The following is a 57671-nucleotide window of genomic DNA, read 5'->3' on the forward strand; positions in this document are numbered from 1 at the left end:
AGCGCTAATATTCCGGGTTTTCGTAAGGGAATGGTGCCTGCCGGCCTTATTAAAAAAATGTATGGTCAGGGTGCTTTTGCCGATGAAGTACTGCGTACAATAGAAAAAAGCCTGACTGATTATTTACAAAAGGAACAACTGGACATTTTTGCCCAGCCACTGCCTTTGGAAACCGATAGCAGCAAAATTGATATGAACAATGCAACAGATTATTCTTTTGCATTTGAAGTAGGATTAAGACCTGCCTTTGAAGTGGATTTGGCTGGTATAAAAGTTACCCGTTTTGTTATTGATGTTACCGATGCAATGATTGAAGAAGAGGTAAACCGCTTACAAATACGCAATGGTAATATGACTGAGCCTGAAGCAGTAAGCACTGATGAAGACGTATTAAATGTGGAATTTACAGAAACAGATGCAGCAGGTGTTGTAGTAGAAGGTGGAATTACCAAAGCCAATTCTTTATTGGTAAAATATTTTAACGAAGCTACCCGCCCGGGTTTAATGGGTAAAAAGAAAGACGACACCATTCAAATACAACTGGCTACAGCCTTTGACGAAAAAGAACGAGAATGGATTATAAGCGATCTTGGTTTAGATAAAAACGAAGCTGGTGTTGCAGATAAATACTTTACACTAACCATTACTAAAGTTGGGCTGGTAGAAAAAGCTGAACTAAATGCTGAATTCTACGAAAAAGTTTATACCGGCCGCAATATTGCTACCGAAGAAGATTTTAGAAATGAAGTAAAAGCGGAAATTGAAGCTTATTACAAAAGCCAGAGCAGTAACCAGCTGCAAGACCAGATTTATCATCACCTTACCGATCATATTAGCATGGAATTTCCTCAGGGCTTCCTGAAAAGATGGTTGCAGAATGGCGATGAGAAAAGAAAAACTGCCGAAGAGGCAGAAGCAGAATATCCTGCTTTCGAAAGCCAGTTAAAATGGTCCTTAATTAGCAGCAAGCTTATTAATGAAAATAATATTACTGCAGAACCATCAGAAATAATGGATTTTGCTCGCCAGCAAATTATGGGTTATATGGGTGGCCAGGGTATGGGTGCAGAAGCTGCCCCATGGATGGACGAATATGTAAACCGCATGATGAAAGACAAGAAATTTGTAGAAGAAACCTATATCCGTGTACAAACGGGTAAACTGTTTGCCTTTATGGAAACACAGGTAACTCCTACCGAGGAAAGCATTAGTGCAGAAGCATTTGCTGAAAAAGTGCACAACCACCACCACTAAAAAAGCTTTTATAATAAACAAAACCGGATGTAACTATACATCCGGTTTTTTATTTCAATACAAACAGCGAACTTCGGGCAACAAATACTTACTATGGAAGAACTCATTAAACGCCTTACTGCACAAGGCCTAACCGAAGAGCAGGCCTATAAAGCTATTGATGTTATAAAGGAATTTGCTAAGGAGAAGTTCCCCATTTTTGGCGGGGCCATCAATAAATTATTTGATAAATACGGCCCAAAAGACGAAGATGACTTTTTGCATTAATTGTCTTTTTTACCATAATTATTACAGCTAACTGCCCTTTTGTCGCATTAAACTGTTTGCATGGTATTTGGTTATAGTACACAATAAATTATCAAAACGCTTATCTTCAATCAAGAAAATATAAGATTATGAACTTTGGAAAGGAATTTGAAAAATACGCTGTAAAACACCGGGGTATCAGCAGCAATACACTCGATGGTTATCTTAAGCATAATGTTACCAACCTAACGCCATACATTATAGAAGAACGCCCTTTAAACGTTGCCAGCATGGACGTTTTTAGCCGTTTAATGATGGATAGAATTATATTTTTGGGAGAACCTATAGATGATTATGTGGCCAATATTGTAACCGCCCAGTTATTGTTCTTAGACAGTACAGACAGGGTTAGAGATATTCAAATGTACATCAATAGCCCGGGTGGCAGTGTTTATGCAGGCTTAGGCATTTACGATACTATGCAATTTGTAAGTCCCGATGTTTCTACCATTTGCACCGGTATTGCAGCCAGTATGGGCGCCATATTAATGTGTGCCGGCGTAAAAGGCAAACGCAGTGCCTTAAAACATAGCCGCATAATGTTGCACCAGCCAAGCGGCGGTATTGGTGGCCAGGCTACTGATATTGAAATCACTGCAAGAGAAATCAAAAAAATAAAACACGAACTGTACGATATCATTTCTTACCATACCGGCCAGGAGGTAGAGAAAGTTGCTGCCGATTGCGACCGCGATTTTTGGATGACTTCAACCGAAAGTAAAGAATATGGTTTGGTAGATGAAGTGTTGCTTATAAATCCCAGAAAAGAAAAAAAGCAATAAATCGCTAAAGTTTAAGGCAATAGTGGTGTAACCAGCAATTGCAAGTATGGCATCGCCGCTTGTGTCACTCACTTGTACGTTCGGTTTTCATAGCGGCAAAAACAAAAACAATAGTAAAGTCAAACTTATATAACATGCAGGCAAAATACATAGTGCATCCTTTTAGAATGGATGATGAAGAAGAAGAACCGGCTAAAGAAGAAAAGCAGGAACAAAGCCCGTTTTTGATGAAAAAAATGGAACAGCTATTTCTTGAAAAAAGAGCTGTTTATTTATGGGGCGTGGTAGACGATAAATCTGCCCGTGAAGTGGTAAGCAAATTATTACTGTTAGATGCAGATAAACCAGGGGAAGAAATAAAATTCTATATCAACAGTCCGGGTGGTATGGTAACCAGCGGCATGGTAATGTACGATGCTATTAAACTCATCAAATCACCAGTAAGTACCATTTGTATGGGGCTTGCGGCCAGTATGGGTTCCATCTTATTAAGTGCGGGTGTAAAAGGCAAACGCTATATTTTCCCCCATGGCGAGGTGATGATACACCAGCCAAGTTTGGGTGGCCAGTACAGGGCTACTTCTGCCGATATAGAAATTCAGGCCAATCAAATGCGCAAAACAAAAGAATTGGGTGCAAAAATACTGGCAGATAATTGCGGTAAAACCGTTGAGCAAATTATGAAGGATTTTGACCGCGATTACTGGATGGATGCAAACGAATCAGTGGCATATGGTATTGTAGACCATGTGTTGGAAGCATTATAGGGTAAAAAGCCAATTAAAAAATAAACTAAAACCACTGCCCTGCGGTGGTTTTAGTACTTTTGCATAAAACCAATATCCGGTAAGTACCGAATAAAACTCCTAAAAATGGCAAAACAAACAAATCTGCATTGCTCCTTTTGCGGCCGTAGCCGCGACGAAGTAAAAATATTAATAGCCGGGCAGGAAGGGCATATTTGCGAAAACTGTGTAGAGCATGCCCAGGAAATTATTGTGCAGGAATTACAACAAAGAACAGAAACGCAAACCACGCAATACAAATTCAACATTCGTAAACCTGTTGAGATTAAAGAATTTATAGACCAATATGTTATTGGCCAGGATGACGCCAAAAAAATATTATCTGTTGCTGTATATAACCACTATAAAAGAATTACCCAAAAGCAAAGCAATGATGAGGTTGAAATAGACAAGAGTAATATTATAATGGTAGGCGAAACCGGTACCGGTAAAACCTTATTGGCCAAAACCATAGCCCGCCTGTTAAATGTGCCATTTGCTATTGTAGATGCAACTGTTTTTACCGAAGCAGGTTATGTGGGCGAAGATGTGGAAAGTATGCTTACCCGTTTACTGCAGGTTTGTAACTATGATGTTGCAGCCGCTGAAAAGGGCATTGTTTATATTGATGAGTTGGATAAAATTGCACGCAAAGGCGATAACCCATCCATTACAAGGGATGTTAGTGGTGAAGGTGTACAACAAGGCTTGCTAAAAATGCTGGAAGGTACAGAGGTATTAGTGCCACCTCAAGGTGGACGTAAGCACCCTGAGCAAAAAATGATAAAACTAAACACCAGCAATATATTGTTTATATGTGGTGGGGCATTTGATGGTATTGACAAAGTGATTGCACGCCGTATTAATACCAATGCAATTGGTTTTAATGTAAACAAAATAGAGCAGGAAGCACAGCGTACCAATCTATTGCAGTTTGTAACAGCACAGGATTTAAAGAGCTTTGGTCTAATACCAGAATTGCTTGGCCGTTTGCCTGTGGTTACCCATTTAGATCCGCTGGACGCAAAAACATTAAGAGCCATTTTAACGCAGCCAAAAAATAGTTTAATAAAACAGTTTACCCGTTTATTTAGTTACGAGGGTATTGATATTACCATTGATGATGCCGTTTTGGATTTTATGGTAGAAAAAGCTTTGGAATATAAACTGGGAGCACGTGGTTTAAGAACCATTTGCGAAAGTATTTTAACCGATGCTATGTACGAATTGCCAGGTACCGATGTTAAAAAACTGGATGTAACACTGGAATACGCGATGGAAAAAATTGGTAACAGTAAATTGAATATGCTTAAAGTAGCATAACCATATTATACTTGTAAAAAAGGGCAATGGAAACTATTTCATTGCCCTTTTTTTATTGGGGTAGCTATTCAGGCTGTTTGTTGCATATAGTTATGCTGTACAAGAGTGCGACGCAAGAGAAGTTGCTGTTTGATTTGAAGCATGGTAAATAAAATGCACAATTAGTATTAATACTGGATATTATTAAATTGAAAGCAATTGCTATTGTAGGTTTTTCTGCAGATTAAGGTTCTATTTTTACATATCCAACTATTAATGCTCAATTGTATGAATAAGCTTATTAGAATAACGCCTCTTTGCATAATAGCTCTAATGACCTTGCATGTTAATGCACAAAAAACTTATAAAGTACTTACAGTGCCGGGTGTAAACGCTTATACACATATTGATAAAAATGGTGAAACCGTATTGGCCAGCGGCCGTTTTGTAACACCCGCAGGCCAAACTATACAAATTACCAACGACCCTTTTGGAATGGCTGTTTCGCCAGATAGTAATACTACCGTAACCCTGCATAATGGGGTATTTACCATTATTAATAATGCAACACTTAGCACTACCAGAGTGCCAAGCTATGATGGTAAAATTCCTTCGCCATTATCCAAGGGGTCTTTTTTGGGGGTAGCATTTTCGCCTGATTCTAAAACTGTTTATTTAAGTGGGGGAGATAATGGGGCAGTTATTATATACGATATCACCAGCCTAAAGAAGTTGGATTCTATTTCACTAAATGGTAAAATTGATACTACTGATTTTGAAGACAGTTTTACTTCGGATTTGGTATTGAATGAAAATAACCATGAATTACTGGTATTAGACCGTGGTAATTATAGGATGGTGCGAATTGACCTTGCCAGCAGAAAAATTTCCGCTTCTGTACCAACAGGGCGCTTGCCATTTGGTTTGGCCTTAAGCCCCGATCACAAGATGGCTTTTGTAGCGAATGTTGGTATGTATGCATACCCCCTGTTGCCTGATTTAACTCCAACAAATTATGATAGTTTGCTGCTTCCATATCATCCCTATGGCGATAATACTAAGGAGTCAATAAACGGTTATACCCTTAATGGAAGGGTAATACCCGGCGTTGGTAGTCCTTTGGCACCCGAAGCGATGAGTGTTTATGCTATTGATCTTACCACCAATACCGTAGTTGATAAATATAAACCCGGGCACCAAATTGGACAGATGGTGGAGGATGCTGAAGTGGTTGGTGGCGCAAGCCCCAATTCTATTGCGGTAGGAAGCCGCTATGCATATGTAACTAATGCTACCAATGATAATATTTCAGTAATAGATTATAAAAATCATCTTATTGTTGATCATATTCAAATAAAAGCAGATAGTCTTATTGACCATTACCGTGGATTATTGCCTTTTGGTATTTGCCTTAGTAAAGATGAGAAAACCCTATACGTGGCTTTGCTGGGCTTTAATGCAATTGCAGTAATAGATGTAGACACTAAGGAAACCAAAGGCTTAATACCTGCTGGTTGGGGCCCTGCAAGGGTGCAGTTAAGTAAAGATGAAAGTATTTTGTATGCCATCTCCTGCAGGGGCTATGGCGCCGGCCCCAATGGCGGTAAAAATTTTAAGAAACCGGTACAGGGTACCTACATAGGTGATATTCAATTGGGGTCTTTCCAAAAAATACCAATGCCCGATAGCCAGCAACTGGCTGCCTATACCAAACAGGCCCTAAATAATACTTTTGTACAGGCTAGTATAAAAGATGATATAAAAAATCCTATGCCTGTTTTGCCTGGAGTTAGAAATACACCAATCAAATACGTTGTATACATAACTAAAGAAAACAGAACCTATGATGAAATGCTGGGCCAACTCGCTTCCGGTAAGGGCGATGCCACACTGGCACGTTTTGGTATGAATGTAAATATTGTTAAAGGCAAAGACACATTGAAGCATGTAAATATTACTCCCAACCATACAAAGGCAGCTAAACAATTTGCATTTTCAGATAATTTTTATTGCGATAGCGATGCCTCCATTCATGGTCATCACTGGATGATGGGCGTAATACCCAACGAATGGGTAGAAACCAATTCCAGCGTAAGTAAAACTGCCATGCTGTTTTCAAAAGCACCTGGCAGAAGATTTCCTGGTTCTACGGGTAGTATGGATCCTGAAGACTATGCTGAGCGTGGTGGTTTATGGGAGGCGCTGGAACGTAGCAATGTTTCTTTTTACAATTTTGGAGAAGCCAACGAAACAGCCCATAACCGGGAGGAATGGATGGATACTGCAACCGGCGCCGGACATGGTGTTATGGAACCGATGCAAAAAGCACTATGGGGCAGAACAAGCCACAATTATGCAGGCTTTAATATGGATATCCCGGACCAGTTTAGGATGGAGCAGTTTGAAAGCGAGTTTACCAAAATGTGGTTAAAGGGCAAGGAGCTACTACCGCAATTAATTACCATGCAGGTGCCAAACGATCATACTTCAGACCCCAGGCCACAGGATGGATACCCTTTTACGCACTCCTATGTGGCCGATAATGATATAGCCGTTGGTAGAATTTTACAATTTCTTTCCCGCACCCCTTACTGGAAAAATATGTTGGTTATTATTACTGAGGATGATCCTCAGGGCGGGGTAGATCATATTGATGCGCACCGCAGTTTGTTGATGATGGCTGGCCCCTATGTTAAAAAGGGCTATACTTCGCATACGCATGCCAATTTTGGTTCAATCTTAAAAACCATTTACAATATTCTGGGAGTGCCCTATGTAAATCAATACGATGCAACTGCATCGCTATTGCAGGATTTTTTTACGGATAAACCCGATTTTACACCTTATACCATGGTGCTGCCTTCGCCGTCGGTCTTTGATCCTCAGTTATCCATGAAAAAGTACGACCGTACTATTGATTGGCGTAAAATCATGAAAAAAACAGAGATGGATGATGAGAACGACATTAGGGAAAAGCACTATAATAATCAGTAATACCAATAATATTTTGCCGGCTAAAGTTTGTTTTTTGGTGTTGGCCAAACAGTTGAATTAAAGCCCGGCTTTACTTGCGTCGCACTCTTGTACGTTTAGCTAAAATGCGGCAGTAGAAAAATGGCTTGTTAATCTGCAAACATAATCCTGCTCCATTTTTCGGGCATATGGGTATCATAAATACCATGACTGCTTAATACCATGGCCGGGTGTGGTTGTACTTCTATGCCGCTTACCATTAATTTTTGAAACCTGCCTAAAAACATATTCCATATATCTCCATTTGTGGGTGGAACTGTTTTGCCGTTGGCTAATAAGTGCAAACTAATCCATGGAATGGCAATTTCCAGGCTCCAGCCTTTATCAATATCGCTATTGTTATTTAATGTGCCATCTAATTGTACTGCTGTTTCTAAGCCTGGCATATCAAAACCGGTAAAAGCCCAGCGAATGCCACGTGGGTGAGTACCATTCCAAAAGCTGGCGCCGCTGCGGTCGTAGTCGCCACCAAATGTATATGCCTGTTGCTGGTGTACGTCAAATTCAGGCGTATCAAAACGGCTGCCTTTTGTGAGGGCATCTTTCCAAATAAAAAATACTTCGTAAATGGTATTGGCAGCATTTATTTCCAGTTCGTAATAGCAATCACCGCCATCAATAAAAACTTCCAGATCGTTTTCAAGAAAAACGATGCTATCTCTTTTTGTTAAATGGGCCTCTAAAAAAGGTTCTTCGGCTTTAAAAGCAATGTATAAATGGGTATTGTTCCAAAGCAGGGCAGTTTGGGTATTATACATGCCTGCATTTCCGGTAACCATATCTACAAACCGTTCGCTCCATTTGGCATTTTGCCAAATGGCCTTATTTAAATTGCCATCAATAATAAATGTATCGGTAATTTTTTGAGCTGTGTAATCAGATTTTTGCATAGTACTGCTGTTGGAAATTGGTAAGCATTATTGGCGGTGAAATTACACATATTGTTGGGTTCTTTATTAAAGGAGAGGTTTTGAAAATAAAAGCGGTTTTGCTGGTTGGCTTTGTTTTATTTAAGTACAAATTATTCTGCGGTTGAATATTTATAGCATGAAGGGGTAATTTTTACAGCCATTAAAAGTTGTATGGTAAAACCATTCATTCAACAATATTTTTTGTAAACACAATTTTACTGTGGTACCTTCAAAAGAGCGTTAGGGATTGCAGCGGAAAGCCCGCAACGTAACGTAGTGAAGTGAGGACTTGCAGCGAAAAGCCCGACCCAAAGGGTAACGCCATAACTAGATTTTTATATATTTAAAATAAATAAATGTTTTATTAATTTAAGCAATTGGGTCAAAATTTTGGAACTGACTTTATTTTTATTAATTTGGGCGCATAGGAACTTGTTATTAAAGGAATATTTTCAAGCTTTTCTATTTATTACGAAAATTTAAAATGCGAATGGAGAATTTTTTAAGTCATTATAATTGCAGTGAAGGCATTTGGGATGAAATGTGTCATAAATCAACTATTCGTGAGCAATATAGTAAGGTGTTTCGGGCATTGGAGCAACTTAGTATAAGTGACCTGCACCAGAAAGATGCTTTGGCCAGTGAGTTATTCATGAATCAGGGTATTACGTTTACCGTGTATAGCGATAATGCGGGCATTGAAAGAATTTTTCCTTTTGATATTATACCTCGTATTATTACTTCAAAAGAATGGGATCATGTAGAAAAGGGTATAAAGCAGCGTTTAAAAGCGCTGAATATGTTTTTGAAAGATATTTATAACGATCAGCTTATTCTGAAGGATAAAGTTGTACCCGCAGCATTAATCAGCTCTTGCCCGCATTATACCCGTGAAGTGCATGGCATTCAGGTGCCACATGATATTTATGTTCACATAAGTGGTATAGACCTTATAAGAGGCGACGATGGCACTTTTTATATTTTGGAAGATAACCTTAGAACGCCTTCGGGTGTAAGTTATATGTTGGAGAACAGGGAAGTTACCAAGCGCATTTTTCCTGATATGCTGTCCACCAATAAGGTTAGAATGGTAAATAACTATCCACTGTTATTGCATGAAAACCTATTATCGTTGGCGCCGCCGCAAATTTCTAATCCATCAGTGGCTTTATTAACACCGGGTGTATTTAATTCTGCTTATTACGAACATACTTTTTTGGCCAGACAAATGGGTATTCCATTGGTAGAAGGCCGCGATTTGGTGATTGATAACCAGAAGGTATTTATGAAAACCACCAAGGGACTGGAGCAATTGCATGTTATTTACCGCCGCATAGACGATGAATTTCTTGACCCATTGGTGTTTAGACCTGATAGTGCTTTGGGCGTACCGGGTTTAATGAGTGCATACAGGAAGGGGAATGTTGCACTGGTAAATGCTGTGGGTAACGGTGTTGCCGATGACAAAGCAGTATATGCTTATGTGCCGGATATGATTAAGTATTATTTGAACGAAGAGCCTATTTTGCCCAATGTGCCTACTTATCAGTTAAGCAATAAAGACGAAAGGGAACATGTGTTTGATAATATCCGTAAAATGGTAATAAAGCGTACCAACCAATCTGGTGGATATGGAATGATTATGGGCAATACTATTGAAGAAGAAGAGTGGTTAAAAGCTAAAGTGGCAATAGAGGAAGACCCAAGAAGCTTTATTGCACAACCCATTATTTCTTTATCTACGGTGCCTTGTTTTATCGATGGTAAGTTTCAACCAAGGCACGTTGATTTAAGGCCATATGCTTTATGCGGACCGGATGGTGTTGAGATTGTTCCGGGAGGATTAACCAGAGTGGCTTTACGAGAAGGATCGTTGATAGTAAATTCATCTCAGGGGGGTGGTAGTAAAGATACCTGGGTTATAGATTAGTTTAATACGCACCAATAACATATTCACTTTATTCATTTTTACATATGCTTAGCAGAATTGCAGACTCTCTATTTTGGCTTAACCGTTATATGGAACGTGCCGACGGATTATTGCGTGTAGTGCGCACCCATTATATTTTATCTTTGGATAAGGGCATTAAAGGGAATATTACCTGGCGCCCGGTATTAGATATTTTTACCTATTGTAAAGAAGAAGAGAAAGCCGCTCTGGAAAATGATACAGACGCTACTCTACGGTTTTTATTAACTGATATAAAAAACCCCAATTCATTAAAACTTATTCTTACAAAGGCAAGAGAAAATGCCCGTGGTGTGCAGGATCATATTACCAAAGAAGTATGGGAGCAGGTGAATTATATGTATCATATGATTAACCAGCCCAATTTTGCCAGTAAACTGCAAGGTTACGAGGCCATGGAAAATATAGAGCATTTTTTAAAAAACTCTTTATTATATAGTGGTGTAACCGATACAACAATGCCAAGAGGTACAGGATGGAATTTTATGAATCTTGGCCGCCATATAGAGCGTTGTACCCAAACAGTTGACCTGGCCGAAGAAGAATTAAGTCGTATAAATTATGATATAACCACTGCCAGCGATATTATAGAATGGCGCTACCTGTTATTGTCACTGTCTGGCTATGAGCTACACTTAAAAACCTATCGCAGCAGTAACCATAGCTATAATGCCTTGCATCAGGTACTTATAAACGAGCATTTTACACGCTCGGTTATTTATTGTCTTAACCGTATTCAAAAGTATTTGCATGATATTGCAGCTGAAAACAATTCACCCGAAAATGAAGCCTTAAAAAGATTGTTTGGAAGGCTGTATAGTTCTGTAAATTATGTTGATTTTGATACCCTTAATGGTATTACTTTGCAGGAGTGGCTCGCAGAAACGCGAAAGCAATTGCTAAGTTTCAGCAATAGCCTGGCACAGAACTTTTTCTCTTATACATAATATAGCTAATGCCCATTTTTAAGATTCATCATATCACCAAATATGAATACGACAGACCGGTAAAAGAGAGTTTTAATGAAATAAAAATATATCCATTTATCTGTGCAGAACAGGAAACCCTATCGCATGAAATTGTTATTTCCAATCATCCGGAAGTATTTGTATTTACTGATTACTGGGGCAATAAAACCGGATCGTTCAACCTCTTGCCTTTGCATAGAAAATTAACAATAGAAAGTAAGTTGTTAATTAGAACTACGGCAACATCAGAATTACAAATAAATTTTCAAACTGGTTTTTTGCAATTGGCAGATGAGGTAAATAACCAGTTGCAATTATTAGAATTATCAATACCAGACAATATTATACAGCAAACTGCTATTAACGAAATAGCTGCTACAATTTGCAGCGAAGGTGATAGTGTGGCTACAGTAACAGAACGTTGTGCCGCCCATATTTTCACCTGCTTTAGTTATATAAAAGGCATTACCAATATTGAAACAACAGTAGATGAAATTCTGGAACACCGCTCAGGTGTATGTCAGGATTTTGCCCACCTTATGTTGCAAATATTAAGAACCCTGCATATCCCATCCCGGTATGTAAGTGGGTATATTTGCCCCAATAAAAATGGTTTGCGGGGCGAGGGGGCAACACACGCATGGGTAGAAGCCTATATACCCGGTTATGGCTGGGCAGGTATAGACCCCACCAACAATATATGGGTAACCAATAACCATTTAAAGCTATCGGTAGGCAAGCATTTTGCCGATTGTACGCCGGCAAAAGGTACATTTAAAGGGTTAGCCAGGCAAAAACTCTCTGTTTATGTTTCCATCGGATACGAGGATGGGCATGTGTTCGAGGAAGTAAACAATGTACAAATGGATTCTCTCTCAGCCAAGGAGCCTGCGCCAATCAGTAGCATTGATATTGATCATCAGCAACAACAACAGCAACAACAATAATTTAATCATTAGCCCGGCAAATCAAATAATAATTTAGCTTTACTTGCGTCGCACTCTTGTGCGGCAACAAGCTATGCAACAAAAATACATGGCAAACAGCATTCAATATTCAATACCAAAATGTAACAGCTATTCATGGAGAAAATAAAAGTATTACACATTACCCAATCAGTAGGCGGCGTAGAAACCTATTTAAGACAGGTAATACAAAATATAGACAGAAGCCGTTATGATCTCTCTATTGCCTCCTGCGAACCTTCGTTGGAAAAGCTATGTGCACTGCACGAAGTACCCTATTTTCATTTAAACATGTCAAGAGGGGTAAACCCATTTGTAGACCTGCAATCTATATTTAAAATCAGGGCGTTAATAAAAAAGCAACAACCACAACTGGTGCACCTGCATAGTTCAAAAGCTGGATTTGTTGGTAGGATAGGGGCAAAATTTGCAGGTTGCCCTTCATTATTTACGCCGCATGGGGTTTCTTATTTATCGTTTACCGGGTTAAAGAGAATGGTGTTTTTTATGTTAGAGCTTTTAGGTAAAAGGTTTACGCATAAAATACTGGCTATTTCCCAATCAGAAGCCAACCGATGTGTATATGAAATTGGACATAAGTCGGAAAATATTCATGTTATCCCAAATTCAATGACAATTCCTTCAGTACCTGTACTGGTTCCTGATAAGTTGGGAAATTTAGAAGGGGAAATAAAAATTGGAACCATCGGCAGGTTAACCGCCCAAAAAAACCCATTGCAATTTGTAGACATTGCTAACGGGGTAATTAAGGGTAACGAAAAAGTGCATTTTTATTTTTTAGGAGCCGGTTTTCATGAAGACATGGGTGCAGAAGTAAAGGAAAGAGTGCAATATCATGGTATTGAAAATAATTTTCATTTAATTGGTAAAGGCGATAGCATTATTGCATTGAATTTTTTAAGGCAACTGGATATTTTTTTGTTGCCCTCTATTTTTGAAGGATTACCCTATGCTTTACTGGAAGCTATGTACGAAGCTGTTCCTTGTATTGTAAGTAAGTGCGATGGCAATAATGATGTAATAGATAATAACGATAATGGTTACGCCTGCCTTGTAACTGATGAATTTGTTGCAGCCATTACCCGCCTTATTAAACAACCAGAACTCGCAAAAAGTATTGGAGAGGCAGGCAAACAATATGTAATTAACCGTCACGATATTGCCAATAATATAAAGGACTTAGAAAAAATTTATGCCGAAATCTAAAAGCATGATATATAGCGGATAATAGTAAGCGCAACTCAAATGCCCGTTTGCTGATACATGTTGCGGACGTACAAGAGTGCGACGCAAGAAAAGCTGGAAAAAGTGTTGTTGCCTGGCAAATAAATAGTACAAAAAAGCCTTCTTTAGGAAGGCTTTTTTAATAAGTTAATATTGCAGATACATCTAAAACTTTATCTCTTCCTCATTTGCATCGAAGAAATGAAATTCAGTTAAATGATAATCAGCATTTGATTTTACCTTGATGGGGACCTTTAATCTTCTTCTCCATTGCCAAACAATAGAAGAGAAAAATAATCCTTTTGTTAGGTGAGAGTAAACAATTGGATGTACTACAATTGTAAGATTTGCATGCTGATGCGTAATTAAATAATGCAGGCGTTTTTCTATTTCATCCTGCAGTAATATGGTAGATGTTACTTTACCAGTTCCGTTACATGATGGGCAAATTTCGGAGGTATTAATATTCATTTCGGGCCTCATACGCTGCCGAGTAATTTGCATAATGCCAAATTTTGAAATTGGCAATACGGCGTGTTTGGCCCTATCGGTGTGCATACAGTTTTCCATGGCTTCCTGCACTCTCTTTTTATTGTCAGGAAGTTTCATGTCTATAAAATCTACCACTATAATGCCACCAATATCTCTTAGTCTAAGCTGCCGTGCAATTTCTTCGGCCGCTTCCATATTGGTTTCAACTGCGTTTTCTTCCTGATTGTTGCTAATGCTTTTATAGCCACTGTTTACATCAATTACATGTAAAGCTTCGGTATGTTCTATAATAAGATAAGCACCACTTGGTAAATTAACTGTTTTGCCAAAAGAGGCTTTAACCTGCTTGGTTACACCATAATGGTCAAAAATAGCCGTGCCATTATTGTAATGGTTTACAATATCTTTTTTATCAGGGGCAATTTTGAGAATATAGTTAAGGGTATCGTTATAAATATTTTTATCGTTGGTGGCTATATGATTAAAATCTACCGTGAGCAAATCACGCAAGATGCTGGTAGTTTTATCTTCCTCGCTCATGATTTTAGCGGGTGCAACGGCATTTTGCAGATTTTTTTGGATATTCTTCCATGTATTGAGCAGATGAAGCATATCCTCGTGCAGTTCTGCTGTGTTTTTGCCTTCTGCCGCTGTTCGAACAATTACGCCAAAGTTTTTGAATTTTATTGATTCAACTATTTTTTGTAATCTTTTACGTTCTTCGGAGGAATGGATTTTTTTGGATACTGCAACTATATCATTGAATGGAGTAATAACCACAAACCTGCCAGGTAAAGAAATTTCACAACTTAGCCTTGGCCCTTTTGCTGCGATAGGTTCTTTTAAAATTTGAACAAGTACATTTGGTTTGCCACTTAGTACTTCGTTAATTTTTCCTGTTTTAATGATTTCCGGCTCAATCTCAAATTTTGAAAAATCGAAAGAGTTTTCTGATTTGTCATTGATACATTGCTGAGTGAATTTGAGTAGGGAACGTGCATAGGGGCTTAGATCTGTATAATGCAGAAAAGCGTCTTTTTCAAAACCAACATCAATAAAAGCTGCGTTTAAACCAGGAATGAGTTTTTTTACTTTGCCAAGATATAAATCACCTACAGCAAAATTGGCATCCGTTTTTTCATGATGCAATTCTACCAGTTTTTTATTTTCGAGCAAAGCAATTTCTACACCGGTTGATGCAGCGTTAATAATAAGTTCTTTGTTCACAAATGCAACTTTTGATTTAATACACCTGTTATAAGTGTATAAATATGATCACACAAATACAGACAAATACCGCATTGCCAATTACTAGAATAGGAAGGTAAAAGTTGCGTGCGGAAAAATTTGGCAATATGCGTAAGTAATCAATGCCGGTAAGCATTACTGCTACCGGCATTAATCATATGAGTAAAATAAATAGAATTATTTATTTTTTTTCTTATGACGATTCTTTCTCAGTCTTTTTTTGCGTTTGTGCGTTGCTATCTTATGTCTTTTTCTTTTCTTGCCACAAGGCATAGTCCAATAATTTAATTGTTAAAAAATACTGTTTATTGCAATGATTGAATTCTATTTTCAAGCTCTTGTTTCGCCTCAGGAATATTAATCATGTTTTGTACAGTTCTATACCAAAGAATAGCGTTTTGCTTATCACCTTTTCTTTCGTATGTTTCTGCCAAATTGAATAAGGCCTGCAAATTGGTAGGCTCCTGTTTTACTACTCTTTGTAGTCTTTCGATTGCCTTATCATATTGCCCACTTTTAATATCTCCCAAACCAAGCATAAGCTGGGCGTACATATTTGTGGAATCCTTATCGGCTACTTCTTTGATTTTTAGTATACCTTCCATTGGTGTACTGGAAATGTTGCCAAAAAGGAAACAAGCCCCCAATTCTACTTTAAGGGAATCACTTTCCGGATTCATTTTCAAAGCCTGTTCAAAAAGAGCTTTAGCGTTTGTGGCCATCCATACCTGAAGGGAGGGGTCACCTCCTGCCATTACCTGACCTAAAAACAAACGGGCTGCAAATGTGAGGGATTTTTCTGAATTTTCCAACTTAGCTTCTTCGCCAGTATAAAAAGCAGCTATCTCGGGATGTTTTAAACTGTCTTGCCAATACATGGCCAATTGCTTATAAACTGCAATTTGCTGTTCTTTAACATTACCTCTTACCACACTGTTTTCCAGTTGTGTTAAATAGGATAATTGTTGCGTATTTAGCGGAGATTTGGCACTGTCAATCAATGACTTGGTGGTAATTGGCTTAGTTTCACCAGTTGCCTCAGGTGTATCGGTGCTTTTAGATACAGGAGGTACTGTATTGCTAAAAAAATATAATACAGCTAATAAAATTGCAGAAGTTGCCAGTAAAATAACCTGTTGTTTTTTCACGAATAGATTTAATTATTCTGCAAATCTATTGTGTATTATTCATTTGCTTTACTTCATTTACAAATTCTTTGGAAGGCTTGAATGCAGGGATGAAATGTTCGGGAATGTTAACAGCCACATTTTTTTTAATATTTCTACCAATTTTTGCTGCTCTTTTTTTGGTGATAAAGCTTCCAAATCCACGTATGTAGATGTTTTCACCTTTTGAAATATTCTCTTTAATTTCTTTAATTAATGTTTCTACAGTTACAAGTACATCAACTTTTGGAATTCCAGTTTTATCGGAAATGTTGTTGATAAGATCGGATTTTCTCATAAAGGGCTTATTTACTTTATTCTAAGGTTTGATTTATCTAAAGTAGAAAAAATAGAGTTGTAAAAAAAAGAAATAATGATTGTTTATTTTTCTACTCAGTTGTTATGTTTATATTTTTTAAATAAATGTTTTATAAAGTCAGCATAAATATTTCTGAAAATCCAATAAAAAAGTACTTATTGCATTGGATTAAATATTTAATTCAGCGAAAAGATAATAAGTTATCACTATTTATGGATATTAATTTTTTTTATTAATTAATTAAATTGAGATAAAATATTGTTCTTTTTTAATGACTATTCCTTTTTACCGGCTTATTTAAATTGCTGTTGATCATAATTCCTGATTAGAAAGCAATTTACGGCAGTATAAATAATATATATATCTAATAGTAATCATATGATTCGCGACAAAAGCTTTACAAGCATTCTTATGCAATGGGACAAAAATGAGAATCATAGGAAAATGCCATGGAAGGGGGAAAAGGATCCTTATAAGGTTTGGGTTAGTGAAATTATTTTGCAACAAACCAGGGTAGAACAGGGATGGATGTATTATGAGCGGTTTTTGATCCAATTTCCAGATTTGATTTCTCTGGCCAAAGCTAAAGATGATGATGTATTTAAACTTTGGGAGGGTCTGGGTTACTATTCAAGATGTAAAAACCTTATACACACAGCGAGGTATATTTATGATAATTATGAAGGTAAGTTTCCAGAAAATTATGAGGATATTCTATCGTTAAAAGGCATTGGGCCCTATACAGCTGCAGCAATTGTGTCTTTTTGTTTTAATAAACCCTATGCCGTGCTGGATGGAAATGTATTTAGGGTATTATCGAGAATTTCGGGAAATAGTATCCCGATAGATAGTGCTGAAGGTAAAATATGGTATACAAAGTTGGCTGATAAGCTTTTGGACAAGATATTGCCCGGGAAATACAATCAGGCAATAATGGATTTCGGTGCAACAATTTGTAAGCCAATGCTGCCTTTGTGTGCTGCTTGCCCTGCCAATAATATTTGCGTGGCTTATGATAAAACAATGGTAAACATCCTGCCGGTTAAGGAAAAAGTATTAAAAAAGCGCATAAGATGGTTTAGTTATTTTATTATAAAAGCAGAAGGAAAGGTTTTGGTACGAAAAAGAACTGAAAATGATATCTGGCAAAACCTTTTTGAATATTTTTTAATTGAAACTCCGGCAAATCCCGAATGGGATTTTTCCGCCATTAGCACACTATTTAAAACACAATTAGGAATTAACCACCTAACAATATCGAATATTTCGGTTGCAAAACCACAACAGCTAACCCATCAACTTATAAAGGGGTATTTTGTTCACCTTGAGTTTTCCAGTATGCCAGAGGTATTGAAAAGCAAAAATGCCATGTGGTTAACAGATACCGCTGTGAGTAATTTGCCTTTTCCAAAGTTCATAAACGAGTATTTCTCCTCACCAAAATCACCACCTGCACTTTTTTAAGTTTATCATTTATTTACAAAGTTTTTGTATAATTTAGAAAAGAATTTGGAGAATCAATTTTTTGCAGCAAAAAAATAAGTTCTATGAGAGGTGTAAACAGAGTAATGTTGATTGGCAACCTAGGCAAAGATCCGGATGTGCAATATCTCGAAGGTAATATTGCCGTTGCTAAATTCCCATTGGCTACAACAGAAACATATAAGGACAGGGCTGGCAAATTAATTTCTCAAACTGAATGGCACACCGTGGTTTTATGGCGTGGCCTTGCCGAATTGGCACAGAAATACCTCCATAAAGGAAGCCTGATTTACGTTGAGGGCCGATTAAGAACCCGCAGTTGGGATGACAGAGATGGTAATAAAAAGTTTGCTACAGAGATAGTTGGTGATAATTTAATCATGTTAGATAAACGAAATGACGGCATTGGTAGTGGTTTTCATGGTAACATTCCACATCAATCTGACGGTACCGATCCATTTCTAAATACAGACTTGCCGCCATTGCCTGGCGATGAACCTACAGAAGGTTTACCTTTTTAAATCACTGTTTTCCATATTTTTGTATTGATTAAACGGGCACAACCCTTTAATCAATGGTATTTTCACCAAAATTTATTCATTTGGAAACTGTTTTATCGTATCCCTTTTTATTCTTTAAAACTGCCTATCTGGGTAATATTGTAGACCCGCAGAGCACCACCATTTTAGTAATTTTATTGCTAATACTGATGGTTTTATCCTTTGTTGCAGCGGGCGCAGAGGTGGCATTTTTCTCCCTTACAAGCAAAGATATCAATCTGCTTAAAACCAAGCCACAGGCCTCTTATAAGCGTGTTGTTAATTTATTGGAAGACCCAAAACTATTGCTCGCTACGCTAACCATTGCAAATAGTTTTTCAAATATTGGCATCATTATAATTGGTAATATTTTACTTGATGGTTCTACACAATTGGCAAAGTTTGATTTGCAATGGGTTGAGTTTATTCTCAAAGTGATTATTGTAGCATTTATTTTAATTCTGCTTTGCGAAATACTGCCTAAAATATTTGCCCGACAGAATAATGTGCGTTTTGCAAAGGATTTTGGTGGCGTTATTGAAGCACTGTTTTATATTTTTAAAAGAATTGGTTCCTGGCTGGTAAATAATACAGATGTTATTGAAAAACGATTCTCTGATAAAACCGGGCACTCTAACCGTATAGATGAAATGTACGACGATGACGGAACGACTACAGATGATGAAAATGCAACCAAAGAAAAGGATATTTTAAAAGGTATTGCCAAGTTTAGCAACATAACAGTTAAGCAGATTATGAAAACCAGGTTGGATGTAAGTGGTATTGATAAAAAAACATCCTTTGAGCAACTGGTTAAGCAAATAGAGGAATTGCATTACAGCCGATTACCTGTTTTTAATGATGATCTTGACGAAGTGGTGGGAATAATTCAAACCAAAGATGTACTTCCTTTTTTGGAAAGTGCGCCTGATTTTGATTGGTTGCCACTGATGCGGCAACCTTACTTTGTTCATGAAAATAAATTGATTGAGGATTTATTGAAAGAATTTCAGGCTAAACGTATTCACTTTGCGATTGTAGTTGATGAATTTGGCGGAACCAGTGGTATTGTTACCCTGGAAGATATTATGGAAGAAATTATTGGTGATATAAGAGATGAATTTGATGAAGAGGAAACTGGTTTTAAAAAGGTAGACGACAATAATTATATTTTTGAGGGGCGCACTTCAATAAATGATACCTGTAAAATAATGGAACTGCCTATTGAAACCTTTGATACCGTTAAAGGGGAAAGCGATACACTTGCCGGACTGGTACTTGAAATTGCCGGAGAAATTCCGGAAGTGAACCAAATAATTTCTTTGGGCGATTTTGATTTTACTGTATTGGAAATACAAAAAAACAGGTTGGAAAAAATAAAAGTAACAATTAAACCACATCAGGAATAATAAACTTGATTGCATATCGTTTCATAAGCACTTCTTTAATTCTTCATGAAAAAAAATATTCTGCTTTCTTTTTTGTTACTCATGTTACTTGGCTTAAGCAATGGCTGTAACAGTTCTTATGTGCCAAAGCCAACGGGATATTTTAAAATTGAATTTCCGCAAAAGAACTATACAACATTTAACGAGCCCGGTTTTCCATATACATTTGAATATCCGCAATATGCGGTTGTAAAAAGAGATAGTAGTTTCTTTGGAGACAATACAGAGAACCCATGGTGGATTAATATTGAATTCCCTCAGTTTAATGGTAGAATTTATATCAGCTATAAAATAATCGGAACCTATAAGTTGGAAAAACTATTAAGCGATGCTTTTAATCTCACCAATAAACAATCTGTAAAAGCTACTTATATAAGCGATTCATTGATTGAAACGCCCAATAATATACATGGAATGTTTTTCAAAGTATCGGGCAATGTAGCTACCGCTAATCAGTTTTTTCTTACCGATTCTGTCCGCCATTTTTTGCGTGGTGCTTTATATTTTGATGCCACACCAAATCAGGATTCTTTGCAACCGGTAAACGATTTTCTGGTGGCAGATATGCGCCACCTGATTAATACCTTTCAATGGAAATAGCAGCAGGCAATTACGCCTAATTTTTTAGTAATTCTTTTGTTGCCATGAAAACTGAACCTTGAACCGAGCGTGGCAAGAAAAGCTGCATTATATATCCTCAGCTGGTAACATAATTGTTCCCCAATTAAAACCGCGTGTTTCAGCATGTTTTTTAAGCCAGCCTTTTAGCAATAATGTGTTATCTTAAGCAAAACAAATATTATGCAACCTATTTCACCAAAAGCATTACAACTTATTTTGCAATCCGAGGGGTTAAACCAACCTGGTATTTGGCCTGGTGGTGCATCGGGTATAACTATTGGTATTGGATACGATCTTGGATACACCACAATTGACCGTTTTGAAAGCGACTGGAATAAGGCCATACCCGGCCCAACTTTGCTACGTTTAAGAGAAGTGATTGGGCTTACAGGCATTAAAGCCAAAAATAAGGCCGCACAATTAGCCGATATTAAAATTAAGCGGGTTGAGTCGGAAAAAGTTTTTACTGAAAAAACAATTCCTCAGGAGCAGCTGCGTACGCAAATTGCATTTCCAGGTTTGGAGAACCTACCTGCAGATGCTCAGGGCGCATTGGTATCGTTGGTGTATAATCGAGGAGCGTCAATGATAGACAGCCCAGGTAAAGATAATCGCAAAGAAATGCGTGCTATAAAAGCGGCAGTGGCAAAAGGTGATTTAAAAGAAATTGCCAAACAATTACGGTCAATGAAAAGACTATGGGAAGGCAAAGGGCTAAATGGTTTAATAAAACGCAGGGAAGATGAAGCATTGCTGGTAGAAGGATCAATAGCGTAAAGGCAATATGGTTGTTACCGGCAATGGTAATGCTATCAAGCATTACTTGTGTCACTCACTGCATCGGTTAGATACTTTATTCAGCAAATATTTACCTTATAATAGTAAATCCCGTTATTAAAACTGTATCACAATAGTTTATTTCAACATCAGTAACAAGGGCCCGGGAGGGTCCTTGTTTGCACCAGCTAATAAATTGTTGAAGTGCAAATTCATCTCCTGTTGCCAGAATTGCTACATTACCTTGTGAAGTATTTTTAACCCAGCCCTGAATCCCCAAATTATCGGCCATTTGTTTGGCAGATGCACGGTAAAATACACCTTGTACTTTACCATATACGGTTATATTTACTGTTTTAATCATTTGTTACTAAATTACTGATGTACTTTTAACTGTTATCTACAAAATAAATAAAACAGAAACACCACAAAAGCCCGGCATATCCTGAAATGGATATGCCTGATTTACATTATGCAATATAAAAACACCCTTATATATTCACTAGTTCTTGTTTGGATATTTCTGTTTAGCAGTAACCAGATAAATGCACAAGTAAAGAAAGAGGTACAATACGATAGCAGTTATTTTAAAATTTATCCAAATAAATTAACCACCCGTTTTTACTTTTCTCAAAAATATACAAGTTTCTCTGTACATCAACAGTCAGCAGCTAATCAGCTGCAATACAGGCCCAATACAACACTTAATATGGGCGTGGGTGCTACCTGGCATAATTTTTCTTTAAACCTGGCATATGGCTTTGGATTCTTAAATAGAACAACAGAAAGAGGCAAAACAAAATACCTTGATTTACAAGGGCACTTTTATCCCCATAAATGGGTGGTAGATTGGTATGGGCAATTATATAAGGGCTTTTATATTTCACCCGGTAATATACCTTATACTCCGGCCAACGCTTATTATGTTAGACCCGATATTCATGTAAGTTTATTTGGTATAGCACCCTATTATATTTTAAATGCTTCCAGATTTTCATATAATGCCGGCATGATACAAAATGAATGGCAAAAAAAATCTGCCGGTTCCTTGCTCCTTGGTGGGGAACTGTATTATAGCGTGATAAAAGGCGATAGTGCTTTTGTGCCCTCTGCCATACAGCAACATTATGCGCAAAAAGGTATCAATGAAATAAGGTATGCCGGTTTTGGTCCGGGTATTGGTTATGCCTATACGCTGGTGGCTGCAAAACATTTGTTTGTGTTGGGCTCTCTGGCTGCTGCTGTACAATTAAATGCATTAACCGAAACTGGTAAGCTGGTAAGCCAGCAAACAGTTTCAGTAAAACCCACTTATAGTTTTAGAATGGCGGCAGGGTATAACAGTGATTCCTGGAATTGCAGTATGAATTGGGTGGGTAACAAAACGCCTATGTTTGGTATAAATGGCACAAATAGATACGATATGCAAACTGGTAATTACCGGTTTATAATTGCTAAGAAAATAAATGCTGGCCCGCATTTACAAAAGCAGCTCATAAAGCTCAATCGAATACTTCCATAAAGTAGCGGATTTTGGTTTTTTATAAAGTTCCTTACTATATAGTGGACAAAAAAATAGTATTTCGTATCTCATTCATCTGATACAAAGGTGCATAGCTTACCAAGCCAGCTCAATCAAGAACCAACTAGTTTCAGGTTAAATTAATAGGGAGCGAAAATTGAAGGTGGTTAAATGTTTTTCAAGAAGTTATCGGTTGTTTTCAATAAGGGTACAGTGTTAACAAAAACAAATTAGTTTACAAATTCTTCTACAAACCCGGTAACCTCTTTAATTCTTTTAAAATTGGTAGAGTAGTAGATAAATTTACCTTCTCTTGTTGCGTTAACCAAGCCGGCACGTCTTAAAATAGCCAGATGCTGAGAGGCTACAGATTGTTCTAAACGCATATCTACGTAGATTTCTGTAACAGTCAGTTTTTTTCTTTCATCCAACAATTTTACAATCTGCTGTCTAAGCTTGTGGTTCAAAGCTCTCAATGTTAGGATTGTTTTTTTCATGTGCAGAAAATCAATCTTTACACTCTCGTTTGTTTCGGGGTCGCTTATTACAGCCACCTGCATTAAGTTACTCATTTTTAGTAATATTTCCGGTTTTCATCAATATGGCAAAGCCTGTAAACATACAATTTTTTTTCAACTATAGCTATCCTATTTTGCTGTAAAAAACTCTTTCAAATAAAATGGTTCGCTATAGGCAATATCTGCAAACTGCTTATGCAAATATGCATTAAATGCAAGTATAGAAAGATGATTCACGTCATGTTTAACATCAGTGAAAATCACCTTTTTATTTTGTATTATTTCCTTGTATTTACAATGCCCATTACCCGAGAAGGTAATATTATTGTCAATTAAATAGCTGTCAAAACTGTCAGGTTCCAATATTAATGCATAAGGAGGGGTTACAATCTGTAACCTTGCATCATATAATCCGGTAAATACCTCCATCCTTCGGGCATCAATCATGGGGCAAAAAAGCATATTGGCATTTATCTGTCCAACTACCAAGCTATCTTGTATGGCCGCATAGGCCATTACCTCAAGTGTATTTTTTAATATTAAAGGTTTGTTCAGGGCATATGCCAAACCTTTTGCTGTGGCCATGCCTACCCTTAATCCAGTGTAACTTCCCGGCCCTGCAGTTACGCTTATAGCATCTATCTGACTTCTAACAATTCCTGTATTATTTAACAATGCCTGTATAGCTGGCTGTACAAAAGAAGCATGGTTTTTTTGTGCATCATTGGTTTCTATAGCCAGCACTTTTTCATCCTGGCTAATGCAAACGCCAGCTTTTTCAGTTGCGGTATCAATATGAAGTAAAATGGCCAAAATGCTAATTTATTGGTTATTAAATAAGGCGGCTGCACTTGCCAACGCCGGGGCTATTTCATAGCGATCATCGGTGTCATACAACTTTTTCAGTAATGTATAAATATGGTCAATGCCAATTTTACGGCTCCATTCAAATGGTCCGTAAGGGTAATTGGTACCTAATTTCATAGCAATATCAATATCCGGCATGGTACTAACATTATCGCCATAAGCAAAATAAGCTTCATTAATTATCATGCTAATGGTTCGTGCAGTAATCATGCCTGGAATATCAGGACATTCAATATAAGGACATTGCATTTGCGATAATAATTCCTCTATTGCTTTTTTATGCAAATTACCGTTAACCAATTCCAACTGATTTCGTTCTAAAAAGCCTGGCCACGCATTTATTCTGCTATAATTTTTCGGTAAATCTGATAATGTATTTACTACAGCATTGGCAACTACCGGTAGGGAAGTACTAATAATTGGTACTAACTTTTCGTCAAATGCTACATGAAATATCACATCAAACGCATTTTCATCAGTCAGGTCAATAGTATTTTCCGGCAGAAAATTAGTATCCTCCCTATCACCGAATTTTGATAGCCATGCTGTTTTTTGTGCTGTTGTTGCTATTACTCCAATACGCATAAAAATCACTTAGTGTGCAAAAATAGGTTGCTTAGTTCAAGTAAAAACTGCAATTTGCCTTTTCAAACCATAAACAATGCATAAACAAATCATCAATACTACCAATGCACCGGCGCCAATAGGTCCTTATAACCAAAGCGTCAAAGCCGCAGGTCTGCTGTTTATAAGCGGACAAATACCCATCAATCCCGCCGATGGTTTACTTGTTAGCGGAGATATTAAAGCCGAAACACATCAGTCCATGCAAAATATTGCCGCCATATTAGCCGAGGCTAAATTGTCATTCGATCATGTAGTAAAAACCACTATTTTCCTTAGCGATATGGCTTTATTTACCGATGTGAATGAAGTGTACGGCAGCTATTTTAAGGGCGATTATCCTGCCCGGGAAACCGTTGCGGTTAAAGGTTTGCCTAAAGGGGTTAACGTAGAAATAAGCATGATTGCCAGTATAGAAATTTAAAAATATTGGCCCGGCAACTCAATTTATTTTAGGCTTTACTTGCGTCGCACACTTGTACTGTAGATAAATAAAGCAGCAAAAAACTAACCAAAATATATTCATACACTTCCTGATATTGATTGAAAATATTGGTGCAATTCCGTGTCCATTTAATAGAACATGGATATAATGGGTTATAAATTTTTAAGCATTGGCAAGTTAAAATGACGCTACTTTTAATTGCACTTTGCTAAATACAGGACCAATGAATAAAAATATATCTTTTTGTTTGCTTGTTTGTTTGGCCTGCCAAATGGCAGTTAATGCCCAAAAAATACAGCGCTGTGCCACTTATGCTGTAAATAACACTTTTGAAAGTTCACATCTGTTATATAAAAAACAACGTGAGGTTTTAAAGCGCTCTGCAGACACCTGGCTTAGTGCCAATAAAAATAGGACAGGCAAAAAAGACAGTATTTTTATTCCTGTTGTTGTACATATACTTTGGAATAAAACCCGCGAAAATATTTCCGATTCACAGGTGCTTTCTCAAATAAAAGTACTTAACGAGGATTTTAACGGCTTTAATGCAGACACCTTAAATACGCCTGGTTATTTTAAAGAACGCAGAGGCAAAACCAATTTTTATTTTCGCCTTGCAAAGCAAGATCCCGATGGCTTACCCACCACAGGAATAAACAGAAGGTATACTTATATAGATACCGGCTTTGGTCTTGATGCCCGAATTTACTACACTTCACTGGGCGGGCAAGATCCCTGGGATCCACGCTTCTATGTAAACTTATACGTTTGCCGTTTGGCAAAAAGCACTAATACTTTTGCTGTAACCTATTTCCCCGGCGGAAGCTTTAGGCGTGATGGGATAATGTGCGATTATAGGTATTTTGGTACAGTAGGTATAACCACCCCTCCATATAATCTGGGCCGGACTGTAACACACGAAATGGGACATTATTTTAATCTTGATCATACATGGGGCCCAACAGATATAACCGGTTTGCCGGATTGTGCTGATGATGACCATGTGTGGGATACCCCAACCCAAACGGTAGCTAATTTTGGATGTCCTGTTTTCCCCCATCCATCCTGCATAAAAGATACCAGCGATGCTTTTATGGATTATATGGATTATTCTGATGATGGTTGTATGAATCTTTTTACCCAGGGCCAGGCCGATAGAATGCTGGCTGCATATTATGTAATGACACCTTATTTGCAATATTCCAAAGCATTGCAAAACCCACTGATGGCCAATAATGATATTGGTATAAAGGAGATTCTTTCTCCTGCAAATAATACTTATACCTGTGCGGGTTTTGTTAAACCAAAAATTGTAATTAGAAATTATGGCAAAACCCTGCTTACATCCTTTACAATTTTATATGGAGTTGCAGGAAGTGGGTTGGTTAGTAAAACATTTAGCAACCTGTCTGTGTCTTCCTACAACAATGATACTCTTGAATTGGATAAAATTTATTTTAATACTGCTGGCCCATTGCATCTAACTTTTTCAACAATAAAACCAAATGGAGTTAAGGATGAAAATGTGGTTAATGATAAGATGGAAATTGTTTTGAATAATAATACCGCGGCATTTCAAAAACTGCCATTTGCAGAAACATTCACATCATTAAAATTTCCACCATCAGGATGGTCTATTTTAAATCCCGATGGATTATTTACATGGACACCTACTACAGGTTCGCAATTAAGCGGATATGCTCCTAGTGTAATGATGGACAATATTGAATCATTTAAAAAAGGTAGTGTGGATGAGCTGCTTTTGCCTGCACTTGATTTTAGTGGCCAATCAAACCCAGTGTTAAGTTTCGACAGGGCATTTGCACTGTATAAATATGGCAGGCCTGTTAGTGATACTTTGCAAATTTTGGTTTCTAAAAACTGCGGTTTATCCTGGCGTATGGTGTTTAACAAGGGTGGAAAGGAGCTTTCCACAGCTCAAAATGGGCGTTATGGTTATCTTTCTCCCGATAGTCTTGATGAATGGAAAAGGGAGTTTATTGATTTGTCAGACTTTGCTAATGAACCTAATGTGCTGGTGAGTTTTAAAAATATTTGCGGCATGGAGAATTTACTATACCTGGATAATATTAGTGTAAAAAATGCGCCTCGCAATAATGCAAAATCTGCAAGCATCGACAACCAATTATTTTCAAATACCAGTTGTGCTGGATTAACAATTTTCCGTGGCGAGGCAATTAATAAGATTATTATAAAAAATGTTGATTTTACATCAATAAAAAATGCGCAGATTTTTAATGCTTTAGGACAAAGCATATCTTGTTATATGCAGGCAGGTAAAATTGTACTGCCTGCCAATACCGTTGCGGGAATGTATTATGTACAGTTATTTATGCAGGGTGGTATTTGTAAGAAGAAAATTTTGCTACAATAACTGTTTTACAGCTAATTTATATTAGTACAATCTTTTCCTAATTAGCTGTTTTTTTGCTGCCAAAAAAGAGGAACCCTGAACCGAGCGTGGCAAGAGGCGATGCCCTGCAATAATACTGCCGGTTACAAAATAATAACAAAAAATGGCCCGTTTTATACCTGAAATACACCCGTTTTAAAAGTCTCAAAATGTGGATTATGATTGGCCGCTGCAATGCCCTCGCTTATAAGCATACGGGTGTGAAGCGGATCTATAATATTATCTACCCATAAACGTGCAGCTGCATAATAAGGCGTGGTTTGTTTTTCGTAACTGTCTTTTATTTTATTTAACAACAGATTTTCTTCTTCTATACTAACTTCTTTACCTTTTGCTTTCATGGATGCTACCTGAATTTGCAATAGGGTTTTGGCTGCCTGCTCGCCCCCCATTACTGCAATTTTAGCGCTGGGCCAGGCGTAAATAAAACGGGGGTCGTAGGCCTTACCACACATAGCGTAATTACCTGCACCATAACTATTGCCAGTGATGATAGTAAATTTTGGTACAATGCTGTTGGCTACAGCATTTACCAGTTTGGCGCCGTCTTTTATTATACCACTGTGCTCGCTACGGCTGCCTACCATAAAGCCGGTAACATCCTGCAAAAATACAAGTGGTATTTTTTTCTGGTTGCAGTTAAGAATAAAGCGGGCTGCTTTATCTGCACTATCGTTATAAATAACACCACCTAATTGCATTTCACCTTTTTTGTTTTTTACAATAAGGCGTTGATTGGCTACAATGCCTACTGCCCAGCCATCAATGCGGGCATAACCGCATACAATTGTTTTGCCATAATCTTTTTTAAACTGGTCAAACGATGATAGGGTAGGGTTGGTTTCATCCCTGTCTACAATGCGGTCAATTATTTCCAGTACATCATAGGGTTTGCTGTTTTGCTGGTGCATTATGCCATACAATTCATTGGCGTCTTTGGCTGATGGAAATGATGTAATTCGGTTAAATCCGGCATCGGGCTGCCTGTTTAGCTTGCCAACTATTTTTTTTATTTGGGTAAGGCATTCCTCCTCGGTTTTAAACTTATAATCGGCAATGCCACTTATTTCGGTGTGCGTAACGGCGCCACCCAATGTTTCATTATCTATCTCTTCTCCAATAGCCGCTTTTACTAAATATGCGCCGGCCAGGAAAATGCTGCCATTGCCTTCTACCATCAGGGTTTCGTCGCTCATTATGGGCAGGTAAGCGCCGCCTGCTACACAGGCGCCCATTACTGCAGCAATTTGGGTAATGCCCATAGCGCTCATGCGAGCATTGTTGCGGAAAATGCGTCCGAAATGTTCTTTATCGGGAAATATTTCATCTTGTAAAGGCAAGAATACACCGGCACTATCCACCAGATAAATGATGGGCAGATTGTTTTCCATAGCAATCTCCTGCATCCGTAAGTTTTTCTTACAGGCAATGGGAAACCATGCCCCGGCTTTTACAGTTTGATCGTTTGCTACCACCACACATTGCCTGCCACTAATATAGCCAATGCCGCTAACGGTGCCTGCAGCGGCACAGCCGCCTTGTTCTGCATACATTTCATAACCTGCAAATGCACCAATTTCTACAAATGGTTTGTTGGCGTCCAATAAAAATTGTAGCCTTTGACGTGCCGTAAGTTTATTGCGTTCTTTTTGTTTTTCTATGGCTTTTTTGCCGCCACCCTGTTCAATAACAGAAAGGCGTTGTTGTACATCGCTGCACAGCATTTTCATCCAGTCTTCATTTTTATTAAATGCCAGGTTCATGCTTACAATTGTTAGGTAAACAAAGATAGGGCTATGTAGTGCTTTTAGAATTTTTTACTAGGGAATTAAATATCCGTTTTAATTTTTGCAAATAATTAAACTTGCTGCACTTGAGGCTGGATTAACTGGTTTTTCATTGTTTTAGAAAGTACCTAAATATTATTTACCGGCAACTAGGATAAGGTAGGATATTGTGGCTGTTGTTTGCCCAATAGCAATACCAGCGCACAAGTGTGCGACGCAAGTAAGGATGCACAGGAATTCTTATGCCTGGTTAATAAATTTATTACTGGCAGTTTAATATAAATAATCCCGGTACAACCTGTTTAATGGTAAGCTGGTTGTTTATCGTATGCCATTTAAATAAGCACTAAGCTGGTTGATAGCGGCGGCGGCAGCGGCTATTTGGTCTTTGGCTTCCTTCCAGTTGCGCTGCTCTATGGCTTCTCTTATTCCGGGTAATGTTTTTACGCCATAACCGGTATAATAGCCGGGCGCATAAATAGCATGTTTATACCATGACCTGCGTGGCAGGCCTTTTGGCAAAAGCAACTGTTGTTCAGCTTTAAATATTCCGGTATTAAAACTGTTTAAATTACTACTGGTAATGGTTTCGGCACTCCATCGGATAGACAGGCTATCTGTTGAAACCTGTAATGCTGCCAATGCATTTTGAATTGGAGAAAAATCAACAAACGGAACTTCTGATTTAGGTTTTGGTGCACTCATATGCAGGGCTGTGTCAGTAGCCAATGCATATTTATTGCTTTTAATAATTTCGTTATCTGTTTTGGTTTCGTCACGCATATTATCGGTGATCAGCATCAATTCTTTCACATAGCCTTGTATGGTAATAGTAAGGTTTCTAAAATCGAAGGGCAATACTTCTGCTTCGGCCATACGTAAGGCTGCGTGGCCTGCCGTTTTAGAAAGAGCTACCCCATATGCAAAACTGGGATCTTTAAAGCGGCGGTAATTATCATATGAATCGTAAATGGAATGGTATTCGCCACCACCACCCTCACCCCCAAAGCCAAGGTTTAGAGCAGGTATGCCAAGGTGTTGTAAAAAGGAGGAAAAATCTGATCCTGAACCCAATGCTTCCAGGTCTAAAGTGGTTTTAGCCATGGCATCTTTTTTGGCTTTTACTGAGCCGGCATTTATAATTGCCTGAGCTTTGGCCCTTTCAAGTAAACTTATATTGGTTTGAGGGTCTGTTATAGAAGCGGCAATTTCTGTCATAAAAGGTTCCAGCGCATGGGAGCCGCCAGCATCCAAAAAGCCTCGTTCATTTCCATCGCTATTGATATATACCACCGCTTTTTGCTGTAATTCTTTGGCATTGTCTTCGACCCATTCTGTTGAACCTATTAATCCGGGTTCTTCACCATCCCAGGCGCAATACACCAAACTGCGTTTTGGTTTCCAGCCGGTTTTTAATAAAGCACCAATGGCTTTGGCTTCTTCCAATAAAGCGGCCTGACCGCTAATAGGGTCATCAGCGCCATTTACCCAGGCATCGTGGTGGTTGCCTCTTATTACCCATTCATCCGGGAACTGTGTTCCTTTTATGGTGGCAATAACATCTGTGCAGGTAACCATATTCCATTCAAACGCTAATTTTAAATGTACCGTTGATTTTCCCGGCCCAATATGGTAAGTAAAAGGCAGTGCACCTCTCCAACCATCTGGTGCAACCGGGCCTTCCAACGCTTGTAACAATGGTATGGCATCATGATAACTTATGGGGAGTACGGGTATTTTTAGCAGATTGGGCGCATTGTTATGGCTGCTGATGCGTTCTGCATTTTCTGTTGCGCCAATATTGGGTGTAAGCGGATCGCCGGGATAAATGACCATATCCATAATAGAACCCCTTTGTACACCAAACTCATTTTTAAAAGGACCTTTTGGGTACACATCGCCCTGGTAATAACCATCATCCCGGGGGTCTGAGTAAATAATACATCCAATTGCCCCGTGTTCCTGGGCTACTTTTGGCTTAATACCCCTCCATGAACGGCCATATTTGGCAATTACAATTTTACCTTTTACATCAATACCTAATCTTTCCAGTGTTTCATAGTCAGCTGGTAAGCCATAATTTACAAATACAAGTTGGGCAGTAACATCACCATCGGCACTCCATGCATTGTAGCTGGGAAGTTGGTCTGTTTGGCCAGAGGTAAGATCTTCTTTTAGCGCTGGTTCTTTTAATAAAGCTTTAAATACTGTAGGGGATGTCATTTCCAAAACCCGGGTTTTAGGGGTGGGGAAAAGCACTTTATAGTCCACTTTTTTTGCCTCAAAGCCATAGGAAACCAACTTGTTGTAAATATTATCAATCACTTCTTTGCCACCCTGCGAACCCAAATGGTGTGGTTTTACCGATAATTCTTTTATGGTATTACCAATATTGGCAGCACTTAGGTTAGCATCAAATTGGGTTTCAAGTGCCAGTTGTTTGGCTGCAGCCTCCTTACTAAAACCTTTTATGGTATTGGTTTGTGCTAGAACAGATGCACCCAGCAGCAGGGCAAAAAAACTGGTATATAGATTTTTCATACAATATTTTTTGTGTTGATGAAGATATTGAAACAAGCCAAGAAATTACTATTTACCATGTAAAGTGCCCTTTTTTGCTAACCTAATGTGTATTTAGCCATTTTTTGTGTCATTATTTTGTTGGGCCCGGCCAAAGAACAGCGTTGGAACTATACTTGCGTCGCACACTTGTGCAAGGATAACTATATGCAGCAAAACAGCCCATTTTTGGAGGAAACTGCTTAAGTATAGGAATTTTTTGTATTGTATTTGCTGCAAGTTTTGTTACAGTACAAGAGTGCGACGCAAATGGGCTTAATAAATGTTCTGTAGCTGGGCTAATTATTGGGCTTGAAAATGCATATGTAAGCAATAAAACCTTACTTTTGCAGCCCCGAAATAAAACCATCGGGATCTATTTATGTCAGAAAACAATATTGTTAATCCAAACGCTGATGCACAGGAGACTGCTCCGGTGGCTGAAAATACAGCCGCAGAAGTATCTACAGCGATAACAAATGAACCTGCTGTTGCTGAAGTTGCACCTGTTGTAGCTGAAGTAGTTGCTGTTGTTACAGCACATGATGATTTTGACTGGAGCATTGACAAACGTAATGTTTCTCATTATGCACCGGAAGAAAAAGCAAAGTACGATAAAGTGTATGATGACACTTTTGTACAGATTGAAGACAATGAAATTGTAAATGGTTTAGTGGTAGCACTTACCAAAACTGATGCGGTAATAAACATTGGTTTTAAGAGTGATGGTTTAATTTCTTTGAACGAATTCCGCGATTTACCTAATATTAAAATTGGTGATGCGGTTGAAGTAATGGTGGTAGAAAAAGAAGACCGTCAGGGTCACTTACACCTTAGCCGCAAATCTGCCCGCATTTTCCGTGCATGGCAGCGTATTATGGAAGTACACAAAACCGGCGAAGTGGTTACCGGTGTGGTTACCAGCAAAACAAAAGGTGGCTTGATTGTAGATGTATTTGGTATGGAAACATTCTTACCAGGTTCTCAGATCGATGTTAAACCGGTTACTGATTACGATCAGTTTGTGGGTAAAACAATGGAATTTAAAGTGGTTAAGATTAACGAGACCATTAAAAATGCAGTTGTTTCTCATAAAGCACTTATTGAAAGTGATATTGAAGCACAACGTGCAGAAATTATGAGTAAGCTTGAAAAAGGACAGGTACTGGAAGGAACTGTAAAGAATATCACCGATTTTGGTGCCTTTATGGATCTTGGTGGCTTAGACGGTTTACTATACATCACCGATATTTCATGGGGCCGTATTTCTCACCCTGCAGAGGTGTTGAAAATGGATCAGAAATTACAAGTGGTGGTACTGGATTTCGACGACGACAAAAAACGTATCAGCCTTGGTTTAAAACAATTAACCCCACACCCTTGGGATGTGTTGCCTGAGTGGATTATTGAAGGCGCTACCGTAAAAGGTAAAGTGGTTAATATTGAAGACTATGGTGCATTCTTAGAAATTCAGCCTGGTGTTGAAGGTTTGGTACACGTAAGTGAAATTACCTGGGCTAACACACCAATTAATGCTAAAGAATACTTTAAGTTAAATGATGAGCATGAGGCTAAAGTGGTAACACTGGATAAAGATTCACGCAAAATGAGTCTTTCTATCAAACAGCTTACTCAAGACCCATGGAATACCATTGAAACCAAATACCCAGAAGCCAGCAAACATGCCGGTTTGGTAAAAAATATTACCAACTATGGTGTATTTGTTGAACTGGAACCAGGTATTGGTGGTATGATTCACATTAGCGACCTAAGCTGGTTAAAACGCTTTAACCACCCATCTGAGTACACTAAAGTGGGCGAACATATCGATATCATCATCTTAGGTGTTGATAAAGAAAACAGAAAACTGCAGTTAGGCCACAAACAACTGGAAGAAGATCCTTGGAATTCTTTACAGGAAACATTTGCAGTAGGTTCTGTTCACGAAGGTACTGTTACCCGTAAAGACGATAAAGGTGCTATTGTTCAATTACCTTATGGTTTAGAAGGTTTTGCTCCTAGCCGTCATTTAGGTAAAGAAGATGGTAAAACTGTTGTAGCTGATGAAACCGCAGAATTTGTTGTAATTGAGTTTGACCGCAATGAAAAACGCATTGTGTTAAGCCACAGCAGAATTTGGGAACAAGCTAAAATAGAAGAAAAAGAAGCCGCTAAAAAAGAAGCTACTGCCGAAGCAGTAAAAACTCAAAAAGCGGTTAAAGCTGTTCAAAGCAAAGTAGAAAAAGCTACTCTTGGAGATTTAGGTGCTTTAGCTGAAATCAAAGAAAAATTACAGCAGGAAGAAGATAACAAGAAATAGTTTACTGCTAATTTCATAAAAAATGCTCCGTTACAAGCGGGGCATTTTTGTTTTATGGCAATCATAAATGTATCCTTTTGGGGCCTGGCTGCAGCTGGTGAAGCAGCTTTACTTGCGTCGCACACTTGTACTGCATCAACTTGGTGCGGCAAGCAGTAATTAATAAAAATCTGAAAAATTGGGGCAGCTTATTCCGCATTACCCCAACGAAAAGTATTGATGTCCAAACCAGCCAAATCAAGCACCCGGTCTACCACCGTCATGGCAACTGCTTCTATGGTGGTTGGTTTATTATAAAAAGAAGGCGTTGCCGGGCAAATAATAGCCCCGGCCAGGGTTAGGGCTTCCATATTTTTAATATGAATAAGGTTATAAGGGGTATCCCGTACCATTAAAATAAGTTTTCTTCTTTCTTTCAACACTACATCTGCTGCACGGGTAACCAAATCGTCGCTAATGCCTCCGGCAATGCGGCCCAAGGTGCCCATACTGCAAGGCGCCACAATCATAGTATTGTACCGGGCCGAGCCAGATGCAAAGGGGGCAGAAAAATCGTATTTATCAAAGAAGCGTACCGGATATTTGGTATAATCTGTATTGCCCAGTTCCGTTTGCCAAATGTCTTTGGCATTTTTACTCATTACCACACTTAGCTCCTGCCATTGGTGCTGCAGGGTGAGTAGTTTTTCAATAAGTAGCTGCGCATAAATAGCACCGCTGGCTCCGGTTATGGCTACTACAATTTTGTTGTTCATTACCTTATTTTATGTATAAACAAATGTAACATGCAAATGGTTACAATCATTCCTTATTCGTTTTGATGTAATGCCATTTGCTGCATAGTATTGTTGCAGTACAAGAGTGCGACGCAAGCGGTGATTAATAGAAGCTATACAGTTTGGTTAAAGAGTATTTATATAGCATGCATTTGAGGCCTTTACGTAAAAATGCTTAGTATCTTCGTACGGATGAAAGCAAGAGTGTATAAATCTACCGGCAGTTGGTATTTGGTAAAAACCGAAGAAGGGGTATTTATGCAATGCCGCATAAAAGGTATTTTTAAAATTGATGGAATTTCCTCTACAAACCCCATTGCCGTTGGCGATGAGGTTATTGTGGAAATGGAAAATGAGCTGGAACAAACTGGTATGATTGTAGAGATTTGCGACCGCAAAAATTATATTGCACGTACTACACCGCACCATAATAAACAAAGGCATATTGTGGCATCGAACCTTGACCAGTTGTTGTTGTTTGCCACATTAAAAGAGCCAAAAACTTCACAAGGATTTATTGACAGATTTTTAATTGCATCGGAAGCCTACCATGTACCTGCGGTAATTGTTTTTAATAAGGCCGACTTGTACCGTAAGAAGGAAATGCTGCAATATGAGCTGCTAAAAGAAATTTATGAATCGCTGGGGTATCGTATTTTGCTTACCAGCATTGCCAAAAAAGACGGAATTGAAGAATTGAAAGAGATATTGGCCAATAAAACAACCTTATTGTCGGGCCATAGTGGGGTAGGTAAATCAACTTTTATAAATGCCATTTTTCCAGCACTGGATTTGCGTACCCAGGATGTAAGTGGCTGGAGTGGCAAAGGTTTGCATACCACCACATTTGCCGAAATGTTTGATTTACCATTTGGTGGCAGCATTATTGATACGCCTGGTATCAGGGAATTTGGAATAACCGATATCTCAAAACAGGAATTATCGCATTACTATCCGGAAATGCGGGCTTTACTGCACAATTGCCAGTTTAATAATTGTATTCATATAAACGAGCCAGGGTGTGCAGTAAAATACGCGGCAGAACATGGAGAAATATATATGGAGCGCTATGTAAGCTACTATAAGGTATTGGATTCAATAGAAAACGCAACAGGATATTAAACCCTTGCTTTTAAAATTAAAGCTACCTTATCGGCTACTTTTGCATCCTTTGTATCAAGCGGTGCCAAAGTAATTCCATTATAAATACTGTACTGTAATGTAAGCGCATGGCCACGGTATTTAAAATTCCAGTCAATATTATACACTTCGTCAAGCTTATCTACAAAACGTACTCTTTTGTTATTGCTTAATGCCTGCGTGTAGGTGTAAAACTGCTGTAATGATGCATTGTCATCAATGATGGTGGTGTAGCTGGTGTTGTACTGATTTAGTGTCATAGGTTCCCCTTTTTAAATATAACGTAATTAATATAAAAATGTTTTGTTGGTAAATTCCAGTCAGGCTTTGTCGTTAGAAAGTATCTAAGGGTAAACAAAAAAAGAACAAGAATTTTATATATAGTTACGCAAATACCGTGCTAAAAAGGGAGGATAATTCCCGGAAATATGTCATAAAAAAGTAAAAAGCAGTTAGTTTGGCGGCGGCCCGGAAATTATCCTATGTTTTATAAGACAATACCATTTTTTATTTCGCTGCATTAATTTCAGAAAACCAGGAAGAATATTTTAAATAATTATTGGCAATGCGGTCAATTTCGCCATGTATAAGCTCCTTAGATATATCTTTTACCTTTTTGGCAGGCACACCGGCATAAATACTGCCTTCTTCAACAACGGTACCTTCCAGTAAAACACTGCCGGCAGCAACAATGGAATTGCTATGTACTATACAACGGTCCATAATAATCGAGCCCATACCTATCAAAACATCATCCATTATGGTGCAGCCATGTACAATAGCATTATGACCAATAGAAACATTATTACCAATAACGGTAGGGTTTTTTTGAAAAGTGCAGTGTATAATGGCACCATCCTGCACGTTTACTTTATTACCCAGCGTAATAAAATTTACATCGCCCCTTACTACTGCATTAAACCAAAAGCTACATTCATTACCTGCCACAACATCTCCAACAATGGTAGCGTTGGGGGCTATAAAACAACCTGTACCAAACTTGGGGTGCTTATCCAGCACCGGATAAATAAAAGCCATATCAAAAAATTTAAAATGAAAGAATTGCAATTAATTATTTATAAGCCAGGCAATAAACCATTCCTCATCCCGCTTGCGTCGCACTCTTGTGCGCCATAGCCAAATGCAGCAAGAGGCCTGCACAGTAACTACACACCATACGAAGTTAAAAGGTACAAATAACTTCTGCTAACTTTGGGCTTCATTTGTGTGCATATTTTACAAACATGAACCAACGTCAACTATTTCAGCAGCATATTGCCCAAACTTCACCGGCACCCATAGGGTTAGAAATTGTAAAAGCAGCCGGCATATACCAATACGATATTCAGGGTAAAGCTTATATGGATTTAATATCCGGCTTTAGTGTAGCCAATATTGGACATTCACATCCAAATGTAGTTGCCGCTGTACAACAACAGGCTGCCGCCTATATGCACCTGATTGTGTATGGAGAATTTATAGAAAGCCCACAGGTGGCATATGCCAAATTACTTGCCGATTATTTACCCGCCACCTTAAACTGTGTATACTTTACCAATAGCGGTGCCGAAGCAACCGAAGGTGCCATGAAACTGGCCAAGCGGGTTACCGGAAGATCAAAAATTATTTCTTTTAATAAAAGTTACCATGGCAGCACTCAAGGTGCTTTAAGCGTAATGGGCGATGAATACTGGCGCAATGCCTTCAGGCCATTGTTACCCGATATTTACCATTACGATTATAATAGCCCCGATGCAATTGATGCCATCGATAGCCAAACTGCCTGCGTAATACTGGAAACAGTACAGGCAGAGAGTGGTATTACAAAGCCATCTACAGCCTGGTTGCAATCCATAAGAACTGCCTGTAACAATCATTGTGCCTTGTTAATACTGGATGAAATACAGGCTGGCTTTGGCCGTACCGGCACCTTATGGGCATTTGAGCAATACCAAATAGTTCCTGATATTTTATTATTAGGCAAGGCCCTTGGCGGCGGCATGCCATTGGGTGCGTTTATAGCCAGTCATGCATTAATGAGCACACTTACCCATCACCCGGTGCTGGGTCATATTAGCACATTTGGTGGCCATCCGGTTTCTTGTGCAGCCGGTAAAGCAGCTTTCGAAGTATTGTTGCAGGAAAACCTGTTGGCAACTATTGCTGAGAAAGAGAAACTATTGCAACAGCATTTAGTACACCCCGCAATTTTATCGGTACAAACGGCTGGAATTTGGGCATCGGTTAGGTTTTCCAATTTTGAGCAAAACCAGCAAATTATTCACCGTTGCATTGAGAAAGGTTTAATTACAGATTGGTTTTTGTTTGCCCCCGAATGTTTACGTATTGGCCCACCATTAATTACCACCAATCAGCAATTGATACATGCCTGCGATATCATCTTACAGGCTATTGACGAAGTGGCCTTAAGTTAATAAAAAATTTATGAGCCAGGCATAAGTACAAGTGGCATCGCCGCTTGCGTCGCACTCTTGTACGCTCTGGATCTTACTCAGCAGGTAAGTATTTAATTTTTAGATGTTACCCTGATGCCATACAGGCAACCGCACAAGAGTGCGACGCAAGTAAAGCCCAATTACAATGCAATCGCCGGGCTAATACAGTGCCTTTCGGCTGTTTTATAAAAATCTTAAATGCCATTCATCAAATAAAACGGTTTGGCATTGGTTTGCAAGCACTAAGTTTCCTAAATTACCTCCCATAAAATACTGCTTATGAAATATTCAACATGGCTTACGGTAGGTAAGCTTGCTTTGCTTGCTGTTCCTATACTTATACTGGCCAATGCCGATGCCAACTATGGCTTAATTGGCTATACGGATAAGCACAGCCCGGTAACGGATACGACTAAGAAAGATTCTGTACAATTTACTGAGAACAAAAGCCTTCCCCTTAAACCAACCCGCAAAATTGATTTTAGTACCGAAGAAGGCTCGTGGATGAGCCTGGATGTTAGTCCTGATGGGCAAACCCTGTTGTTTGATTTGATGGGAGACCTGTATACCATGCCTGTTGCAGGCGGCACAGCAACTGCCATTACAAAAGGGATGGCCTATGATGTGCATCCAAGGTACAGTCCGGATGGAAAAAAGATTCTATTTATATCTGACCGTAGTGGTGCCGATAATGTGTGGTATATAGATACCGAGAAAAAAGACACGGTGCAATTAACAAGTGATCATAACCAATACTTTCCCAGCGCCTGCTGGACACCTGATGGCAATTATATTGTTTATGCCAAGGGCCGCCGAAACACCAAATTATATATGGTGCATCGCAAAGGCGGTGGAGGTATTCAGTTGATTGATGCCCCTTCTTATTTAAAAACCATTGACCCTGCGGTAAGTGCTGATGGCCGCTATGTTTATTTTTCTGAGCGTATGGGGGCATGGAATTATAATGCTCAATTACCGCAATACGAAATTGGGGTGTACGACAGGGAGAATGGTAAAATTAATACCATTACCTCACGATATGGCTCTGCTTTTACGCCGGTATTATCTAAAGATGGTAAATGGATGGTTTATGGTAGCCGGTTTGAAGATAAAACCGGGCTGGTATTGCGCAATTTGCAAAATGGTGAAGAAAAATGGATTGCTTATCCGGTACAAAGAGATGAGCAGGAATCTATTGCGCCGCTGGGTGTATTGCCGGCTATGGCTTTTATGCCTGATAGTAAATCCCTTGTAGTTTCGTATGGTGGTAAATTCCACCGTATTGCTATTGATGGTGGTGCTATAACCGATATTCCTTTTAATGCTAATCTGCAGTTAGAGTTAGGACCGCAGTTGAGTTTTAAATATCCGGTTAGCGATACTGCTTTTCAGCAAGCCACACAAATAAGGGATGCTGTTCCTTCACCCGATGGGAAAAAACTGGCATTTACTGTATTAAATCGTTTGTATACCATGGATTATCCAGGTGGAACCCCTAAACGGGTTACTACCAATGAGCAAACTGAAGCCCAGCCAACCTGGTCTCCAGATGGTAATAGTTTAGTATATACTACCTGGATGGCAGATGGTGGTCAGTTGTATCGCATTACGCTTAATGGCAAAACAAATACACCGCAACAATTAACCAAAGAACCGGGCTTGTATCAAAACCCTGTGTTTAATACCAGCGGAGACAGGATTGTTTTTATGCGCAGCAAAGCAAGGGTTTATAAGGATTCTTATGGCCCCGGCTATGATGGTAGTGAAGATGAATTGTGTTATATAAATGCTACCGGCGGCGATATTACATTAATCGATAAAAGTCTTGGCCGTTATAACCCACATTTTGTAAAAGGACAGGATAGAATATATCTTACCAATGGCAATGGCGACCTGATTTCTATTAAATGGGATGGTACCGATGAGAAAAAAATGGCCCATGTTACCGGTATTACTACGTATGGATCTATTGCCACAAAAAATGGCCGTCCCGATCCCGAAGCCATGAAATGTATTGTATCTGCTGAGGATGAAAATGATAAGGAAAGAGAAATGAATATGCCTTCTGCTGCCTCATGGATCACCATGTCGCCAACTGGAGATAGGGCACTTACCCAAATTAACAACGATATTTATGTGGTTACCATTCCTAAAACCGGTAAACTTAATAATATCTCTGTAGCAAGTGCAGATGATGCTGAATTTCCTGCCCGTAAACTAACAGAAATTGGTGGGGAGTTTCCTTACTGGCAAAGTGATGGTAAAACTGTGTACTGGAGTTTGGGCAGCACCCATTTTACTTATGATGTAGATAAAGCCCAGGCTTTCGAGGATAGCCTGGCAGCCGCTAAAAAGCTGGAAGCCAAAAGAATACTCGATTCTACTGCCCGCCTTGCCGCCGACTCTACACTAAAGAAAGCGGCCGATTCTTTAAAAATAATTCAGGATTCTATTAAAGCAAAAGATACTACTGCCAAAAAAGATATTAGTAAAGACGATCCTAAATACAAGGCAGCAGAAACAGATGTAAAAGTCTTTTTCAAAAAGGATATGCCGCAGAGCACAGTATTAATGAAGAATGCTCGTATTATTACTATGAAAGGCGATGAAGTTTTTGAGAATGGAGATGTGTTAGTGGTAAATAACCGCATTAGTGCAGTAGGTAAAACAGGTACGGTTGCTGCCCCTTCAGGAGCTAAAATTATGGATATGACGGGTAAAACTATTATACCCGGTTTTGTAGATCCGCATGCACATATGTGGCCTAATTGGGGTATTCACAAAAATCAAATTTGGATTTATGCCGCTAATCTTGCCTACGGGGTAACTACCACCCGTGACCCGCAAACTGCTACCTCCGATGTGCTTACTTATGGCGATATGGTAGATGCCGGCAGCATGATTGGTCCGCGTGTTTACTCTACAGGTCCGGGTGTTGGTTATTGGTATTATAATGTAAAAGATTCTGCACAAGCCGAAAGTATTTTACAGCAATACAGCAAATACTACCATACCAAATACATTAAAATGTATTTAACAGGTAACCGCAAACAAAGACAATGGATTATTACTGCGGCCCGTAATCAGCAGTTAATGCCTACCACAGAAGGTGGCTTGGACTTTAAGCTAAATATGACCAACCTCCTAGATGGTTATCCCGGCCACGAACATGCGTTGCCTATTTATCCTTTGTATAGTGATGTGTTTAAAACCATTGCACAGGCAAAAATGATTGTTACCCCAACCTTACTCGTATCGTATGGCGGTCCTTTTGCTGAGAATTATTTCTGGGAAACAGAAAACCCCTATCATGATGCCAAAGTGCAGCATTTCTTTGCTTACGAAGAACTTGCACAAAAAACAAGGAGGGTAGGCCAGTGGACGCTGCCAGAAGAACAAATATTCCCCAAACATGCCAAAAATATGAAGAGCCTGGTGGAAGCTGGTGGTTTGGTGGGTGTAGGTAGCCATGGCGAGTTTCAGGGACTTGGCTATCATTGGGAATTATGGGCCATGCAAAGTGGCGGCATGCGCACCATCGATGCACTTAAAACAGCTACCATTCTTGGTGCTACCGGTTTGGGTTTAGATAAAGACCTGGGCAGTCTGGAACCGGGCAAACTGGCCGATATGATTATATTGGACAAAAACCCATTGGAAAATATACGCAATACCAACACCATTCAATTTGTAATGAAAAATGGCCGTTTGTACGAAGGCAGCACCTGCAACGAGGTGTACCCGCAACAGCGTAAACTGGACATGAGTGAGTGGAAATACGATAAACCCACCATGAATACCAATATTAAAGAATAATGCTTTTGTAACCTGTAAACTGCAACAGTGTATAAGCTGTTGCAGTTTTTTTATGTTCCCAACTGTACATTAATAATAGGGCTTTACTTGCCACGCTCGGTTCATGGTTCCTCTTTTATGGCGGCAAAAAGCAGCCGGTTTTATATGTGTATTCGCGTAAAAACTGCTATCTTACCCAAAATATTAATTATGAAAAAATGGCTTGCTATTTTATTTTGCGCCACCATGGTAACACAGGTGCAGGCACAGCAAAAAACAGCTTTGTTTAATGGGAAGGACCTAACTGGCTGGTTTGTAAACGGTACAGAAAAATGGTATGTGGAAAAAGGCCAATTGGTTTGCGAAAGTGGCCCCGATAAGAACTACGGCTACTTATCAACCAATAAAAATTATAAAAATTTTGAGTTAACCCTGCAGTTTAAACAAGAAGCCAATGGTAATAGCGGTGTGTTTTTTCGCAGTGGTATAGAAGGTGTTAAAATTAGCGGCTGGCAAGCTGAAGTAGCACCTATTAACCAGCATACCGGCGGTATTTACGAGTCTTACGGCCGTGGCTGGCTAATACAGCCCAAAGCCGAAGATGAAAAATATTTAAAAACCGGCAAGTGGAATAAATACACAATAAGGGTAGTAGGCGATGAAGTTACTACCTGGTTAAACGGCCATCAGATGGTATATATTAAAGATGAGAAAATTGGTAAGGGCGAAGGTTTTATTGCCCTGCAAATACATGATGGTGGTGGTATTAAAGTGCGCTGGAAAAATTTGATGATAGAAGAGCTGTAGTTTAGTTTTGGCTGATTGCCTGCTTCTTGCCGTGTTAAATGGTGAGTAGTGAGTTGTGAATGGTGAATGGTGAGTAGATGATGCATATAGATGTTTCATCTACCCGCCATTTTTGTTTTTGTATGTTGCCAAAAGCTATGCTGCACAAGAGTGCGACGCAAGTAAAGTCCAATTATATTATCAGCAGCCTGGCTACAAATACTACTCTTTTTTATTGCCCAAAAAAGTTTGCATATAGGATGGTACCAGTTGCCTGCTTTTAGGTGTCTTTTTTGCGACTATTGGTTTTTGATATTCCAGGTAGTAAATTTTTAGCAGTATAATAAAAAACGAAATAACTACTGGCCCAAAAATTAATCCAATAAATCCGAAATAATTTAAGCCCATTATTACGCCAAGTACGGTTACTATGGGGTGTACATCGGCCATGCGTTTGGCCAGCATAAACCGTATAACATTGTCTATACTACCCATTAATAAAGCTGCCCAGGCCAATAAGAAAAAGCCCTGCCAAATATGGCCGCTGGCAAAATGAATAATTACTATTGGCACCCAAACAATGCCTGCCCCTACAATGGGTAAAATAGAAGAAAAGCCCGTAATTACCGCCCAAAAACCAGCTTCGGGTACGCCGGTTATAGCATAGGCAATAAAGCCTAATAAACCCTGCGCCACAGCAATTAATGGTATACCAACTGCATTGCTAAATGTTTGTGCTACCAACTCATCGCCAAACATTTTTATTTTATCTTTTTTAAATGGCAGATAAAACAAAATAGCAGCTTCCATTCTGTTGGTATTGGTAATCATAAAATACAAAAAGAAGTAGAGCATTAAAATGGCTGAGAAAAATCCGAGGCCCTGGTTTACGATACCCGATAAAAGATTGGTGCCAAATGATTGTATAGCAGCCAGGTTTTTGTCGGTAATTAGTTCAAAACCTATTTGCTCTTTAATTACTGCATCAAACCGTTCTATGGTATGCATAATTTCGGCAGGGTTGGTGGCAGCCTGTCCAATTTTATTTACCACCATCGAAACCAGAATGGTAATGGGTAATAGTATAATAAAGAACGAAACCACAATAACAATAATGGCCGCATTTCCTTTTTTCCAGTTGTGTTTTTTAGTAAGCCAGGTTACAACCGGTTTACTAAGTATGTACAAAATAATGGCCGATAAAAACGCTGTAAAAAACTGGCCCAAACTATACAGCAAAAACAAGCCAAATATTAAAATTATGGCAAGAAAAAAGTATCGATTAACTTTATAGTCTTTAGCAGTCTCCATACTGTATAAATTAGGTGTGTAATATTTAAAGTTAGCATTTCATTTCTAAACATAAAACCATGAACAACAATCAAAAATTTTTAGCCGGTTTAATTCTTGGTGCCGCTGCAGGTGCAATAGTAGCCTTATTTCTGCAAAGTGATAAAGGAAAGGAAGTGGTAAGCGATATTAAAGATGCAGCAGCAAAGGCAGGAGAAAAATTTAACGAAAGCATGGCTAATGTTAACGAAGAAATTAACGATTTGGTAAATAAAGGCAAATCTTTTGCCGAGCACATGCAAACAGGTAAACAAGCGGATAATACAACTGTATAGTTATATTGGCCCGGCTCAATAACAAGTAACAGGCTTTACTTGCGTCGCACTCTTGTACCGCATAACTATTTGCAGCAATAGCTTGAATTACTATCAAAGCACCAAACACCCATCATGAGCACCGAAGAAAAATATTTTGACGCCACCCGAAAAGCACTGGAAGAATATGTGCAGGACCGGTTGCTATTGTTAAAAATGCAATCGGCTGAGAAAACAGCAAAAATTGTTTCATTACTATGTACAGGAATGCTGGCAACTTTTCTGGGATTTTTTGTTTGCCTTTTTATCAGCATTATGGCAGGTTTTTATTTTGCTGCCCTTACCAACAGTACATTTGCCGGTTTTGCAATTGTAGCCGGGTTTTATTTATTGTTATTAATTGTATTGATGGTGTTTGGAAGAAAACCCCTTAAACGGGTCATCAGCAATTTGGTAGTAAAAATATTTTTTGATAAAAATGATGAGGCAGATGACACCGGTAAATAATACATCGCATGCAACCATAGAAAATATGGAAGACCTAACTGCCAATATTGCACTGGTAAAAGCACGTATTAGGATTAGGGAAAAGGATTTAAAGGAAAGGTTAGATCGCCTGCCCGAGGAAACCGTTAAATCGGCCATTAGTAGTGTTATACCCGCATTTGTGTCAAACCTGTTGCCCGGTAAGGGTATTGGACTTATTACAAGTGTGGCGGGGTTATTGCTGGGTAAAGATACCATCCAAAATGGCAATTGGATAGGTGCGGCTGGTAATATCGCCAAACAGATAGGGTTATTTACTACTTTAAAAAGCATTTACTCGTTATGGCGAAAAAAGAAACCTGCCGCTAAGGAATAAATAGTTTCAATTGTATTGTATAAACCTATTCAAAACACCAACTCCTGGCAGCAAAAAAAATAATATATAAAACCCTGAAAATACTTGGTTGGGTGGCAGCAGTAATAATACTGTTGATAATTGCATTGGTGATAGCCATACAAATACCTGCCGTACAGGAATTTGCAAAAACAAAAGCAGTAAACTATCTGCATAGCAAAATAAACACACCGGTTTCTATTGGTCGCTTATCTGTTCAATTTCCGAATAATATTACCATAGAAAAAGTATATCTTGAAGATGAGCATAAGGACACATTGTTATACGGAGAAAAAATAAAAGTTGATATTGGGCTATGGCAACTACTCAGCAATCAGGTATCATTGCATTCACTTGAATTAGAGGGTATTCAGGTAAACGTCAACAGAACGATAAAAGACAGCGCTTTTAATTTTGATTATATAATAAAAGCTTTTAGCTCAGATTCAGATACTGCAGCAGTTAAAAATACATCCACCAATAGCTTTAGTTATATAATCGGACCAATCTTGCTGCATAATATTCACGCCACTTATAAAGATGATTTTACCGGAACAGATGCAAAAATTAGTGTAGGGAATCTACAGGCCATAATTAATGCATTAGACCCCGAAAAAGCAAAATACCATATCAACTCATTAACAATTGCTGATGTGCAGGCAACCATAAGGCAATATAAACAGCTGGCGACAATTGTAGATACAAGTAATTCTGTAAATACAAACTCGGTTAAAACAGATATGCAGTTGGGTTTGTTACAGGTGTCAAATGTATTATGCTCATATATAAACGAACCATCTGCTTTAGAAGCAAATATGAAGTTGGGTGTTTTCAATACCCGCATGGGTAAAATCGATATCAATAATTTGTATTTTCCTGTCAAGTCATTGCAGCTTAACAATTCCGATATTGCCATAATAAAAGGCAAGGCTGCGATAGATAGCCTGGTACAGGCAACACCTGTAAATGCAGCACCAACTGCAACAATTTGGCATATAAATATTGATGCAACTGCCCTGCATAATAACTTTTTCCGCTATGATGATCAACAGGAAAAGCCTGTAACTAACGCGTTAGATTATAATCACCTCTTTTTGCAAAATGTTGATTTTGTTGCCAATAACCTCAATCTATCACCTCAAGGTTATACAGGCGCCATTACAAACCTCTCCTTTAAGGAAAAATCCGGCTTTAATATCAGACAGTTTAATACCGTGTTTAATTATAACGACACAGCAGCAGCCTTAAACAATTTTTATCTTAACACAGGTAAGTCTGTTTTGAAAGATAATATCAAAATCAGTTATCCTTCCATAGAAGCTATTAAAGTGAGCCCGGCAACACTTTTTGTAGATGCGGGTATTTCCAAAAGTATTGTTTCAGTAAAAGATATTTTACTGCTGGCGCCATTTTTAAAATCGCAATTAAAGGGAAATGAACAACAGCAATTTGCTATAAATAGTCATGTAAAGGGTTTTGTTAATAATCTTGCTATTCAGGATTTTGAATTATCTGGTATGTCTAATACTTCTATCGCAATAGCTGGTAGCATCAAAGGATTACCTGATATAAATAAAACCTTTTTTAACCTGCAGCTAAAGCAATTTGCATCCGGTAAAAAAGATATTGAAGCCATTTTAGGTAAAGCAAATATGCCTTCTTCTTTTCGTTTGCCAAACGCTATGAAGGTAAATGGCATTTTTAAAGGAACTATACAAAGTTTTACCACGAATCTGCAGGCGATCACTTCTAGTGGTAATGCTACCATAAACGCAACCGTAAAAAATGGAGGAAAAGCATACGATGGTGTAATACATTTAAAGGAAGCCAATCTGGGCTATCTGCTAAAGCAGGATACTTTATTAGGTAAATTTTCACTGGATGCAGTTGTTAAAGGTGCTGGTACTGATTATAAAACTATGCACACCTCACTTACTGCCAATTTGCAAAGCGGAACATTTAAAGGATTTACCTACCATGATTTGTCATTGGATGCATTATTAAATAATGGCCAGGCAATATTTTCTTCTTCTATGCAAGATCCTTCTTTCAGCTATAGCTTAAATGGGGAATCTAACCTAAATGGTAAATATCCTTCTTTGCATCTTGATCTGCAATTGGATACAGCCAACCTGCAGGCTTTGCATTGGTACAACGATACGCTTTCCATTCATGGTAAATTACTTGCGCAATTCACCAGTTTAAACCCTGATGAACCGGAAGGAACTGTATTGATAAATAATATCAGCATTACAAAAGATAAATTGCACATTGGTACCGACAGCATTTATTTGCTTGCCGAGAAAAATGATACCGCCAATCACTTGTACTTGTACACTGAAACGGCTAAATTAGATCTGCGCGGCAAGTATCAGCTCACTCATACAGCTGCCGCTTTAAAACAGGCTTTTGAGCAATATTATAACACAGTAAGTAAACCCGATACAGCAGCATATAATGATGATTGGCGGATGACGATGCAGTTTAATCCTTCTCCATTACTGTTACAGTTAGTTCCTGCAATTAAGGGAACAGACAGTATTGCAGGTACGATGGATTTTAATAGCAGGGATAAAATATTAGCGATGCAGTTACAGGCACCACATGTGCAGTATAACGACATGTACATTGATCAAATGTATGGAGCCATCAACAGCGATTCTAATAAACTCACCTATCAATTTAATATCAATAAAGGCGGCACCCGGGGTTTTAGATTATATAAAACGGAGGTGTCTGGTACTGTAGCCGATAATATGATTAATACCTCTTTGCTCTTTAAGGATGCAGTTGAGCAGGATAAATATCATCTTTCTGCAAAGCTGTCAAAGGTTGCTTCGGGTGTACTTTTTAAGCTCGACCCGGAAAACTTGTTATTGAATAAAAAGCAATGGACTGTAAGTAAGGATAATTATATTCAGGTTGACACAAATGGAATTTCAGCAAGCCAGTTTGAATTAATGCATCAGGATCAAAACTTAAGTATCAACAGTATTTCTTCCAATGCAAATGCACCATTGGAAATCAAGTTTAAAAATTTCAGCATTGCTACTATTACTGATATTATAGAACAGGATTCACTATTAGCAAATGGCATTATCAACGGTAATGTAATACTTTCAAACGCTACAACATCCCCAACTTTTACAAGTAATATTACCATCGATAATCTTAGTTATAAAAAAGATACGGTTGGTAACCTGCTTGTACAGGTTAACAATGATGTGGCTAATATTTTTGATGCCAATATTGCTTTAACAGGAAATGATAATGATATTACTGCAAAAGGAAAATATTTTATTGAAAACAATAGTGCAGATATGCAGCTAAATATCAATCAATTTAATTTATCAAACATACCTGCTTTTTCTGTAGGACAGCTAAAAGATGCCGGTGGATTGCTAAAAGGCAGCATTGCAGTTAAGGGAAAAATAGATACCCCAATTGTAAATGGTAATGTCTTTTTCGAAAATGCTTTTATTACACCAACCTTGCTTGGCGAACGCTTTTCCCTGCCCAATGAGCAAATTAATATCATACCACAGGGCATTCATTTTAATGAGTTTTCATTGGTGGATACTTCGGGTAATAAAGCCATTATTAACGGCGATGTACTTACCACCGATTTTAGAAATTATAATTTCGCTATTAATTTACTGGCAGATGATTTTAGCCTGGTAAATTCAACAAAGGCTGATAATCCGGATTTTTTTGGAAACCTAAATCTTGATGCCAATATTAAACTGGGAGGGAATACACAAATACCTGTAGTAGATGCGCAAATTCATATTAACAAGCAAACCGATTTTACATTTATCCTACCCGGGAACGATCCAGAACTACAAAGCCGCGAAGGGGTGGTACATTTTATAAATGCAGACGATTTGAATGATAGTTTGCAACAAGATCTTGATATCGATTCAGCGCTACATCTATCCTCGTTAGCGGGTTTCGATTTTTCAGCCATTATTGAAACTGATACTGCAGCCTTGTTTACACTGGTAATTGATGAGCGTAGTGGCGATGCACTTACACTAAAAGGCAATGCACACCTGGCAGCCGGTATGGATGAAAGTGGCAAACTAAGCCTAACTGGTAATTATGAATTAGAAAAAGGCGCATACCAGTTATCGTTTAATTTATTAAAGAAAAAATTCGATATACAAAAAGGTAGTGTCATCACCTGGACTGGCGACCCCACCTCTGCAACTGTTGATATTACCGCACTTTACGAAACCAAAGCAGCCCCAATAGATTTGGTAGAAGCACAACTTTCTGGCCTAAGTCCGGCAGAATTAAATAAATACAAACAACGTATTCCGGTTAAGGTATATCTTAAAATGAAAGGCGATTTGATGCATCCCCAAATCACATTCGATGTGGCATTGCCTGAACCAGAAATTTCCAGGTGGCCACTTGTTGATAATAGCCTTGAACAAATTCGAACCAACGAGTCAGAATTAAATAAACAAGTATTTGCCCTGTTGCTACTGGGCCGCTTTGTTGGCGAAGATATAACCCAAAGCAGTGCAGGCAGTACCAGCACCGCTACCTTGTTAAGGCAAAGTGTTAGCGGTATTTTGGCCGATCAGTTAAATAAAATTGCCGGCGACCTCATCAGCGGCGTAGATATTAATTTTGGAATAGATGCGCAAGACGACTACTCTTCCGGCTCACAACAAACAAGTACCGATTTAACGGTGGGTCTATCAAAATCCCTTTTCAATAACCGCATTAAAATAAGTGTGGGCAGCAATTTTGCATTAGAAGGTGCCAGCGCAAATAAAGATGCAGCCAATATTGCCGGCGATGTGGCAATAGATTATCTCTTAAGCAAAGATGGCCGCTATACCTTGCGTGCCTACCGCAAAAATAATTACGAAGGTGTGCTGGAAGGGCAAATTGTAGAATCCGGACTCACCTTTATGTTAACATTCGATTACGATCATTTTAAAGAACTTTTTCAGGCAAAAAAAGAGAAAACAAATAAAAAAAATGCATCCAAAAATCTGCAATAATAGTTTAGGGGCGTTACCCTTTGGGTCGGGCTTTCCGCTGCAAGTCCTCACTCCGCTGCGTTGCACTGCGCTTCGTTCCGGGCTTTCCGCTTCAATCCCTAACGCATTTTATTGCTTTATATAATAACATCAACAAATCAGGCAAATTAATACAACACTTTAATGCATAAAATCGGGTACCTCATATTAATTTTTCTGTTTGCACTGGCTACATCCTGCAGTGTAACCAAAAGCATACCTGCTAACGATGCATTATATAACAGTGCCACTATAAAACTGCGGCCGGCAGATAGTAGTAGCAAATTGCATAACAAAGACCTGGTCGCTGAATTAAATTCATTACTAAGGCCAGTACCAAATGCCAGTTTTCTTGGTATAAAATATAAATTGCTCATATATAATCTTGCCGGTACGCCAACAGGCAAGGGTATCAGGTATTGGGCTAAAAATAAATTGGGCGAGCCACCGGTTTTGGCCAGTAGTGTTAACATCACAAAGAACAGCGGCATTTTGCAAAACAGGCTGGAAAACAGGGGCTATTTTGGCGCAACGGTTGCTGCAGATTCTGTAACAAAAAAACAGCAGTTCTTTGTTACCTATACAGCAAATATTACAACTCAATATACCCTGCAAACCGTAACATTTAAAACTGATAGCAGCGCAGTTGGACTGGCTATTCAAAAAACGCGGGAAGCCACACTTTTGCAACCAGGTAAAGCCTACGATCTGGATATTATAAAAGCAGAAAGAGAAAGAATAGATGCTGCTTTAAAAGAAGAAGGGTTCTTCTATTTTAACCCCGATTTTATTATTGTAAATATCGATTCTGCATTGGGTAATCATACCGTAAACCTGTATCTAACACTCAAAAAAGAAACACCGGCCAAAGCCAAAAAAAGCTATAGCATTAACGATGTAATTGTTTATGCCGATTATAACCTGGAAAACGATACCGCCAGTATACATGCAAAAGAACAGGCCACCCGGTTTAACAACTTCTATATTTTTGATCCCGAAAAAAAGTTTAACCCAAAAGTATTTACCAGAACACTTGTGTTTAAACCCGGCGATGTATATAACCGTGCAGCCCATAACCAATCTTTAAACAGGTTGGTAAGTTTAGGTATGTATAAATTTGTAAGGGCCCGTTTTCAGGAAGTAGATACCATGCCGGGCTCGCATTTAAATGCATTGTATTATTTAACACCCAAACAAAAAAAATCTTTAAGGCTCGAAGTATCGGCACTAACAAAATCCAATAACTCCAGCGGTGGCGAGGTTTCCCTCAACTGGCTTAACCGTAATTTTTTAAAAGGGGCAGAATTATTTACCGTTAAAGTATTTGGTGGCCTGCAAAAGCAGGTAGCTGCACAACAGCCAACCATCAGCACCAACAGGTTGGGTATAGAAGCCAATTTAATTGTACCACGTATTCTTGCGCCATTTAAATTTACCACCAACAGCAATTATGTACCCCAAACAAAATCAACACTGGGCTACGAAATTTTTCAAAGAAACACACAGTATACGTTAAGTTCGGCCAAAGCCAGCTTTGGCTATATATGGAAGGAGAGCGCACAAAAAGAACACCAGTTGGATATTATTTCTTTAAACCTGGTACAGCCAAGAGCTATTACGCCGGAGTTTCAGGCGCAGCTGGATACCAATATCACCCTTGCCCGCAGCATAGAAAAACAGTTTATCATTGGCTCTAATTATAATTTTAATTACAATTCACAGGTAACCCCCAATAACAAACGCAATAATTTTTATTTTAACGGCAATCTCGATATGTCAGGCAATTTATATGGACTACTATCCGGCGCCGATGTGCAAGCTGGTAAAGAACGTACCATATTTGGTTTGCCTTTTTCCCAGTATGTAAGAACTGAAATTGATGTACGCTACTATCTTAAAACCGGACCTAAAAATTTGCTGGCTACCCGTTTGCTGGCAGGCCTGGGTTATGCCTATGGCAACAGTGTTTCCCTGCCATTTGTAAAAGCATTTTTTGCCGGCGGCACCAACGATATAAGGGCATTCAGGGCAAGGGCGTTGGGGCCCGGCAGTTACTATGCAGGTAATGCGGCTGTGCTAGGCTTTTTGCCCGATCAGCCCGGCGATATTAAGCTGGAATTAAATACCGAATACCGGGCTAAATTATTCTCCTTTTTATATGGTGCTGCTTTTATTGATGCCGGTAATACCTGGCTGTTAAGAGAAGATGCGCAAAGACCCGGTGGTAAAATTACCAACGCTTTTTTAAACGATATTGCCGTAGGCGCCGGACTTGGTTTGCGCGTAGATGTAGGCTTTTTTGTTGTACGGTTAGATGCGGCCATTCCCATACGCAAACCATATGTAACCGGCTCCAAATGGGTATTTAATGCCATTGATTTTGGTAATGAAGACTGGCGCCAGCAAAACCTTATTCTCAATCTTGCCATTGGTTATCCTTTTTAGCTGCGCATACGCAACTTCGTAAATAAGCGGCAGTTGATGGTTGCTTATTTACCCGGCGATGGTACATCTATGCAACATCCTTGCGTCGCACACTTGTACGGTTAGATTATCTATTGGGCTTTTATCAAGGCAGGGATGCAAAAGGTGGCTGGTGGGAGGTGCCAGGAGTGTGTAAAAAATAGGGGCAGTGGAAAACCATAGCCCCAATCCTAAAGAATAATGTAGCTAATGCTTAAAATATCCTTTTTGTCTTTATTGCAAAAAAAACATTTTTTCCAAAAATGTTATGTACATTTTTAAAATAAAATAGGGGCGGTGGTTTGCCACTGCCCCTATTTCAACCCTAAACTTCTAAAAGATGACAAACCAATATAAATTTATTAATTTTTGTTTTTAAACAATATGAAAAAAAATTTTAAAATATGATAGCTTAAAATAGCATTTTGAGTTCCAAAAGATAAAATAATGCACACAAGCCAAGGGTACCCTCTATTCTTTTATAAAAGATTTTTTTACAACAGCATCCTTATTTTGAATTGTGAGAATGTAATTTCCTTTTTGCAACCGGCTAATATTTAAAGTGTAAAGTGAAGCATTAGCAGTTGCTGTAATACGTGTATTTCCGTTTAAATCACTTATGCTTAATTTACTGGGCAGGGTTTCAGACAATCCATTTATTTGCAACGAATTTTTTGCAGGATTGGGATAGAATTTAACTAATAAAGCATCATCGGGAATAGATAGAGTATTGCTGTAAGTTTTTGCCTTTTCAGATTTAACTGCAACTATACGATAATAAGAAGTGCCTGAAGCAGCGGTATGGTCTTCAAAATTTTTTTGGTTAGAAGTATTTTCAGCTGATACCCTGTATATTTCTTTAAAATTAATCCCATCGGGGCTTTTTTGTACACAATAATATTGAAAATCATTTTCTGGTTTATCGTCCCAAATAATACCATGATGGTGCAGCCATTTTTTTATACGAACGTATTTTTCCTCTGGACGGTCGAGGTAGCGTGCAAGGGCAATTTTGTATTCAGTTTCTTCGAAATTAGTGGTAATACCTGTTAAAACTATTTTTCCATCTGGCTGGAGGAGACCAGCACCATTGGTTTCATAACCTCCAAAATCTGTAGACATTCTTCCATTGATGCCAAAAGAAGAATCAATGATACCATCGACAGTGAATGCTGCCAGCACAAAATCTAACGCTTGAGCACTTCTTTGTTCATAACTTGCACCTGTTACAATGATTTTATCATCAGGGCGAATTAAAACTGTTTGAGCATATGTATTCACCCCTTCAAATGGAGCAGTTAGGAATCCGTTTTTCCCAAAAGTCAAATCCAATGCTCCTTTAGTATCATACCTTGCGAGAGTAATATTTTCATCTGTAACTGAAAAACTTCCTCCAGACATCCCACCCACTACAATTTTCCCAGTGCTCTGGATACCAACTCCAAATATTCGTTCGTCACCATTTATCAAATTGGTTACGACCTTTCCCTGACTTCCAAATTCAGCATCAAGCTTCCCGTTAGGTAAATATCTGGAAAGGCAAAACTGCGGGTGCGTAAGATTTTTAAAGCCAGTCACAATGATTTTGCCATCAGCTTGTAAAACGGAGCTACGGGCAAATTCAAGATCAAAAAAATCGGTAATTGTTGCACCATTTGCTCCAAATGAAAGATCGGTTTGTCCATTACTATTAAATCTGGTAATTAAAAAATCAGCATCTGTATTTCCGCTTAAAATAATCTTTCCATCACTCGCCAAAAGGATAGAAAATATTTCTTCTTGATAGCCAAAGCTTTTTATTATTTTACCATTTGTGCCAAATGTTGAATCAAGATTCCCATTAGGCTTATACTTTGATAAAAGGATATCATATTTTGGTGTAACAAACCCATTTGATCCATAACCACCTACTATAATATAATTATCAGGTGTAACGGCAACACAGGTGCCAAATTCAGAATCGTAGTTGAAATCAGTGATAACATTTCCCTGATTACCAAAGGATGAGTCAATTGTACCATCTGGCATATATCTTACAATAAGAAAGCCACCAAAAGCGCTTCCAACAACTACAATCTTTCCATCAAATTGCAGAGCTGATGCCTGTATATCAAAAGACAATCCACTGATAGAAGTAAGAACCTTTCCTTTCTGCCCAAAATTTTCATCTAAGGTTCCGGGCTGGGCATTAACGGAAAAACCAAAACCTGTAAAAAAGACAATTAGAATTACCTGCAAAAAACTTTGAGAAATAAATTTATTTTTTTTCATATTAAAGATTTATATGTATTAATTAATAGCTTCCCAAGAATCACAATTAAATAAATCTTGTTCACCAATAGTGTCGTAATATGTACCACATTCATTTTCATCTCCTGGATTGCATCCATGTCGATCATTACGGCATTCGATAAACTTGGTAATATTTAAATTATATAGTGTATTGGAAGGACTCATAGCACCTTGAAAAAAAGTAGAACCTCTACCCACCATGTATATATTTACATCATCTGAATTGGTCAAAATCGTTCCAAAATCACTATCAAAAACACAAGAGATGCACAGGGGGTCATTTTCATTATGTCTTTCCTGATTTTTTTTAAAGTCAGGTTGCCCTGGACAGTTACAATCGTCATCTAATCCATGCATCATAGTACAATCCAAATAAAACTCCGTCGGTACGCCAATTCTTCTGAACATATCATAAATGTTTGCAGACCCCATCTGAAATAAATCAATATTAGTGCTTGTGCCAGGAACTGTATAACTGCTGGTTAAAAGGCAATTTGTTTCAGTATTTACATTAATTCCAGTTGTAGGTGGCGGTGATAAAAAAATAGGTTCGCCATCAAATGTAAAAATATCATCTCCTTTACCACAGAAAGAAATTATAGGAGGCATATAGTCATTATATGCGAAGAAATCTTCAGGCGTAGCATACAAATCTTTTGGTATTATCATCGCTCCCCACATGTTTACGAGTCCCTTGATTAAAGATGCATACTCTACAGAGGGATCGCCATAATAAAAATTTTGGTCAATAGAACCTAATGCTGTGCTTACACCTGGGTAAGCTGCATCAATCATAAATTGCTTTTGATAATAGACAGCATTCATGGCTACAATACTTCCAGCACTTACACCACCTACAAAAAGTTTGTTTGTGTCTATCTGATAAGGGTCATCTGAAAAAGATGCAGAATGATTTCTTTGCCGTTTTATGATACTTCGAATTGCACCCCTTGCATCTTGTGAAGCTCTATAAATAGCTAACAATTGCTGTGCGGATGTATATTGAGTACCAGCAAATGGTCCGGTAAGAATTTTACGCGGATCAATTAGTACGCCTCGTCTATATTCAACATTAAATACTACGAAACCTCGTTTTGCATATTCATTTGCAAGAAAAACTATTCCGGGGTTATACAGACTACCGCATTCATCATAACTGCCACCATGAAAAAGAATAAGCGCAGGAAACTTACAATTATTATAATTAATGGGCACATTACCTCTTTTCTTTGGGTAATAAACCTGATAATACAGAGAATCCCCATCTGTTTCGCATATTGTTGTAGCACTTACGCCGCAACTGTTTAGAGAATATCTAACATCTTTGTAATCTGAGGGCATTGTTGATAATCCATAAACTACTGTATCTACGCCTACCATAGAATCAATTGTAAATTGACTGCTTCGTAAATCAAGTGAACAGAAAGCAGACCCAAAATTGCTGCAAATATTTGCGACAATTGAACTATCCTGCGCTTTAAGATTATAACAAATGCTTATTGAAAGAATGAAGATTAAGGGCATCTTTTTCATATAGGTAGTTAAAATTGGTGTTTTATAAAATTTGGCATAGAATTGATAAATATGTTACTAATACTAGATTAAAATTTTATATTATTTCTACTAGTAATAGCCCGCTACATATGCCTTTTGGAAAAATTCTCTTGCCATTGTTGGTCGCCTGCCCAACAATAATTAAACGCAATTATAAAATATGTATAATTACTCCCCAATTTTCGTGTCCTAACCATCCAA

44 protein-coding genes (1 of these 44 only partly in view) are annotated in these 57671 nt (G+C 38.4%); 28 read left to right on the forward strand and 16 right to left on the reverse strand.

Annotated features, from left to right (window positions below; genetic code table 11):
• From tig to GD597_RS16605, 6 genes are all read left to right on the forward strand, one after another.
• Nucleotides 1-1254 carry the 3' portion of a trigger factor gene (gene tig / locus GD597_RS16580; RefSeq protein WP_171609014.1) on the forward strand. It extends 114 nt beyond the left edge of the window, so the window shows 1254 of its 1368 coding nt (coding positions 115-1368); its start codon lies beyond the left edge, outside the window; its stop codon occupies nucleotides 1252-1254.
• 93 nt (nucleotides 1255-1347) lie between these two features.
• Nucleotides 1348-1521, forward strand: coding sequence for a hypothetical protein (locus GD597_RS16585; RefSeq protein ID WP_171609015.1), 174 nt, complete (start codon nucleotides 1348-1350; stop codon nucleotides 1519-1521).
• Nucleotides 1522-1649: 128 nt separating this feature from the next.
• The gene (locus tag GD597_RS16590; protein WP_171609016.1) at nucleotides 1650-2342 is read left to right on the forward strand and encodes an ATP-dependent Clp protease proteolytic subunit; all 693 of its coding nucleotides are present in this window, start codon (nucleotides 1650-1652) and stop codon (nucleotides 2340-2342) included.
• Nucleotides 2343-2476: 134 nt separating this feature from the next.
• On the forward strand, nucleotides 2477-3109 hold the full coding sequence (locus tag GD597_RS16595; protein ID WP_171609017.1) for a ClpP family protease: 633 nt from the start codon (nucleotides 2477-2479) through the stop codon (nucleotides 3107-3109).
• A gap of 105 nt (nucleotides 3110-3214) precedes the next feature.
• Nucleotides 3215-4450 (forward strand): ATP-dependent Clp protease ATP-binding subunit ClpX, encoded by a 1236-nt coding sequence (clpX, locus tag GD597_RS16600; RefSeq protein ID WP_171609018.1) that lies wholly within the window; start codon nucleotides 3215-3217, stop codon nucleotides 4448-4450.
• Between the two features lie 312 nt (nucleotides 4451-4762).
• The gene (locus GD597_RS16605) at nucleotides 4763-7423 is read left to right on the forward strand and encodes a YncE family protein (protein ID WP_235954336.1); all 2661 of its coding nucleotides are present in this window, start codon (nucleotides 4763-4765) and stop codon (nucleotides 7421-7423) included.
• Nucleotides 7424-7551: 128 nt separating this feature from the next.
• On the opposite strand, the gene GD597_RS16610 is transcribed toward GD597_RS16605, so the two are convergent.
• Entirely contained in the window at nucleotides 7552-8352 is an 801-nt protein-coding gene (locus tag GD597_RS16610; RefSeq protein ID WP_171609020.1) for a carbohydrate-binding family 9-like protein, read from the reverse strand.
• 511 nt (nucleotides 8353-8863) lie between these two features.
• Here GD597_RS16610 and GD597_RS16615 point away from each other — a divergent pair.
• The 4 genes from GD597_RS16615 (at nucleotide 8864) to GD597_RS16630 (ending at nucleotide 13502) form a co-directional block, all read left to right on the forward strand.
• On the forward strand, nucleotides 8864-10303 hold the full coding sequence (locus tag GD597_RS16615) for a circularly permuted type 2 ATP-grasp protein (RefSeq protein ID WP_235954338.1): 1440 nt from the start codon (nucleotides 8864-8866) through the stop codon (nucleotides 10301-10303).
• Between the two features lie 44 nt (nucleotides 10304-10347).
• The gene (locus tag GD597_RS16620; RefSeq protein WP_171609022.1) at nucleotides 10348-11289 is read left to right on the forward strand and encodes an alpha-E domain-containing protein; all 942 of its coding nucleotides are present in this window, start codon (nucleotides 10348-10350) and stop codon (nucleotides 11287-11289) included.
• Nucleotides 11290-11297: 8 nt separating this feature from the next.
• Nucleotides 11298-12257, forward strand: a complete 960-nt coding sequence (locus GD597_RS16625) for a transglutaminase family protein (RefSeq protein WP_171609023.1) — start codon at nucleotides 11298-11300, stop codon at nucleotides 12255-12257.
• 135 nt (nucleotides 12258-12392) lie between these two features.
• Nucleotides 12393-13502, forward strand: coding sequence for a glycosyltransferase (locus tag GD597_RS16630; RefSeq protein ID WP_171609024.1), 1110 nt, complete (start codon nucleotides 12393-12395; stop codon nucleotides 13500-13502).
• A 183-nt stretch (nucleotides 13503-13685) separates the two neighbouring features.
• Here the strand turns inward: GD597_RS16630 and GD597_RS16635 are convergent, their stop codons facing one another.
• The 3 genes from GD597_RS16635 to GD597_RS16645 form a co-directional block, all read right to left on the reverse strand.
• The gene (locus tag GD597_RS16635; protein WP_171609025.1) at nucleotides 13686-15239 is read right to left on the reverse strand and encodes an Rne/Rng family ribonuclease; all 1554 of its coding nucleotides are present in this window, start codon (nucleotides 15237-15239) and stop codon (nucleotides 13686-13688) included.
• Between the two features lie 326 nt (nucleotides 15240-15565).
• Nucleotides 15566-16408, reverse strand: coding sequence for a tetratricopeptide repeat protein (locus tag GD597_RS16640; RefSeq protein ID WP_317170320.1), 843 nt, complete (start codon nucleotides 16406-16408; stop codon nucleotides 15566-15568).
• Between the two features lie 25 nt (nucleotides 16409-16433).
• Complete coding sequence (locus GD597_RS16645) at nucleotides 16434-16724, reverse strand: HU family DNA-binding protein (RefSeq protein ID WP_171609026.1); 291 nt, start codon at nucleotides 16722-16724, stop codon at nucleotides 16434-16436.
• A 399-nt stretch (nucleotides 16725-17123) separates the two neighbouring features.
• Between GD597_RS16645 and mutY the strand changes: the two genes are divergently transcribed.
• From mutY to GD597_RS16670, 5 genes are all read left to right on the forward strand, one after another.
• Nucleotides 17124-18209: an A/G-specific adenine glycosylase gene (gene mutY, locus GD597_RS16650; RefSeq protein WP_171609027.1), complete on the forward strand. Its 1086-nt coding sequence runs from the start codon at nucleotides 17124-17126 to the stop codon at nucleotides 18207-18209.
• An 83-nt stretch (nucleotides 18210-18292) separates the two neighbouring features.
• Nucleotides 18293-18748, forward strand: coding sequence for a single-stranded DNA-binding protein (locus GD597_RS16655; protein ID WP_171609028.1), 456 nt, complete (start codon nucleotides 18293-18295; stop codon nucleotides 18746-18748).
• An 80-nt stretch (nucleotides 18749-18828) separates the two neighbouring features.
• A complete protein-coding gene (gldE, locus tag GD597_RS16660) occupies nucleotides 18829-20175 on the forward strand; it encodes a gliding motility-associated protein GldE (protein WP_235954339.1) in 1347 nt (448 codons plus the stop codon).
• Between the two features lie 45 nt (nucleotides 20176-20220).
• The gene (gldD, locus tag GD597_RS16665) at nucleotides 20221-20814 is read left to right on the forward strand and encodes a gliding motility lipoprotein GldD (RefSeq protein WP_171609030.1); all 594 of its coding nucleotides are present in this window, start codon (nucleotides 20221-20223) and stop codon (nucleotides 20812-20814) included.
• 201 nt (nucleotides 20815-21015) lie between these two features.
• Nucleotides 21016-21612, forward strand: a complete 597-nt coding sequence (locus tag GD597_RS16670) for a glycoside hydrolase family protein (protein ID WP_171609031.1) — start codon at nucleotides 21016-21018, stop codon at nucleotides 21610-21612.
• A gap of 91 nt (nucleotides 21613-21703) precedes the next feature.
• Here GD597_RS16670 and GD597_RS16675 read toward each other — a convergent pair whose 3' ends face one another.
• Nucleotides 21704-21976: an acylphosphatase gene (locus GD597_RS16675; protein ID WP_171609032.1), complete on the reverse strand. Its 273-nt coding sequence runs from the start codon at nucleotides 21974-21976 to the stop codon at nucleotides 21704-21706.
• Between the two features lie 108 nt (nucleotides 21977-22084).
• Here GD597_RS16675 and GD597_RS16680 point away from each other — a divergent pair, with 108 nt between their 5' ends.
• A complete protein-coding gene (locus tag GD597_RS16680; RefSeq protein ID WP_171609033.1) occupies nucleotides 22085-23134 on the forward strand; it encodes a DUF4421 domain-containing protein in 1050 nt (349 codons plus the stop codon).
• Nucleotides 23135-23364: 230 nt separating this feature from the next.
• Here the strand turns inward: GD597_RS16680 and GD597_RS16685 are convergent, their stop codons facing one another.
• The 3 genes from GD597_RS16685 to GD597_RS16695 form a co-directional block, all read right to left on the reverse strand.
• Complete coding sequence (locus tag GD597_RS16685; protein WP_171609034.1) at nucleotides 23365-23706, reverse strand: ArsR/SmtB family transcription factor; 342 nt, start codon at nucleotides 23704-23706, stop codon at nucleotides 23365-23367.
• Between the two features lie 75 nt (nucleotides 23707-23781).
• Nucleotides 23782-24465 (reverse strand): tRNA (adenosine(37)-N6)-threonylcarbamoyltransferase complex dimerization subunit type 1 TsaB, encoded by a 684-nt coding sequence (tsaB, locus tag GD597_RS16690; protein ID WP_171609035.1) that lies wholly within the window; start codon nucleotides 24463-24465, stop codon nucleotides 23782-23784.
• A gap of 9 nt (nucleotides 24466-24474) precedes the next feature.
• Entirely contained in the window at nucleotides 24475-25104 is a 630-nt protein-coding gene (locus tag GD597_RS16695) for a 3-hydroxyacyl-CoA dehydrogenase family protein (protein ID WP_171609036.1), read from the reverse strand.
• A 76-nt stretch (nucleotides 25105-25180) separates the two neighbouring features.
• Between GD597_RS16695 and GD597_RS16700 the strand changes: the two genes are divergently transcribed.
• Complete coding sequence (locus GD597_RS16700; RefSeq protein ID WP_171609037.1) at nucleotides 25181-25567, forward strand: RidA family protein; 387 nt, start codon at nucleotides 25181-25183, stop codon at nucleotides 25565-25567.
• Between the two features lie 244 nt (nucleotides 25568-25811).
• The gene (locus tag GD597_RS16705; protein ID WP_171609038.1) at nucleotides 25812-27983 is read left to right on the forward strand and encodes a M43 family zinc metalloprotease; all 2172 of its coding nucleotides are present in this window, start codon (nucleotides 25812-25814) and stop codon (nucleotides 27981-27983) included.
• Between the two features lie 152 nt (nucleotides 27984-28135).
• On the opposite strand, the gene GD597_RS16710 is transcribed toward GD597_RS16705, so the two are convergent.
• Both GD597_RS16710 and GD597_RS16715 read right to left on the reverse strand, forming a co-directional pair.
• Nucleotides 28136-29785 (reverse strand): acyl-CoA carboxylase subunit beta, encoded by a 1650-nt coding sequence (locus tag GD597_RS16710; RefSeq protein WP_171609039.1) that lies wholly within the window; start codon nucleotides 29783-29785, stop codon nucleotides 28136-28138.
• Between the two features lie 345 nt (nucleotides 29786-30130).
• Nucleotides 30131-32350 (reverse strand): transferrin receptor-like dimerization domain-containing protein, encoded by a 2220-nt coding sequence (locus GD597_RS16715; protein WP_171609040.1) that lies wholly within the window; start codon nucleotides 32348-32350, stop codon nucleotides 30131-30133.
• A 400-nt stretch (nucleotides 32351-32750) separates the two neighbouring features.
• Here GD597_RS16715 and rpsA point away from each other — a divergent pair, with 400 nt between their 5' ends.
• Nucleotides 32751-34688 carry a 30S ribosomal protein S1 gene (rpsA, locus tag GD597_RS16720; RefSeq protein ID WP_171609041.1) on the forward strand — a complete coding sequence of 646 codons (1938 nt, stop codon included), beginning with the start codon at nucleotides 32751-32753 and terminating at the stop codon, nucleotides 34686-34688.
• Nucleotides 34689-34876: 188 nt separating this feature from the next.
• Here rpsA and GD597_RS16725 read toward each other — a convergent pair whose 3' ends face one another.
• Entirely contained in the window at nucleotides 34877-35443 is a 567-nt protein-coding gene (locus tag GD597_RS16725) for a UbiX family flavin prenyltransferase (RefSeq protein WP_171609042.1), read from the reverse strand.
• 213 nt (nucleotides 35444-35656) lie between these two features.
• Here GD597_RS16725 and rsgA point away from each other — a divergent pair, with 213 nt between their 5' ends.
• Nucleotides 35657-36586: a ribosome small subunit-dependent GTPase A gene (gene rsgA, locus GD597_RS16730; protein ID WP_171609043.1), complete on the forward strand. Its 930-nt coding sequence runs from the start codon at nucleotides 35657-35659 to the stop codon at nucleotides 36584-36586.
• Here rsgA and GD597_RS16735 read toward each other — a convergent pair.
• Together GD597_RS16735 and GD597_RS16740 are read right to left on the reverse strand one after the other, a co-directional pair.
• Nucleotides 36583-36864: a hypothetical protein gene (locus tag GD597_RS16735; protein WP_171609044.1), complete on the reverse strand. Its 282-nt coding sequence runs from the start codon at nucleotides 36862-36864 to the stop codon at nucleotides 36583-36585. The genes rsgA and GD597_RS16735 overlap by 4 nt on opposite strands.
• Before the next feature lie 247 nt (nucleotides 36865-37111).
• Nucleotides 37112-37642: a gamma carbonic anhydrase family protein gene (locus GD597_RS16740; RefSeq protein WP_171609045.1), complete on the reverse strand. Its 531-nt coding sequence runs from the start codon at nucleotides 37640-37642 to the stop codon at nucleotides 37112-37114.
• A 206-nt stretch (nucleotides 37643-37848) separates the two neighbouring features.
• On the opposite strand from GD597_RS16740, the gene GD597_RS16745 reads away from it, so the two are divergent.
• The 3 genes from GD597_RS16745 (at nucleotide 37849) to GD597_RS16755 (ending at nucleotide 43662) form a co-directional block, all read left to right on the forward strand.
• A complete protein-coding gene (locus GD597_RS16745) occupies nucleotides 37849-39039 on the forward strand; it encodes an aspartate aminotransferase family protein (protein WP_171609046.1) in 1191 nt (396 codons plus the stop codon).
• Between the two features lie 300 nt (nucleotides 39040-39339).
• Entirely contained in the window at nucleotides 39340-42876 is a 3537-nt protein-coding gene (locus tag GD597_RS16750; RefSeq protein WP_171609047.1) for an amidohydrolase family protein, read from the forward strand.
• 189 nt (nucleotides 42877-43065) lie between these two features.
• Nucleotides 43066-43662 (forward strand): 3-keto-disaccharide hydrolase, encoded by a 597-nt coding sequence (locus GD597_RS16755; protein WP_171609048.1) that lies wholly within the window; start codon nucleotides 43066-43068, stop codon nucleotides 43660-43662.
• A 201-nt stretch (nucleotides 43663-43863) separates the two neighbouring features.
• Here the strand turns inward: GD597_RS16755 and GD597_RS16760 are convergent, their stop codons facing one another.
• Nucleotides 43864-44952 (reverse strand): AI-2E family transporter, encoded by a 1089-nt coding sequence (locus GD597_RS16760; RefSeq protein WP_171609049.1) that lies wholly within the window; start codon nucleotides 44950-44952, stop codon nucleotides 43864-43866.
• Nucleotides 44953-45011: 59 nt separating this feature from the next.
• On the opposite strand from GD597_RS16760, the gene GD597_RS16765 reads away from it, so the two are divergent.
• From GD597_RS16765 to tamL, 5 genes are all read left to right on the forward strand, one after another.
• Entirely contained in the window at nucleotides 45012-45266 is a 255-nt protein-coding gene (locus tag GD597_RS16765; protein WP_171609050.1) for a YtxH domain-containing protein, read from the forward strand.
• Between the two features lie 114 nt (nucleotides 45267-45380).
• Nucleotides 45381-45752 carry a phage holin family protein gene (locus tag GD597_RS16770; RefSeq protein WP_171609051.1) on the forward strand — a complete coding sequence of 124 codons (372 nt, stop codon included), beginning with the start codon at nucleotides 45381-45383 and terminating at the stop codon, nucleotides 45750-45752.
• A complete protein-coding gene (locus GD597_RS16775) occupies nucleotides 45724-46107 on the forward strand; it encodes a hypothetical protein (RefSeq protein WP_171609052.1) in 384 nt (127 codons plus the stop codon). Before GD597_RS16770 ends, GD597_RS16775 begins: the two co-directional genes overlap by 29 nt.
• A gap of 92 nt (nucleotides 46108-46199) precedes the next feature.
• Nucleotides 46200-51143 carry a translocation/assembly module TamB domain-containing protein gene (locus tag GD597_RS22160; RefSeq protein WP_171609053.1) on the forward strand — a complete coding sequence of 1648 codons (4944 nt, stop codon included), beginning with the start codon at nucleotides 46200-46202 and terminating at the stop codon, nucleotides 51141-51143.
• A 162-nt stretch (nucleotides 51144-51305) separates the two neighbouring features.
• Nucleotides 51306-53606, forward strand: coding sequence for a translocation and assembly module lipoprotein TamL (gene tamL, locus GD597_RS16785; RefSeq protein ID WP_171609054.1), 2301 nt, complete (start codon nucleotides 51306-51308; stop codon nucleotides 53604-53606).
• 489 nt (nucleotides 53607-54095) lie between these two features.
• Here tamL and GD597_RS16790 read toward each other — a convergent pair whose 3' ends face one another.
• Nucleotides 54096-55895 (reverse strand): T9SS type A sorting domain-containing protein, encoded by a 1800-nt coding sequence (locus GD597_RS16790; protein WP_171609055.1) that lies wholly within the window; start codon nucleotides 55893-55895, stop codon nucleotides 54096-54098.
• 18 nt (nucleotides 55896-55913) lie between these two features.
• The gene (locus tag GD597_RS16795; protein WP_171609056.1) at nucleotides 55914-57449 is read right to left on the reverse strand and encodes an alpha/beta hydrolase; all 1536 of its coding nucleotides are present in this window, start codon (nucleotides 57447-57449) and stop codon (nucleotides 55914-55916) included.
• Nucleotides 57450-57671 lie beyond the last annotated feature (222 nt).

It is taken from the genome of Limnovirga soli (assembly GCF_013106755.1).
Lineage (GTDB): Bacteria > Bacteroidota > Bacteroidia > Chitinophagales > Chitinophagaceae > Limnovirga > Limnovirga soli.

Bases quoted from the DNA above. Each gene is read 5' to 3' on its own strand.
- GD597_RS16735 (WP_171609044.1), bottom strand. From the start codon at position 36,864: ATGACACTAAATCAGTACAACACCAGCTACACCACCATCATTGATGAC.
- GD597_RS16740 (WP_171609045.1), bottom strand. From the start codon at position 37,642: ATGGCTTTTATTTATCCGGTGCTGGATAAGCACCCCAAGTTTGGTACA.
- GD597_RS16715 (WP_171609040.1), bottom strand. From the start codon at position 32,350: ATGAAAAATCTATATACCAGTTTTTTTGCCCTGCTGCTGGGTGCATCT.
- GD597_RS16610 (WP_171609020.1), bottom strand. From the start codon at position 8,352: ATGCAAAAATCTGATTACACAGCTCAAAAAATTACCGATACATTTATT.
- GD597_RS16790 (WP_171609055.1), bottom strand. From the start codon at position 55,895: ATGAAAAAAAATAAATTTATTTCTCAAAGTTTTTTGCAGGTAATTCTA.
- tamL (WP_171609054.1), top strand. From the start codon at position 51,306: ATGCATAAAATCGGGTACCTCATATTAATTTTTCTGTTTGCACTGGCT.
- GD597_RS16680 (WP_171609033.1), top strand. From the start codon at position 22,085: ATGCAATATAAAAACACCCTTATATATTCACTAGTTCTTGTTTGGATA.
- GD597_RS16710 (WP_171609039.1), bottom strand. From the start codon at position 29,785: ATGAACCTGGCATTTAATAAAAATGAAGACTGGATGAAAATGCTGTGC.
- clpX (WP_171609018.1), top strand. From the start codon at position 3,215: ATGGCAAAACAAACAAATCTGCATTGCTCCTTTTGCGGCCGTAGCCGC.
- GD597_RS16760 (WP_171609049.1), bottom strand. From the start codon at position 44,952: ATGGAGACTGCTAAAGACTATAAAGTTAATCGATACTTTTTTCTTGCC.
- gldD (WP_171609030.1), top strand. From the start codon at position 20,221: ATGAAAAAAAATATTCTGCTTTCTTTTTTGTTACTCATGTTACTTGGC.
- GD597_RS16750 (WP_171609047.1), top strand. From the start codon at position 39,340: ATGAAATATTCAACATGGCTTACGGTAGGTAAGCTTGCTTTGCTTGCT.
- GD597_RS16620 (WP_171609022.1), top strand. From the start codon at position 10,348: ATGCTTAGCAGAATTGCAGACTCTCTATTTTGGCTTAACCGTTATATG.
- GD597_RS16645 (WP_171609026.1), bottom strand. From the start codon at position 16,724: ATGAGAAAATCCGATCTTATCAACAACATTTCCGATAAAACTGGAATT.
- GD597_RS16700 (WP_171609037.1), top strand. From the start codon at position 25,181: ATGCATAAACAAATCATCAATACTACCAATGCACCGGCGCCAATAGGT.
- GD597_RS16745 (WP_171609046.1), top strand. From the start codon at position 37,849: ATGAACCAACGTCAACTATTTCAGCAGCATATTGCCCAAACTTCACCG.
- GD597_RS16755 (WP_171609048.1), top strand. From the start codon at position 43,066: ATGAAAAAATGGCTTGCTATTTTATTTTGCGCCACCATGGTAACACAG.
- mutY (WP_171609027.1), top strand. From the start codon at position 17,124: ATGATTCGCGACAAAAGCTTTACAAGCATTCTTATGCAATGGGACAAA.
- rsgA (WP_171609043.1), top strand. From the start codon at position 35,657: ATGAAAGCAAGAGTGTATAAATCTACCGGCAGTTGGTATTTGGTAAAA.
- GD597_RS16705 (WP_171609038.1), top strand. From the start codon at position 25,812: ATGAATAAAAATATATCTTTTTGTTTGCTTGTTTGTTTGGCCTGCCAA.
- GD597_RS16605 (WP_235954336.1), top strand. From the start codon at position 4,763: ATGACCTTGCATGTTAATGCACAAAAAACTTATAAAGTACTTACAGTG.
- rpsA (WP_171609041.1), top strand. From the start codon at position 32,751: ATGTCAGAAAACAATATTGTTAATCCAAACGCTGATGCACAGGAGACT.
- GD597_RS16625 (WP_171609023.1), top strand. From the start codon at position 11,298: ATGCCCATTTTTAAGATTCATCATATCACCAAATATGAATACGACAGA.
- GD597_RS16685 (WP_171609034.1), bottom strand. From the start codon at position 23,706: ATGAGTAACTTAATGCAGGTGGCTGTAATAAGCGACCCCGAAACAAAC.
- GD597_RS16655 (WP_171609028.1), top strand. From the start codon at position 18,293: ATGAGAGGTGTAAACAGAGTAATGTTGATTGGCAACCTAGGCAAAGAT.
- GD597_RS16695 (WP_171609036.1), bottom strand. From the start codon at position 25,104: ATGCGTATTGGAGTAATAGCAACAACAGCACAAAAAACAGCATGGCTA.
- GD597_RS16795 (WP_171609056.1), bottom strand. From the start codon at position 57,449: ATGAAAAAGATGCCCTTAATCTTCATTCTTTCAATAAGCATTTGTTAT.
- GD597_RS16675 (WP_171609032.1), bottom strand. From the start codon at position 21,976: ATGATTAAAACAGTAAATATAACCGTATATGGTAAAGTACAAGGTGTA.
- GD597_RS16765 (WP_171609050.1), top strand. From the start codon at position 45,012: ATGAACAACAATCAAAAATTTTTAGCCGGTTTAATTCTTGGTGCCGCT.
- GD597_RS16630 (WP_171609024.1), top strand. From the start codon at position 12,393: ATGGAGAAAATAAAAGTATTACACATTACCCAATCAGTAGGCGGCGTA.
- GD597_RS16670 (WP_171609031.1), top strand. From the start codon at position 21,016: ATGCAACCTATTTCACCAAAAGCATTACAACTTATTTTGCAATCCGAG.
- GD597_RS16775 (WP_171609052.1), top strand. From the start codon at position 45,724: ATGATGAGGCAGATGACACCGGTAAATAATACATCGCATGCAACCATA.
- GD597_RS16770 (WP_171609051.1), top strand. From the start codon at position 45,381: ATGAGCACCGAAGAAAAATATTTTGACGCCACCCGAAAAGCACTGGAA.
- GD597_RS16595 (WP_171609017.1), top strand. From the start codon at position 2,477: ATGCAGGCAAAATACATAGTGCATCCTTTTAGAATGGATGATGAAGAA.
- GD597_RS16615 (WP_235954338.1), top strand. From the start codon at position 8,864: ATGGAGAATTTTTTAAGTCATTATAATTGCAGTGAAGGCATTTGGGAT.
- GD597_RS16585 (WP_171609015.1), top strand. From the start codon at position 1,348: ATGGAAGAACTCATTAAACGCCTTACTGCACAAGGCCTAACCGAAGAG.
- GD597_RS16590 (WP_171609016.1), top strand. From the start codon at position 1,650: ATGAACTTTGGAAAGGAATTTGAAAAATACGCTGTAAAACACCGGGGT.
- GD597_RS16725 (WP_171609042.1), bottom strand. From the start codon at position 35,443: ATGAACAACAAAATTGTAGTAGCCATAACCGGAGCCAGCGGTGCTATT.